General features: G+C 65.5%; 55 protein-coding genes (1 of these 55 only partly in view). 35 read left to right on the forward strand and 20 right to left on the reverse strand.

The window, feature by feature from the left end; translation table 11 throughout:
• The first annotated feature begins 67 nt into the window (after positions 1-67).
• The gene (locus RCH15_RS05460; protein WP_326959136.1) at positions 68-343 is read left to right on the forward strand and encodes a metal-sensitive transcriptional regulator; all 276 of its coding nucleotides are present in this window, start codon (positions 68-70) and stop codon (positions 341-343) included.
• Positions 344-360: 17 nt separating this feature from the next.
• Here the strand turns inward: RCH15_RS05460 and RCH15_RS05465 are convergent, their stop codons facing one another.
• The gene (locus RCH15_RS05465; protein WP_326958851.1) at positions 361-621 is read right to left on the reverse strand and encodes a hypothetical protein; all 261 of its coding nucleotides are present in this window, start codon (positions 619-621) and stop codon (positions 361-363) included.
• A 198-nt stretch (positions 622-819) separates the two neighbouring features.
• Between RCH15_RS05465 and RCH15_RS05470 the strand changes: the two genes are divergently transcribed.
• On the forward strand, positions 820-1,215 hold the full coding sequence (locus RCH15_RS05470) for an HsmA family protein (protein ID WP_326958854.1): 396 nt from the start codon (positions 820-822) through the stop codon (positions 1,213-1,215).
• A gap of 51 nt (positions 1,216-1,266) precedes the next feature.
• Here RCH15_RS05470 and ligD (RCH15_RS05475) read toward each other — a convergent pair whose 3' ends face one another.
• On the reverse strand, positions 1,267-2,511 hold the full coding sequence (gene ligD, locus RCH15_RS05475; protein WP_326958856.1) for a non-homologous end-joining DNA ligase: 1,245 nt from the start codon (positions 2,509-2,511) through the stop codon (positions 1,267-1,269).
• 125 nt (positions 2,512-2,636) lie between these two features.
• On the opposite strand from ligD (RCH15_RS05475), the gene RCH15_RS05480 reads away from it, so the two are divergent.
• Positions 2,637-3,068, forward strand: a complete 432-nt coding sequence (locus RCH15_RS05480; RefSeq protein ID WP_326958858.1) for a DUF7793 family protein — start codon at positions 2,637-2,639, stop codon at positions 3,066-3,068.
• 14 nt (positions 3,069-3,082) lie between these two features.
• On the opposite strand, the gene RCH15_RS05485 is transcribed toward RCH15_RS05480, so the two are convergent.
• Complete coding sequence (locus tag RCH15_RS05485) at positions 3,083-4,048, reverse strand: cytochrome P450 (protein ID WP_326958859.1); 966 nt, start codon at positions 4,046-4,048, stop codon at positions 3,083-3,085.
• Positions 4,049-4,144: 96 nt separating this feature from the next.
• Between RCH15_RS05485 and RCH15_RS05490 the strand changes: the two genes are divergently transcribed.
• From RCH15_RS05490 to RCH15_RS05505, 4 genes are all read left to right on the forward strand, one after another.
• Entirely contained in the window at positions 4,145-5,083 is a 939-nt protein-coding gene (locus RCH15_RS05490) for a 5'-3' exonuclease (protein WP_326958860.1), read from the forward strand.
• A 13-nt stretch (positions 5,084-5,096) separates the two neighbouring features.
• Positions 5,097-5,354 (forward strand): hypothetical protein, encoded by a 258-nt coding sequence (locus RCH15_RS19075; RefSeq protein ID WP_409017541.1) that lies wholly within the window; start codon positions 5,097-5,099, stop codon positions 5,352-5,354.
• Positions 5,351-6,625, forward strand: a complete 1,275-nt coding sequence (locus RCH15_RS05500) for an MFS transporter (RefSeq protein ID WP_326959137.1) — start codon at positions 5,351-5,353, stop codon at positions 6,623-6,625. The genes RCH15_RS19075 and RCH15_RS05500 overlap by 4 nt, the downstream gene beginning before the upstream one ends.
• Before the next feature lie 166 nt (positions 6,626-6,791).
• Positions 6,792-7,172: a VOC family protein gene (locus RCH15_RS05505; protein ID WP_326958861.1), complete on the forward strand. Its 381-nt coding sequence runs from the start codon at positions 6,792-6,794 to the stop codon at positions 7,170-7,172.
• On the opposite strand, the gene RCH15_RS05510 is transcribed toward RCH15_RS05505, so the two are convergent.
• Positions 7,150-8,811 carry an MFS transporter gene (locus RCH15_RS05510; protein ID WP_326958862.1) on the reverse strand — a complete coding sequence of 554 codons (1,662 nt, stop codon included), beginning with the start codon at positions 8,809-8,811 and terminating at the stop codon, positions 7,150-7,152. The genes RCH15_RS05505 and RCH15_RS05510 overlap by 23 nt on opposite strands.
• Positions 8,812-8,960: 149 nt before the next feature.
• Between RCH15_RS05510 and RCH15_RS05515 the strand changes: the two genes are divergently transcribed.
• Complete coding sequence (locus RCH15_RS05515) at positions 8,961-9,275, forward strand: hypothetical protein (protein ID WP_326958863.1); 315 nt, start codon at positions 8,961-8,963, stop codon at positions 9,273-9,275.
• Between the two features lie 9 nt (positions 9,276-9,284).
• The gene (locus RCH15_RS05520) at positions 9,285-10,748 is read left to right on the forward strand and encodes a protein adenylyltransferase SelO (protein WP_326958864.1); all 1,464 of its coding nucleotides are present in this window, start codon (positions 9,285-9,287) and stop codon (positions 10,746-10,748) included.
• A gap of 64 nt (positions 10,749-10,812) precedes the next feature.
• Here the strand turns inward: RCH15_RS05520 and RCH15_RS05525 are convergent, their stop codons facing one another.
• Positions 10,813-11,823, reverse strand: coding sequence for a LacI family DNA-binding transcriptional regulator (locus tag RCH15_RS05525; protein WP_326958865.1), 1,011 nt, complete (start codon positions 11,821-11,823; stop codon positions 10,813-10,815).
• Positions 11,824-12,064: 241 nt separating this feature from the next.
• Here RCH15_RS05525 and RCH15_RS05530 point away from each other — a divergent pair, with 241 nt between their 5' ends.
• The 9 genes from RCH15_RS05530 to RCH15_RS05570 all read left to right on the forward strand — a co-directional run bounded on the left by RCH15_RS05530 (position 12,065) and on the right by RCH15_RS05570 (position 23,543).
• Positions 12,065-13,609: a sugar ABC transporter ATP-binding protein gene (locus RCH15_RS05530; RefSeq protein ID WP_326958866.1), complete on the forward strand. Its 1,545-nt coding sequence runs from the start codon at positions 12,065-12,067 to the stop codon at positions 13,607-13,609.
• Positions 13,606-14,652 carry an ABC transporter permease gene (locus RCH15_RS05535; protein WP_326958867.1) on the forward strand — a complete coding sequence of 349 codons (1,047 nt, stop codon included), beginning with the start codon at positions 13,606-13,608 and terminating at the stop codon, positions 14,650-14,652. The genes RCH15_RS05530 and RCH15_RS05535 overlap by 4 nt, the downstream gene beginning before the upstream one ends.
• Entirely contained in the window at positions 14,645-15,727 is a 1,083-nt protein-coding gene (locus RCH15_RS05540) for an ABC transporter permease (RefSeq protein ID WP_326958868.1), read from the forward strand. Before RCH15_RS05535 ends, RCH15_RS05540 begins: the two co-directional genes overlap by 8 nt.
• Positions 15,728-15,806: 79 nt before the next feature.
• Positions 15,807-16,868 (forward strand): rhamnose ABC transporter substrate-binding protein, encoded by a 1,062-nt coding sequence (gene rhaS / locus RCH15_RS05545; RefSeq protein WP_326958869.1) that lies wholly within the window; start codon positions 15,807-15,809, stop codon positions 16,866-16,868.
• A 139-nt stretch (positions 16,869-17,007) separates the two neighbouring features.
• A complete protein-coding gene (locus RCH15_RS05550; protein WP_326958870.1) occupies positions 17,008-18,456 on the forward strand; it encodes an L-fucose/L-arabinose isomerase family protein in 1,449 nt (482 codons plus the stop codon).
• Entirely contained in the window at positions 18,453-18,827 is a 375-nt protein-coding gene (locus RCH15_RS05555) for an L-rhamnose mutarotase (RefSeq protein ID WP_326958871.1), read from the forward strand. The genes RCH15_RS05550 and RCH15_RS05555 overlap by 4 nt, the downstream gene beginning before the upstream one ends.
• A gap of 1 nt (position 18,828) precedes the next feature.
• Positions 18,829-19,995, forward strand: coding sequence for an L-rhamnose isomerase (rhaI, locus tag RCH15_RS05560; RefSeq protein WP_326958872.1), 1,167 nt, complete (start codon positions 18,829-18,831; stop codon positions 19,993-19,995).
• Between the two features lie 3 nt (positions 19,996-19,998).
• The gene (locus RCH15_RS05565) at positions 19,999-22,035 is read left to right on the forward strand and encodes a bifunctional aldolase/short-chain dehydrogenase (protein WP_326958873.1); all 2,037 of its coding nucleotides are present in this window, start codon (positions 19,999-20,001) and stop codon (positions 22,033-22,035) included.
• Positions 22,032-23,543 carry a rhamnulokinase gene (locus RCH15_RS05570; protein WP_326958874.1) on the forward strand — a complete coding sequence of 504 codons (1,512 nt, stop codon included), beginning with the start codon at positions 22,032-22,034 and terminating at the stop codon, positions 23,541-23,543. Before RCH15_RS05565 ends, RCH15_RS05570 begins: the two co-directional genes overlap by 4 nt.
• Here the strand turns inward: RCH15_RS05570 and RCH15_RS05575 are convergent.
• From RCH15_RS05575 to RCH15_RS05605, 7 genes are all read right to left on the reverse strand, one after another.
• A complete protein-coding gene (locus tag RCH15_RS05575; protein ID WP_326958875.1) occupies positions 23,524-24,813 on the reverse strand; it encodes an LssY C-terminal domain-containing protein in 1,290 nt (429 codons plus the stop codon). The two genes, RCH15_RS05570 and RCH15_RS05575, sit on opposite strands and share 20 nt — an antisense overlap.
• Positions 24,810-26,498: an alkaline phosphatase D family protein gene (locus RCH15_RS05580; RefSeq protein ID WP_326958876.1), complete on the reverse strand. Its 1,689-nt coding sequence runs from the start codon at positions 26,496-26,498 to the stop codon at positions 24,810-24,812. Before RCH15_RS05580 ends, RCH15_RS05575 begins: the two co-directional genes overlap by 4 nt.
• A gap of 107 nt (positions 26,499-26,605) precedes the next feature.
• Positions 26,606-27,472 (reverse strand): M20/M25/M40 family metallo-hydrolase, encoded by an 867-nt coding sequence (locus RCH15_RS05585; protein WP_326962247.1) that lies wholly within the window; start codon positions 27,470-27,472, stop codon positions 26,606-26,608.
• 314 nt (positions 27,473-27,786) lie between these two features.
• Positions 27,787-28,461 (reverse strand): thymidylate kinase, encoded by a 675-nt coding sequence (locus RCH15_RS05590; protein ID WP_326959139.1) that lies wholly within the window; start codon positions 28,459-28,461, stop codon positions 27,787-27,789.
• A 135-nt stretch (positions 28,462-28,596) separates the two neighbouring features.
• Complete coding sequence (locus RCH15_RS05595) at positions 28,597-29,121, reverse strand: hypothetical protein (RefSeq protein WP_326958880.1); 525 nt, start codon at positions 29,119-29,121, stop codon at positions 28,597-28,599.
• An 89-nt stretch (positions 29,122-29,210) separates the two neighbouring features.
• Positions 29,211-29,687: an NUDIX domain-containing protein gene (locus RCH15_RS05600; protein ID WP_326958882.1), complete on the reverse strand. Its 477-nt coding sequence runs from the start codon at positions 29,685-29,687 to the stop codon at positions 29,211-29,213.
• Complete coding sequence (locus RCH15_RS05605; protein WP_326958884.1) at positions 29,684-30,640, reverse strand: MBL fold metallo-hydrolase; 957 nt, start codon at positions 30,638-30,640, stop codon at positions 29,684-29,686. Before RCH15_RS05605 ends, RCH15_RS05600 begins: the two co-directional genes overlap by 4 nt.
• A gap of 517 nt (positions 30,641-31,157) precedes the next feature.
• On the opposite strand from RCH15_RS05605, the gene RCH15_RS05610 reads away from it, so the two are divergent.
• Complete coding sequence (locus RCH15_RS05610) at positions 31,158-31,544, forward strand: PLDc N-terminal domain-containing protein (protein ID WP_326958886.1); 387 nt, start codon at positions 31,158-31,160, stop codon at positions 31,542-31,544.
• 42 nt (positions 31,545-31,586) lie between these two features.
• Here RCH15_RS05610 and RCH15_RS05615 read toward each other — a convergent pair whose 3' ends face one another.
• From RCH15_RS05615 to RCH15_RS05625, 3 genes are all read right to left on the reverse strand, one after another.
• Complete coding sequence (locus RCH15_RS05615) at positions 31,587-32,252, reverse strand: GAP family protein (RefSeq protein WP_326958888.1); 666 nt, start codon at positions 32,250-32,252, stop codon at positions 31,587-31,589.
• Between the two features lie 39 nt (positions 32,253-32,291).
• Positions 32,292-33,446: an AI-2E family transporter gene (locus RCH15_RS05620; RefSeq protein WP_326958890.1), complete on the reverse strand. Its 1,155-nt coding sequence runs from the start codon at positions 33,444-33,446 to the stop codon at positions 32,292-32,294.
• A gap of 112 nt (positions 33,447-33,558) precedes the next feature.
• Positions 33,559-33,924, reverse strand: a complete 366-nt coding sequence (locus RCH15_RS05625) for a hypothetical protein (protein ID WP_326958892.1) — start codon at positions 33,922-33,924, stop codon at positions 33,559-33,561.
• Positions 33,925-34,438: 514 nt separating this feature from the next.
• On the opposite strand from RCH15_RS05625, the gene RCH15_RS05630 reads away from it, so the two are divergent.
• Together RCH15_RS05630 and RCH15_RS05635 are read left to right on the forward strand one after the other, a co-directional pair.
• On the forward strand, positions 34,439-35,839 hold the full coding sequence (locus RCH15_RS05630; protein ID WP_326958894.1) for a DUF2252 domain-containing protein: 1,401 nt from the start codon (positions 34,439-34,441) through the stop codon (positions 35,837-35,839).
• A gap of 47 nt (positions 35,840-35,886) precedes the next feature.
• Complete coding sequence (locus RCH15_RS05635) at positions 35,887-36,264, forward strand: PLD nuclease N-terminal domain-containing protein (RefSeq protein ID WP_326958896.1); 378 nt, start codon at positions 35,887-35,889, stop codon at positions 36,262-36,264.
• Positions 36,265-36,364: 100 nt separating this feature from the next.
• Here the strand turns inward: RCH15_RS05635 and RCH15_RS05640 are convergent, their stop codons facing one another.
• Together RCH15_RS05640 and RCH15_RS05645 are read right to left on the reverse strand one after the other, a co-directional pair.
• Positions 36,365-37,771, reverse strand: coding sequence for a hypothetical protein (locus RCH15_RS05640; RefSeq protein WP_326958898.1), 1,407 nt, complete (start codon positions 37,769-37,771; stop codon positions 36,365-36,367).
• 277 nt (positions 37,772-38,048) lie between these two features.
• On the reverse strand, positions 38,049-38,609 hold the full coding sequence (locus RCH15_RS05645; RefSeq protein ID WP_326958900.1) for a potassium channel family protein: 561 nt from the start codon (positions 38,607-38,609) through the stop codon (positions 38,049-38,051).
• Positions 38,610-38,749: 140 nt separating this feature from the next.
• On the opposite strand from RCH15_RS05645, the gene RCH15_RS05650 reads away from it, so the two are divergent.
• The 6 genes from RCH15_RS05650 to RCH15_RS05675 all read left to right on the forward strand — a co-directional run bounded on the left by RCH15_RS05650 (position 38,750) and on the right by RCH15_RS05675 (position 45,303).
• Positions 38,750-39,565, forward strand: a complete 816-nt coding sequence (locus RCH15_RS05650; RefSeq protein WP_326958902.1) for a hypothetical protein — start codon at positions 38,750-38,752, stop codon at positions 39,563-39,565.
• 4 nt (positions 39,566-39,569) lie between these two features.
• On the forward strand, positions 39,570-41,384 hold the full coding sequence (locus RCH15_RS05655; protein ID WP_326958904.1) for a LuxR C-terminal-related transcriptional regulator: 1,815 nt from the start codon (positions 39,570-39,572) through the stop codon (positions 41,382-41,384).
• A gap of 119 nt (positions 41,385-41,503) precedes the next feature.
• Positions 41,504-41,890, forward strand: coding sequence for an SHOCT domain-containing protein (locus RCH15_RS05660; RefSeq protein ID WP_326958906.1), 387 nt, complete (start codon positions 41,504-41,506; stop codon positions 41,888-41,890).
• Positions 41,891-41,957: 67 nt separating this feature from the next.
• Positions 41,958-43,424 (forward strand): cardiolipin synthase, encoded by a 1,467-nt coding sequence (gene cls, locus RCH15_RS05665; RefSeq protein WP_326958907.1) that lies wholly within the window; start codon positions 41,958-41,960, stop codon positions 43,422-43,424.
• Between the two features lie 534 nt (positions 43,425-43,958).
• Complete coding sequence (locus RCH15_RS05670; RefSeq protein WP_024368278.1) at positions 43,959-44,261, forward strand: DUF4193 domain-containing protein; 303 nt, start codon at positions 43,959-43,961, stop codon at positions 44,259-44,261.
• A gap of 79 nt (positions 44,262-44,340) precedes the next feature.
• Complete coding sequence (locus RCH15_RS05675; RefSeq protein WP_326958909.1) at positions 44,341-45,303, forward strand: hypothetical protein; 963 nt, start codon at positions 44,341-44,343, stop codon at positions 45,301-45,303.
• A gap of 23 nt (positions 45,304-45,326) precedes the next feature.
• Here the strand turns inward: RCH15_RS05675 and RCH15_RS05680 are convergent, their stop codons facing one another.
• Positions 45,327-45,653 carry a YegP family protein gene (locus RCH15_RS05680; RefSeq protein WP_326958911.1) on the reverse strand — a complete coding sequence of 109 codons (327 nt, stop codon included), beginning with the start codon at positions 45,651-45,653 and terminating at the stop codon, positions 45,327-45,329.
• A 374-nt stretch (positions 45,654-46,027) separates the two neighbouring features.
• Between RCH15_RS05680 and RCH15_RS05685 the strand changes: the two genes are divergently transcribed.
• Complete coding sequence (locus RCH15_RS05685) at positions 46,028-47,041, forward strand: isopenicillin N synthase family dioxygenase (protein ID WP_326958913.1); 1,014 nt, start codon at positions 46,028-46,030, stop codon at positions 47,039-47,041.
• Between the two features lie 37 nt (positions 47,042-47,078).
• Here the strand turns inward: RCH15_RS05685 and RCH15_RS05690 are convergent, their stop codons facing one another.
• Positions 47,079-48,596, reverse strand: a complete 1,518-nt coding sequence (locus RCH15_RS05690) for a CYTH and CHAD domain-containing protein (protein WP_326958915.1) — start codon at positions 48,594-48,596, stop codon at positions 47,079-47,081.
• Between the two features lie 102 nt (positions 48,597-48,698).
• Between RCH15_RS05690 and hrpB the strand changes: the two genes are divergently transcribed.
• The 5 genes from hrpB (at position 48,699) to RCH15_RS05715 (ending at position 54,696) form a co-directional block, all read left to right on the forward strand.
• Positions 48,699-51,359 carry an ATP-dependent helicase HrpB gene (gene hrpB, locus RCH15_RS05695; RefSeq protein WP_326958918.1) on the forward strand — a complete coding sequence of 887 codons (2,661 nt, stop codon included), beginning with the start codon at positions 48,699-48,701 and terminating at the stop codon, positions 51,357-51,359.
• A gap of 102 nt (positions 51,360-51,461) precedes the next feature.
• Positions 51,462-51,734 carry a hypothetical protein gene (locus RCH15_RS05700; protein ID WP_326958920.1) on the forward strand — a complete coding sequence of 91 codons (273 nt, stop codon included), beginning with the start codon at positions 51,462-51,464 and terminating at the stop codon, positions 51,732-51,734.
• Complete coding sequence (locus RCH15_RS05705; protein WP_326958922.1) at positions 51,731-52,090, forward strand: hypothetical protein; 360 nt, start codon at positions 51,731-51,733, stop codon at positions 52,088-52,090. Before RCH15_RS05700 ends, RCH15_RS05705 begins: the two co-directional genes overlap by 4 nt.
• 99 nt (positions 52,091-52,189) lie before the next feature.
• On the forward strand, positions 52,190-53,212 hold the full coding sequence (gene ligD, locus RCH15_RS05710; protein ID WP_326958924.1) for a non-homologous end-joining DNA ligase: 1,023 nt from the start codon (positions 52,190-52,192) through the stop codon (positions 53,210-53,212).
• Positions 53,213-53,412: 200 nt separating this feature from the next.
• Entirely contained in the window at positions 53,413-54,696 is a 1,284-nt protein-coding gene (locus RCH15_RS05715; protein WP_326958926.1) for a class I SAM-dependent methyltransferase, read from the forward strand.
• 26 nt (positions 54,697-54,722) lie between these two features.
• Here the strand turns inward: RCH15_RS05715 and RCH15_RS05720 are convergent, their stop codons facing one another.
• A complete protein-coding gene (locus RCH15_RS05720) occupies positions 54,723-55,394 on the reverse strand; it encodes an alpha/beta hydrolase family protein (RefSeq protein WP_326958928.1) in 672 nt (223 codons plus the stop codon).
• A 55-nt stretch (positions 55,395-55,449) separates the two neighbouring features.
• Here RCH15_RS05720 and RCH15_RS05725 point away from each other — a divergent pair, with 55 nt between their 5' ends.
• Both RCH15_RS05725 and RCH15_RS05730 read left to right on the forward strand, forming a co-directional pair.
• On the forward strand, positions 55,450-56,445 hold the full coding sequence (locus tag RCH15_RS05725) for a pirin family protein (RefSeq protein WP_326958930.1): 996 nt from the start codon (positions 55,450-55,452) through the stop codon (positions 56,443-56,445).
• Positions 56,446-56,490: 45 nt separating this feature from the next.
• Positions 56,491-56,574, forward strand: partial view of a GNAT family N-acetyltransferase gene (locus tag RCH15_RS05730; protein ID WP_326958932.1) — the 5' portion only. It continues 264 nt past the right edge of the window; 84 of the gene's 348 nt are visible here — the first part of the coding sequence; it begins with the start codon at positions 56,491-56,493; its stop codon lies off the right edge, out of view.

Raw genomic sequence — 56,574 nt, forward strand, 5'->3', positions numbered from 1 at the left:
GCTCTCTTTCGTTGGGCGGTGGGGGTTTCCGGGAGCGGATCCTCCGTTGTCTCCACCACCAACCCTAATACCCTGGGGGGTATGTTGCAAGTGGTTGGCGCCGGGCCCCGGTGGTCAGCTCGCAGGCCTGACGCGCATGCTGGAGGAGAGGGGCTGCAAGGACATCGCGACCGGGCTCGCCGCGGTCTCGAAGGCTCCGGACCGGGCCGGCTTTGCGATCATCGCCAGCAGCCTCGAACAATGCCTTATCATCCGTGCCCGGCGCGAGTTGGAACCCGATCTCCACTCCGTATCTCCTTCCACGACGGTGACGTTCGAGAGGTCCAATCCACGCACCTGGTAGATGCCTGGGACCACCTCCTAGAGTCCCTGCATGCTGTTCAGCTGCGATTCACGCCAAAGGCTTGGGTGCTCCGTGTCGGGTGCTTCCCCCGAAAGGAAGGAGTAACCGTCGTTGTCCCACACCACCGTTCCGTCGGCGGCGTGAACGGCGCCGGGCTCGCGTTTTGCCAGAAAGCCATGCTGTGCAATCGCGAAATCGCGCCGGTCCTCGAATGGCAGTGCGGTCAGGGCTTCAGCGTTGACTCCAGTGACTGCTGCCGATGCTTCCGAAACGTCCATTTCCGCGACCTTCCTGACGGCCGGTCCCGGAGAAAGGCGGGACAGTGCTTGTCTACCAATGGTGGAAAAACTTGCCGCTGTGCATATAGGTCTCAAGACTCACGGCCGGCCGGGAAAGCAGGAGCGTGCCCCATCGCCGTGCAACAGATCAACCGTTTGGATGATCCGGTGACCTCATTGCGCCCGTAGTCTCCCAATATGCTCTTGCCTGCGATCATTTTCATCACCGCTGCCTTGGTCTTCTACTCGATCGGCGTATGGTCGGAGCATCTCCAGCGCGTGTTGAGTTGGTGGCACGCGGGCCTCTTCGCACTTGGCCTGATCTGCGACGGCAGTGGAACCTTCCTTATGACCCGACTTGCCGAATCCGGCAGCAGCACGGACGGTGGAATCGGTACCGGCCTCAACGCCGTCATGGCCGTCACCGGGGCGGCAGCATTGTTGCTAATGCTGGTCCACCTGACGTGGGCCGTCGTTGTGTTGCTGCGCAATCATCAAGCCGAAAAGAAAGCCTTCCACAAGTTTTCACTCATCGTTTGGGGCATCTGGCTCGTTCCTTACCTCACCGGGGCTGTCGGCACCAGCCTGGGCTGAGCACGACCCCTCCCCAGGACGGGGCGCGGAGTGGGAAAGAACATCGCCGAGTCAGGACCCGGGGTGGCCCGGCCACGCTCTGCCCGCCCAGGGGTCGTAGTCAGCAATGAGCCCCTCCTGAGCCGGACGATCCTTTTCGGGAACATGCTGCAGGTTCACCCGGACCCGGTACCAGAGCGAACTCGATCCGCGCATTCCATCCACGAGAATGTCAGCAGGATGCAGCACCGGGAGAATGTCCTTATGCCGGGTCTTCCATTCCTCGAGCGCCGCCAACGCTTCGGGCTTGGTCTTCGTGCGTGCCAGCTCAATCAGGGGCATCACCGACTGGCGCCGGCCCGAGCCGTCCCCGCCGCGCGGCGGTTTCTCGGCGGGGCCCAACTCAGCGGCCAAGGTGAGGAGTCCTTCCAATGAACCGACGGCGTCGTCGATCCCGGCGTGCGGGTCCCCGAGCGCGGCGAAGCGCTTGGGCACGGTGCGGACCGTGAACTCTTCCGGCCGGGCGGAGCGGACTTCGCCCCAGGTGAGCGGCGTCGAGACCCGGGCGTCGGGCAGGGGCCGAATGGAATACGCCGACGCCACGGTGCGGTCCTTGGCGTTCTGGTTGAAGTCGACAAACACACTCTCGCCGCGCTCTTCCTTCCACCACCGTGCGGTGGCGAGGCCCGGCGCGCGTTTTTCGACCTCCCGGGCAAGCGCCTCGGCGGCGAGCCGCACGTCGCGGTACGACCACCGGGGTGCGATGCGCACCAGGATGTGGAGTCCCCGGGAACCGCTCGTCTTCGGCCAGCCCACCAGCCCGACGTCGTCGAGCACCTCCCGCGCGACGCAGGCGACGTCAACGATCTGCGACCAGTCAACCCCCGGCATTGGATCGAGGTCCACCCGGAGTTCGTCGGGGTGCTCAAGGTCCTCGGCCCGCACGGGGTGCGGGTTGAGGTCCAGGCACCCGAGATTCACCACCCACGCCAGGCCTGCAGCACTCCGGATGACAGCCTCTTCGGCGGATGTCCCGGACGCGTAATGCAGTGTCGTTGTGTCGATGAAGTCGGGGTGGTTTTCCGGCACCCGCTTCTGAAAAAACGGCTCGGCGGCGATTCCTTTGGGGAAGCGCTTGAGCACCATGGGCCGTCCACCGGCGCCCCGCAGTGCACCATCAGCCACCGCGAGGTAGTAACGCACCACGTCGAGCTTGGTCAGCCCAGGCCCGGGGAAAAGCACCTTGTCCGGGCTCGAGATCCGAACCTCGGCGCCGTCGATGTCAAGGATCTCGGCGGGCGTCTTCGAGGGATTCATGCCGATACGCTAGCAACGATTGGATGCTCCTACTAGGGCTGTGCTGCTGACATGTTGGGCGGCTGCCCGGCGTGGCGGTGTGCGCGAAGTCAGGGAACGCGTATCTTAACGTGCCAGGGGGTAGCGTGGAAAAGTTTCTGATCGCAGGCGGTAAGGGGAGGCTCGGCGTCGCCGGACCCGGGTTCAACCATGTGGTCTGGGCGCCCGGGTCGCACGTCGACGCCGATGACGCGGCCGAGTGCATCGAGTTATTGCATGACCTGAGTGCTGGCCGGGCGCTGCCCCTGCTGGTGGAAATCTCTGACGTGACCATGAGCGCCGGCGCAAGAAACGCCCTCGAACGCGCCCGGGCCGTCTCCGCTGTCGCCTTGCTGGGATCGACGGTGGTCGACAACGTCGCCGGGGCCGCCCTGGCGCGCCACGACTTTTGCCCGCACGCCTACTTCACCTCGCGGGCGGAGGCCTTGGAGTGGTTGGGCGGTTTTGTCGGCGCGGGCGAACACCATGTGGGCGGAGGAACGGTTACCCACTCCGCCGCCCGTTCGGTTCAGTCCTAGGTTCAGTCCTAGGATCAGGCCACCTGCCAGCTGACCGGCAGCGCCGTCAGCCCATAGACGATGGTGCTATCCATCCGTTCCAGATCTTCTCCCGGGGAGAGTGCCAGGCCGGGCAGCCGTTGTAGGGTTTCTTCCAGCGCGGTCCGCGCTTCCAGCCGTGCCAGCGGAGCGCCGAGGCAAAAGTGAATGCCGTGGCCGAACGCCAGATGCCGGTTCGGGTTCCGGTCGACGTCGAACGCGGCAGGTCGCGGAAATTGCCTCTCGTCGCGGTTCGCAGAGCCGATCCATGCCACGAGCGGGGCGCCGGCCGGTATCGGAACATCACCCAGCATGGTGTCAGCGACCGCCACCCGGTACATGGATTGCACGGGAGACCGGAAGCGGAGCACTTCTTCGATGGCCTGGGGAAGAAGAGACGGCTCCTTCAGTAACCGTTCGATGGTGCCGGGAACTTCCAAAAAGCAGAGAACGGCGTTGCCGATCAGATTGGTGGTTGTCTCGTTGCCGGCGACGAGCAGCAGGCTGCAGAATCCCAGCAATTCTTCAACGCTGAGTTTTTGCCCGTCGATCTCGGCGGAAAGCAGGTTGCTGATCAAATCATTGCCGGGGCGGCTTCGACGCTGGGTGATCAGGTCCAGGAAGTATTCCGTCATCTCACGGTTAGTCGCCTGGTGGTCCTCGTCAACCGCGCCCGTGCGGGTTTGGCTAACGATCACGTCGGACCACGGCTTGAAGCGGTCGCGGTCCTCGGCAGGCACGCCCATCAGTTCAGAGATCACGATCACCGGCAGCGGATATGCCAGTGCGTGGATCAGGTCGGCCGTTCCGAGTCCGGCGATGCCCGCCAGAAGCTCCTCCGTCAGCTGAGCAATGCGGGGTGCTAGCGCGTCCACGGCTTTGGGTGTGAATGCCTGCGTTACCAGGGAGCGCAGCTGCCGGTGGCGCGGCGGGTCGGTGGTGATGAGGCTCGCTGAGAACAAGTGTGCCGACTCGGACGGATCGTCGCAGTCACAGCCTAGTAGCTCGGGGACCGCTACGGTTCAGCCTGGTGTTGAACTGCCGTGTCAGAATCAGGTATGTCCCACCGACTGATGCTGCTCGACACCGCGTCGCTGTACTTCCGTGCCTTCTACGGCGTTCCCGATACCATTCGCCGCGCCGACGGCACACCGGTGAACGCCGTCCGCGGTCTGCTCGACATGATCGCCCGCCTCACGACCGAGTACGACGCGACGCATCTGGTGGCGTGCTGGGATGATGACTGGCGTCCGCAGTGGCGGGTGGACCTCATCCCCGGCTACAAGGCGCACCGGGTAGCAGAGATAGTTGCGGGAGCGCCCGACCTGGAGGTGGTACCGGACGCGCTCAAGGCGCAGCTTCCACTGATTCGCCGGGTGCTGGATTTGGCGGGCATCGCCGTCGTGGGGGCCACAGAGCACGAAGCGGATGACGTCATAGGCACCTACGCCAGCCACGCCGGCCTACCCGTCGACGTCGTAACGGGCGACCGCGACCTCTTCCAAGTGGTCGACGACGCGCGCCAGGTGCGGGTAATTTACACGGCGCGCGGCATGAAGAACCTTGAGATCCTCACCGAGGTGACCGTCGTCGGCAAGTACAGCGTGCTGCCCCAGCAATACGCCGACTATGCCACCCTCCGCGGTGACGCCTCCGATGGGCTGCCCGGGGTGCCCGGCATCGGCGAGAAAACCGCTGCGTCCCTGCTCGGAGAGTTCGGCACGCTTGACGGACTGCTCGCAGCCGCGGCGGAGGCGGACAGCGGCGTATCCCGGTCGGTGCGGTCCAGGCTGGCGGCGGCTACGGACTACCTCGCGGCCGCGCCCGCCGTCGTCAAGGTGGTGCGCGACCTCGAACTGCCGACACTCGAGGAGGCGGGCGCGCAGCTGCGCCCCGTCGCCGATGACCCGCGGGCAGAACTCGAGCGTCTCGCCACCGACTGGAACCTGGGCGCCTCGGCCAAGCGCCTTCTCGAAGCGCTCGACGGGCGGCGTTGAGGCGGGAAACAACATGCCCTCAGGTTCCGCGGACAAAGTCGGGGACGTCCCCACGGCCCGCAATGGAAGCACCATCGAGGTCAAAAATACCGACGCCGAGGACAGGCTGCCCGTCCAGCCCAGCTTCGATCCCTCGGATACCGAGTCAAGACACTGGCATGTGGACCTCTCCGGTCCGGTTGCGCTCAACCGTCTCTGGCGCGCGCTGCCTGAGAAGACGAGAATGGGCTGGTGCGAGACCTTCGCCGGAACACCGCGTCGGACCCCATGAGCGCCGGCGCCCGGACCATCCAGCGCATCTATCTCACGTTGACGCTGGGCAATACCCTTGCGGCGTCCTTCATCTGGGGGATCAACACCCTCTTTCTGCTGGACGCCGGTCTCAGCAATCTTGAGGCTTTTGCCGCGAACGCCTTTTTCACCGCCGGGATGGTGCTGTTTGAGGTCCCCACGGGAGTTGTCGCCGACAGTTGGGGACGCCGCACATCGTTCCTGCTGGGCACCGCGACGCTCGCACTGTCTACCTACCTTTACTACCTGCTCTGGCAGCTTTCGGCCGCGTTTTGGTGGTGGGCGCTCGTATCGGTCCTGCTGGGTCTGGGCTTCACCTTCTTTTCCGGAGCTGTTGAGGCATGGCTCGTTGACGCGCTGCGTTTCTCGGGATACGAGGGCGGGCTCGAAACCGTGCTCGGCCGCGGACTGATGGTGTCGGGCGTAGCCATGCTCATCGGCTCGGTGGCCGGAGGCGTCATCGCGCAGGCCACCAACCTCGGCGTGCCGTTCCTCTTGCGCGTGGGGGTACTGGTGGTCATGTTCATCGTGGCGTTCAGGCTCATGCGTGACGTCGGTTTCACGCCGGAACGCTCGGCCCGTCCGCTGGAAGCGGTCCGCGCCGTGCTGTCGGCCTCTATCGAGAACGGCTTGAAGAATCCGCCAGTACGGTATGTGATGCTGGCCGCGCCGTTCACCGCCGGCGTCGGGATCTACGTGTTTTATGCCCTCCAGCCCTACCTGCTGGAGCTCTTCGGTGATCCGCACGCCTACTCCGTTGCCGGGCTGACAGCAGCCATCGTGGCCGGTGCGCAGGTGCTGGGTGGATGGCTGGCGCCGCGGGTCCGGCGTCTGGTCCGCCGACGCACGACGGTGATGATCATGAGCAGCGTTGCCGGTTCCTTGATTCTGGTGGCCCTGGGGTCGAGCCGCGTGTTCTGGGTGGCGCTGGTTCTGTTGACGGTCTGGGCGCTGGTCTCGTCCGCAGGCACTCCCGTGCGCCAGGCCTACTTGAATGACATGATTGCCTCCAAACAACGGGCCACAGTCCTCAGCTTCGACTCGCTCATGGGATCAAGCGGTGGAGTGGCCGTGCAACCGTTGCTCGGCCGGGCGGCGGACGTCTACGGCTACGCAGCCTCACTGGCGATTGGCGGCATCATTGAACTGATTGCGGTGCCTTTCCTGCTGGCCAGCCGCCGGCAGCGCAACCCCGCCGATCAGGCCATTGTCCCCGCCAGCGGAACGAATCCGGACGCGCAGCCGTCGTAGCCGACGGCGGGTTCATCGACGTATTGACTCTCCAGCGCCTGAGCCTACGATGGTGCGCATCAGCACCTGCGCCGGGTGGGCGCCGAACGGCCATTTAGCTGGCGGGTAGCGGCTGGGGTGGCTGCCGGGAACCCGATCAAGGCTGACCAAAAAGGGAGATACCATCATGTTGAAGGATCTTGATGTCATAGCAGTCCTTCCGGCGAAGGACATCGTCCGGGCGAGTAACTTCTACCGCGACGTGCTCGGTTTGGAGCCGGCGGAGTCCATGGACGAGGAAAACCTGATATACCGCTGCGGCAAAGGCACGGCGTTCCTTCTCTATCAAACGGGCAATGCCGGAACTGCGAAGAACACCCAGATGGGGTGGGAAACCAACGACATCGAGGCCGAGGTCAAAGACCTGCGCGCCCGCGGTGTTGTCTTCGAGGAGTACGACTTTCCCGGTCTGAAAACGGAGAACGGAATAGCGTCGACGCCGGTTGGCAAGGCCGCGTGGTTCCTCGACAGCGAGGGCAACATCCTCAATCTGTCTCAGAGCCAATAGCTCCGGCATCGGCGGCGAGCGCAGCGGGCGGGCCCTCCTGTGCACTGACGGCCTCGTTAGGGAGCCGGCCGGTCATAAACAATCCCGCGATCGCCAGCAACGCGCTCAGGGCAAGAGCCGTCCGCAGTGCGTCCAGCCGGGAGACGGAGTTGACGGACATGACGGCATCAGCCGTCGTCTGGTCCACGCCGGCGCGATTCAGCGCGCCCCGCAGCTGGGTGTCGGACAGGAAGGGGACGCCGCTGGCCAACTGGACCTTAGCCTGGTCCTGCACCTGGCTGGGAACGGCGGGATTGTCCTGGATACCTGCCATGAGTGAGGTGCCGAGGGTGGCGATGAGCACCGACCCGATCAGCGCGGTGCCCATGGAAGCCCCGAGGTTGGTGGCAGTGTTCTGCAACCCGCCGACCTCTGCCGATTGTGAGTCCGGTACGGCGGAGACCGTGACAGCACCCAATTGGGACGACAGAGCACCCAGCCCGAAACCCATGAGCAGCATGGGCACGGCGACAATGCGTGCATCCGCGCCGGGGTCCATCCCGGCCACGAGGACCAGGATGCCGGCGATCATCAGGAAGAACCCCCACCGGACCACGCGGCGGGGGCTGGCTTGCGGTCTGACCTTGGGGATGCCGACGGCGGCCAGTATCAGGGCAACTGACAGTGGAAAGATCCGAATTCCGGTCTCCAGCGCGCTCAGTTCCAACACGACGGACAAGAAGAGCGGGATGGTGAAAAACACGCCGGCCTGCACCAGGAACTGCGCGAAAAAGACGCTGAGGCCGCCGGTGAGACGCTCGTTTCGAAACAGCCCGGGGTCGATCAACGGGTCGCCACCTACCGAAGCCAGGTGCGTGGTCCGCCGCAGGAACAGATACAGAACGAGCATCCCGCCGATCAGCAGCCACACAACGGGGGAGAGGCCAAGGAGAGTCGGCGCTCCAGGCTTGGCCTGCACCCAGCCCCACTCGCCGGAGCGCAGCACGCCGTAAACGACCGTTCCGAGTCCGAGGATGGACAATCCGGAGCCCGCCAGATCCAGCCGGACCTTGGCCGGAGCAATGTCCTCGACCCGGCGCAGGACCAGCAGGATCAGCAGGACAATGCCGACTTCGCCGACGAAGACATACCGCCAGGAAGCAAAAGTCGTCACGGCGCCGCCGATCAGAGGGCCGGCGGCGACCGCCATGGCGCCTGCCGCAGCTACAAGTCCGTAGGCGGCGCCGCGGCGCTCCGGCGGAAAATTGGCCGCGACCAGCGAGACAATGGCGGGCATGATCAGGGCAGCGCCGATCCCCTCAAAGAGGGACCAACCGATGAGAAGGACGGCGAGGTTGGGGGCCAGAGCCGTGGTCAACGAGCCGACCGCGTAAAGGACCAAACCCAGCGCGAACGCCCGCCGGCGCCCGAGGATGGTCCCCACCTTGCCGCCGGTGATCATCAGTGATGCCATGACCAGCGTGTAGAGGGTGATCGCCGTCTGGATGCCGGTGATCGTCGTTCCCAGGTCGGCAGCCACCGTGGCCATCGAAACGTTCATCACCGAACTGTCAAGCGTCATCAGGAACTGGCCGCTACCGAGGACCACCAGCACCAGCCCGGAGCCTCTCCGGGCAGTGGTCGACACCCCGGAACTCATGGTTCCATCCAGTCGCGTGTACCCGACGTCCTCGCGCGCATGAGCGCCATGCTCCGCGCACTCGGGCGCACTGTCAAGAACCGCACCTTACTTCGGGCGGCCTCCGTGACCTAGAGTGGGGCCTCAAGAACCGTCGTCAGGAGTGGCCCATGATTACGCTGCAGATTGAACACCAGGTCCGGGACTTCGACATGTGGAGGAGCGCATTCGACAGTGATCCGCTGAATCGTGCGGCCTCCGGGGTGCGGTCATACCGGATCTCCCGCCCGCTCGACCAGCAGGACTACGTGATGCTGGAGATGGACTTTGATACCCAGGAAGCCGCGGTGGACTTCCTGGGGCGGCTGCAGAACGACACGTGGAAGACCGGAGTGACGGCGCCGTCACTGGTGGGTGAGCCGTCCACCAGGATCGTGGAGACGGTGGCCATCGAGGAAGTGGTTGCCGGCGGTTCCCCGGGATAATCTTGGGGTATGACTGCCGCTGCCGAATCCACCATCAGTTTTGACTGCCTCTTTGCCACGGAGTTGGCAGAGATGTCCATCCCCTGGCAGGCGGAGGTGGCCCCGGACCCGCGGCTTCTGGTTCTCAACGAGCCGTTGGCCAGGGAGCTCGGCTTCGACCCTTCGTATCTTCAGGGGCCGGACGGGGTGCGGTTCCTGATCGGCAACCTGGTCCTCTCCGGCGCCACTCCTGTGGCGCAGGCCTATGCTGGCCACCAGTTCGGTGGATTCGCCCCCCGGCTCGGCGACGGGCGTGCCCTCCTGCTGGGTGAAATCACGGACCCCGGCGGACTCCTCCACGACGTGCATCTCAAAGGCTCCGGACGCACACCCTTCTCCCGTGGCGGAGACGGCCAAGCCGCTGTCGGTCCGATGCTTCGGGAATACATCATCAGTGAATCCATGCACGCACTGGGCATCCCCACTACGCGGTCGCTCGCTGTGGTGGCCACGGGACGCCCTGTTGCCCGCGAAACCATGCTGCCAGGAGCAGTGCTCACCCGTGTCGCCAGCAGCCACCTGCGGGTCGGCAGCTTCCAGTACGCCCGGGCCACGGGCGACCTACAGCTGCTGCGCCGCCTTGCGGACCACGCAATAAGCCGCCATCACCCCGGCGCTGCCGAGGCCCGGAACCCCTACCTCGCCCTGTTCGAAGCGGTGATGGCCGCGCAGGCGTCCCTGGTGGCTCAGTGGATGCTGGTCGGGTTCGTTCACGGCGTCATGAACACTGACAACATGACGATCTCCGGTGAGACCATCGACTACGGTCCCTGCGCCTTCCTTGACGCCTTCGACCCCGCCGCGGTCTACAGCTCCATCGACGAAACCGGACGTTACGCCTACCGCAATCAGCCCGTTATCGCAGAATGGAATCTCACGCGGCTTGCGGAGGCCCTTCTGCCCCTGCTGCACGACGATCAGGAGCAGGCGGTGGTCCTCGCGCAGGAGTCCCTTCCCAGGTTCCGCCAGCAGTACAGCGCCGCCTGGACGGCGGGCATGAAGGCTAAAATCGGCTTGGCTGATGACCTGGACGACGACGTGGCAGCGTCAGTCATCGACGGGTTGCTCGGACTTCTCCAGGAGGGCCAGCCCGACCACACCTCCTTCTTCCGGAATCTCGGCGCGGCCGCCCGCGGCAACGGTGCCCCCGCGCGGAACATGTTTTCGGATCCGGCAGCGTTCACCGCGTGGGCGGAGCAATGGGCCACCGTGAGCCCCGATGCCGACGCAATGGACCGGGTCAACCCCGTCTACATTCCCCGGAACCACCTGGTCGAGGAGGCGCTTGATGCCGCCACGGAGGGAGACCTGGTTCCGTTCCAACGACTCCTGGATGCCGTAACAAGCCCCTATGCCGCGCGTCCGGGCCAGGAGAAGTACGCGGCAGCGGCACCCCCGGAATTCGGCGCGTACCGGACATTCTGCGGAACCTGAACCGCGCCGGCTCCTGCCCCTGGGCGGCCAGATGCCGTCGGCCCCGAAAGCAGGGCCGCTGACCTCAGCTCAGTGTGGATGCCCTGACCACCAGTTCCGGCGGAAACACAATCTGCTGCGGGACAAAGCCCGGATCCGGGGCTGCCTCCCGGAGCAGCAACTCCAGCGCTGTCGAGCCAATCATCGCGCTGGGCTGCCGGATGGAGGACAACGGGACCACAGCGGCGGCCGCGAAGTCGATGTCGTCGTAGCCAATCAGGGCTATCTCCCGTGGAACCTGCACGCCGCCCATCAGCATCAGGCCCTGCAGGACGCCCACCGCGAGCAAATCGTTGGCGGCAAAGATTGCATCCGGCCTTTCGGCCAGCGGGCGGAACCGGATGGCTTCGCCTGCGGAGCGGCCCGAGAGGACCGTCAGGGATTCCGTCGCGAAAACTTCCAAGGTGGCATCAGGAACCGATTTCATCGCCTTACGCGCCCCGGAAAGCCTGTCGGCCACCTGGCGGATACTCTCCGGGCCGCCCACGAAGGCAATCCGCCGCCTGCCCAGGGACAGCAGGTGGGCGACGGCCATCTCTCCGCCGGCCAGGTCATCGACTGCAACTGAAGAAAAGCTCAGGTTGTCCGTCTGCCGGTCGACCAGGACTGTGGGGATTCCCCGCCGGCGCAGTTGTTCCAGTCTGGCGATCACGTTGCCCACGGGGGAGATCAACACTCCACGGACACGCTGCTGCTCAAAAAGATCCAGATAGGCTGCCTCCCGTCCCGCATCCTCACTGCTGTTGCCCACCAGGACGGTGAAATGTTCGGTCGCCGCCCGGTCTTCCGCGCCGCGGGCCAGGTCGGTGAAGAAAGGGTTTGCGGCGTCCAGTACGACCAGTCCAACGCTGTGGCTCATGCCTGCCCGAAGCTGTCGGGCAGCGTCGTTGCGCACGAACCCTAGCTTGTCGATCGCTGACTGCACCCGTGACGTGACCTCTGCGGAGACCTTTTCCGGCCGGTTCAGGACATTGGACACCGTTCCGACGGAGACACCGGCAAGGGCCGCGACATCCTTGACGCTGGCTGAAACCATTCCTGAGCTCCTGAATGCGGGTGCCGCTGCCTTGAGCGGGCGTAGTTGCGTACCGATGTTGTGCCCTCAGGATACCCGCCCCGGACACGGTTGAACCCTTTCAATGGAACGTTCTAAGACTTCGGCGTCCGGTGCCCCGCACCTATTGACGGCGGGGACTCTGCGCTCATATGATACAAATCACAACGCTCTGAAACGATTCATTTGAAGTCCTCCCAGCCTCAAAGGTGCGGTTATCTCTATGCAGCAGACAGACAGCTCCCGGTCCGGTCCCACCGCGGATGGACCAGGGCCGGCGCTCACCCTTTCCCACGCGTCCAAGACTTTCGGACCGGTAATAGCGCTGGCCGACGGGACAATCGAGATACTGCCCGGTGAAATCCATGCCCTCGTCGGCGAGAACGGCGCCGGCAAGTCCACCCTGGTCAAGATTTTGGCCGGCCTGCACCATCCGGACTCGGGCGACTTCAGGGTCAGCGGGGAAAGCGTCCAATTCCGCAACGTCGGTGAGAGCAAGGCCGCCGGTATCTCCGTGATCTACCAGGAGCCCACGCTCTTCCCGGACCTCAGCGTGGCGGAGAACATCTTCGTCGGGCGCCAACCCAAAGGCCGGTTCGGCCTGATCAGCAAGGCCGCGATGGTCCGCGAGGCCAGCAAGCTGTTCGAGCGGCTCGGCGTCCCCATCGATCCGGCGAGGATTGCCGAAGGGCTCTCCATCGCAGACCAGCAGATTATTGAGATTGCCAAGGCCATTTCGCTCGACGCCAAAGTCCTTGTCATGGACGAGCCGACGGCTGCGCTGAGCGGCGTGGAAGTGGAGCGCCTCTTCGCCGTGGCGCGCGCGCTCCGGGACAAAGGAACAGGCATCCTCTTTATCTCCCACCGCTTCGACGAGGTCTTCGCCCTGTGTGAGCGGATCACCGTCATGCGCGACGGCCGGTATATCGCCACCCACCGGACGGCCGATGTCACCGTCGCGGCAATCGTTCGGGAGATGGTGGGACGGGACGTCGAGGCGCTCTTTCCCAAGACGGTCGCAGAGATTGGGGACACCGTCCTGCAAGTCGACGGGCTCAGCCGGGCCGGTGTCTTCCGCGATATCACCTTTAACGTCCGCGCCGGCGAGATCGTGGCCTTGGCCGGACTGGTGGGCGCCGGCCGCACCGAGGTGGCACGCGCCGTTTTCGGGATCGACCCCTACGACGCCGGCGGGATCAGTTTCCGGGGCCGCCAGCTCAAGCCACGCGACCCGCAGGCGGCCATCCTGTCGGGCATGGGATTCGTTCCCGAGGACCGCCGCAAACAGGGACTGGTCATGAACCTGTCGGTCGCCCGTAACGTCACCCTCACCCTGCGCAACAAGCTGGCGACCGCAGGACTGATCAGCGGCGCCGCCGAACGTAGGGCCGCAGAGGACTGGAGCAAGAAGCTACAGGTCAAGGCGGGATCGCAGGAGCACGCCGTCTCCACCCTTTCCGGCGGGAACCAGCAAAAGGTGGTTCTCGCCAAGTGGCTGGCTACGGACCCGCAACTGCTCATCATCGACGAGCCCACGCGCGGCATCGACGTCGGAACGAAAAGCGAGGTCCACCGGCTCATCTCCGACCTCGCGGGGCGAGGAATCGCGATTCTCATGATCTCTTCGGAATTGCCCGAAGTGCTCGGCATGGCGGACCGGGTGCTTGTCATGCGCGAAGGCCGGATTACCGCCGAACTTGACCGCTCAGCGGCAACCCCGGAATCCGTGATGCACGCGGCCACCACTTCCGCAGGAGGAACCTCGTGAGCTCAGCCCTGGACCACAAGAAGCCCACGACGGCGGTGCCCGCCGGCGGTGCCCGGGGTGCGGTCGCCTCGACGCTGCGGTTGCGGGAACTCCCCGTCATCATCGCGCTGGTGCTGCTGGTGTTCGTCACCTACCTGATCAACCCGCTGTTCCTCACCCCGCAAGGAGTCAAAGACCTGCTGCTTAACGCCACGATCGTGATGATCCTGGCAGCGGGCCAGACCTTACTGATCATCACGCGGAATATTGACCTTTCGGTGGGTTCGATGCTGGGACTGGTAGCCTTCGGCACCGGCTCCATCTTCTCCGCGATGCCAGATCTGCCGATTGTGGCGGTGTTCGGAATCGGCATGGCGTTCGGCGCCCTTCTCGGGGCCGTCAACGGCCTCCTGGTGACCGCAGCCAAAGTTCCTGCACTCGTTATCACCCTCGGAACACTGTACGTTTTCCGCGGCCTGAACAACGCCTGGGCGGGGGGAAAACAGTACTTCGCCGGCGACCGGCCGGAGGCTTTCGGTGCGCTCTCGGTGGACACCATCCTGGGGTTTCCCATCATTACCCTGGTGGCCATCCTGGTGGTCGCCGTGGTGGCGGTGTACATGGCCGGCACCCGCCCCGGGCGGGACCTGTACGCCATCGGCTCGGACCCGGACGCGGCGACCGCCTTCGGCATTAAGGTGTCCCAGCGCGTGTTCCTGGCCTTTTTGGCCAACGGCGCCCTGGCGGGCCTGGCCGGCGTCCTCTACGCCAGCCGGTTCAACTCCGTCGGCGCCACCACCGGCACCGGTCTGGAGCTGACAGTCGTAGCTGCCGCCGTCGTCGGGGGAGTGGCCATCTTCGGAGGCAGTGGTTCGGTGACCGGAGCCGCCCTCGGCGCCCTGCTCCTGACCACCATCACCAGCTCCCTGACCGCCCTTCGGGTTGACAAGTTCTGGCAGCAGGCAATCGTGGGAGTACTGATCCTGACAGCCATCATCATCGACCGCGTGGCGAGTCTGCGGACGGCCAGGAAACTTCGGGTAAGCGAGGCTCGCAATGTCTGAGACAACATCCACCGCCGGCACAGTTCCGGCGCCGGTAGCTGACAGCACCAGGCCGCTGGCCTCCGAGCCCAAGGGCAGGACCGGGGCGGCGCGGGTCCTCGCGGGTCGGGATGCCATCACCATCTATGCGCTCATCGCTTTCCTGATCTACGCAGCCACCGCTATCCCGAGATTCGCCTCACCGGTCACCACCGGGTTCTTGCTTCTGGACGTGATTCCGGTCCTGCTGATCGCCATGCCGATGACCCTGATCATCATTACCGGTGAGATCGATCTATCCGTCGCGAGCATTGCAGGATTGAGCAGTGCCCTTATGGGGGTGCTCTGGGCCGGCGGCATGGACATCTGGCTGGTGCTGGGGATCAGTGTTCTGGCCGGTTTCGCGGCCGGAATGTTCAACGGATTCCTGATCGCGGTGCTGGGGTTGCCGTCCCTTGCCGTCACCATCGGCACCCTGGCCCTCTTCCGGGGCCTGGCCCTGGTCATCATCGGCGACAACGCCGTAGCCAACTTCCCGAAAACCCTCACAGCCTTTTTCACCTCCAAACTCGGCGGCACGGGGATCCCGACCGTCATGATCGGTGTGGTGGCGGTGATCATCTTCTTCGGGGTCCTGCTGCACCTCACGCCTTTTGGGCGCGGACTCTACGCCATGGGCTACAGCAAGGAAGCCGCCAGCTTTGTAGGCATCAAGGTGGCCCGCAGCAAATTCTGGCTGTACGTAGCGTCAGGTGTGGTCTCCGCCCTGGCCGGAATCTACTGGACCCTGCGCTACACCAGTGCCCGCAGCGACAACGCGTCCGGCCTGGAACTTGCCGTCATCGCCGCTGTCCTGCTCGGTGGTGTCTCGATCTTCGGCGGGAAGGGATCCATCCCCGGCGTGATCGCCGGTGTCCTGCTGATCGGCACCCTGAACTACGCGCTCCGCCTGGCCCGCGTGTCCGACGTCGTCCTCATCACGGTGACCGGGCTCCTGCTGATCGTCTCGGTCGTGGCGCCAAGCGTCGGCACGGCAATCCGGGAATGGCGCCATAGCCGGCGCGTCCGCCGGAGCCTGACCGGAGGTAACACCTAACCATTTGTACCCACCGCATCACCCCAACCGCCTCCACAAAGGACCGGCTGAACCGACCGCACAAGAAAAAGGAAAAACAATGATGTTGAACCGCAAGAGCACTGGCCAGAACGGCCGTTTGGCGGGAATGCTGGCTGTCGCCGCTGCCGCCGCGCTAGCCCTGACTGCCTGCAACAGCGGCTCGGGATCTGCCGGTGGCAGCAGCCCCGCCGCGGGAGGGGACCTGAAGATCACCTTCATCCCCAAGCAGCTTAACAACCCCTACACCGACGTGGTCCTGGGCGGAGGCAAGAAAGGCGCCACGGAAGCAGGCTTTGCCTCCTCCCAAGTCGTCGGACCGCTGGAGGCATCCGCCTCCAGCCAGGTTTCCTTCATCAATGCCGAAACGCAGGCCGGCACCAACGTCATTGTCATTGCCGCGAATGATCCGGACGCAGTCTGTACAGCGCTTGGCGAAGCCCGCACGGCGGGCGCCAAGATCGTTGCGTTCGACTCCGACGCCAACCCGGATTGCCGCGACGTCTTCATCAGCCAAGTGGTGGCCAAGGACGTGGCGCTGATCCAGACCAAACTGATTTCCGAGCAGATCGGAGGCAGCGGTGAAATTGCCATCCTGTCCGCCACGGCCAACGCCACCAACCAAAACGAGTGGATCAAATACATGGAGGAGGAGCTGGCTTCCAACCCCGCGTACAAGGACATCAAACTCGTGGCCAAGGTCTACGGCGACGACAACGACACCAAGTCCTTCCAGGAAGCCCAGGGCCTGATGCAGGCCCACCCGAACCTCAAGGGCATCATCTCACCGACCACCGTTGGCATCGCCGCCACCGCCCGGTACCTCTCCACCTCCGAGTACAAGGGCAAAGTTGCCCTCACCGGGCTGGGCCTGCCCAACGAAATGCGGCCCTTCGTCAAGGACGGGACGGTTAAGGAATTTGCCCTTTGGGATCCGGCCCAGCTGGGCTACGTTGCAGCTTTCGCCGGCAAGGCGCTCAAGGACGGCAAAATCACCGGCGCCGAGGGAGATACCTTCACAGCCGGCGAGCTGGGCGAACGCAAGGTTGAAACGGGTGGCCTCGTCATCGTCGGGCCGCCCACGGTCTTCAACGCCGCCAACATCGACAAGTACGACTTCTGAGCCGTTTCCCCCCGAGTCCATCGCTGCGCTGCCGGGCAGGCTGGCTACAGCCTGCCCGGCGCTACCCCCGCACCATCCTTTCCGGGAGCGGTGTCGCGAACCCCACCGCTTCCCTGTCCATGCCGGAAGGCACCACCACATGAACCAGAAACAACCGGCCGTCCGGCTGCTCCAGCCGCACCGGCGCCGGCCCACCCGCCTCGGCTTGGTCTCCGGCGGCCTCGCAGCCTACTGGCCCCAGTTTCCCGGGCTGCTTCCGCAACTGCAGGAATCCGTCCGCTACATCACCACCCGATTTCAGGAACTCGACGCCGACGTCGTGGACACCGGCTTCATTTCCGATGCGCAGGAAGCAGCCGCGGCGGGGGAAAAACTGCGGGTAGCCGACTGCGACCTTATCGTCATCTTCCTGACCACCTACCTGACATCCTCGATGGTGCTGCCGATCGCCCAGCGGGCCAAGACTCCGGTCCTGGTAATCGACCTGCAGCCCACCGAGGCGATGGACCACGCCAACTTCGACACCGGCAAATGGCTGGCCTACTGCGGGCAGTGCCCCGTCCCCGAGGTCGCCAATGTCTTCCGCCGCGCCGGCATCGACTTCCGGTCCGTGTCCGGACACCTGAAACAGGAAGCAGCCTGGGAACGCATCAGCACGTGGGTGCATGCAGCCGGCGTCCGCGCCCGGCTGCGGAATGCCCGCCACGGACTCATGGGACACCTGTACCCGGGCATGCTTGATGTCTCCACCGACCTCACCACCGTCTCCACCACCTTCGGCTCCCACATCGAGGTGCTGGAATTCGACGACCTCCGTGAACGGGTCAACGAGGTCACCAACGCCGAGGTCACCGACCGCATCAACCTCGCGCGGGAACTGTTCGTCCTGGACGCGTCCGTCGACAACGACGACTTCGCCTGGGGTGCCAAAGTTTCCGTCGGCCTGGACCGGCTCGTGGCGGACTTCGACCTTGATTCCGTGGCGTACTACCACCGGGGCCTCGCCGGCGAACAGCACGAACGCCTGGGCGCGGGCATGATCCTGGGCTCCTCCATCCTCACCGCCCGCGGCATCCCCATGGCCGGCGAATTTGAGCTGCGCACCTCCATCGCGATGCTGGCCGCCCAGGCCATGGGTGCCGGCGGATCATTCACCGAAATCCAAGCGCTCAACTTCTTTGACAACGTAGTGGAGATGGGCCACGACGGCCCCGCCCACCTGGCCGTGTCGGCGCAGCAACCGCTGCTCCGCGGGCTGGGCGTCTTCCACGGCAAACGCGGCTGGGGAGTCTCTGTTGAATTCGACGTCCGCAGCGGCCCGGTCACCACTTTCGGCCTGGGCCAGGACCCGGACGGCCGCTACGTGTTCATCACCTCCGAAGGTGAGGTAGTGCCGGGCCCGCTCCTGGCGATCGGCAATACGACCTCGCGGGTGGACTTCGGCGGTGACCCGGGACTCTGGGTGGACCGGTGGAGCCAGAGCGGCGTCGGGCACCACTGGGCCCTCTGCATCGGACACCGTGCAGCGGACATCAAGGCGGCAGCCTCGCTGCTGGGCATCGAACACCGGCACGTGGTCCTGCCATGAGCGTCCGCCGCGTCTGCTTCCAGCTCCAAGTCAAGCCTGAGCTCGTCGCCAAATACACGGCCCGGCACGCCGCCGTGTGGCCGGACATGCTCCGGGCCCTGAAATCCTCCGGCTGGAACAACTACTCGCTCTTCCTTCGCCCCGACGGGCTGCTCATCGGTTACTTCGAAACCGATGACCTTGCCCAGGCGCAGGCCCGGATGGCTGCCACGGATGTCAACGCCCGCTGGCAAGCGGAGATGTCCGGCTTCTTCGAAGACCTCAATGGCGCCCCGGATGAGGGGTTCCTCCACCTGACCGAAGTTTTCAACCTTGAGGACCAGCTGGCCGCCGCACCCGCCCTCACCCGGTCCAAGTCCCTAGGAGACTGACGTGTCCATTCCAACGAACGTGCTCACCACCCTCGAACACCAAAGCATTGAGCTGCCCTCCTGGGCGTTTGGCAACTCCGGTACCCGGTTCAAGGTCTTCGCCACGCCGGGGACCCCACGGTCCGTCGAAGAGAAGCTCGCCGACGCAGCCCAGGTCAACGCCCTGACCGGTCTGGCGCCGTCGGTGGCGCTGCACATCCCCTGGGACAAGGTTGATGACTTCGGTGCCCTGGCATCATTTGCCGAGGGACTGGGGGTCAAACTCGGAACAATCAACAGCAACACCTTTCAGGACGACGACTATAAGTTCGGCAGCCTCACCCACAGTGACCCAGCCGTGCGCCGGAAGGCCGTGGACCACATGTACGAGTGCCTGGAGGTGATGAACCTTACCGGCTCGCAGGACTTGAAGATCTGGCTGGCGGACGGCACCAACTACCCTGGTCAAGGCAACCTGCGGGCCCGCCAGGACTGGCTGGCCGAATCCCTGCGCAAAGTCTACGACCGCCTCGGCGAGGACCAGCGGATGGTGCTGGAATACAAGTTCTTCGAACCGGCGTTTTACCACACCGACGTGCCGGACTGGGGTACGTCCTACGTGCATTGCGTTGCCCTGGGTGAGAAAGCCAAGGTCTGCCTGGACACTGGGCACCACGCACCGGGAACCAATATCGAATTCATCGTCGCGCAGCTCCTGCGGCTGGGGAAACTGGGTTCCTTCGATTTCAACTCCCGCTTCTACGCCGATGACGACCTCATTGTGGGCGCTGCGGATCCGTTCCAGCTGTTCCGCATCATGCACGAAGTGGTCCGCGGCGGCGGCCTGGAGCCGGCCGCCGGGGTGGCGTTCATGCTGGACCAGTGCCACAACATCGAAGGGAAAATCCCCGGGCAGATCCGCTCCGTCCTCAACGTCCAGGAGATGACGGCACGGGCCCTGCTCGTTGACACGGCAGCCCTTGAGGCGGCACAGAACGCGGAGGATGTCCTCGCGGCGAACGCGGTGCTGATGGACGCGTTCTACACCGATGTACGCCCCGGACTGGCACAATGGCGCGAATCGCGGGGCCTTCCCGCCGATCCGCTGGCGGCATTTGCCGCCAGCGGATATCAGAAAAAGATCAATACCGACCGCCAAGGCGGCCACCAGGCCGGATGGGGAGCCTAGACCATGGCAAAATCCACTGTTGACCAGCTGGTAGCCCGTTCCCACCGCCTCGGCGCCGACAAGCGGAACACCAATTTCGCCGGCGGAAACACCTCCGCCAAAGGCACTGACAAGGACCCGGTCACCGGACAAGACGTCCAGCTCCTCTGGGTCAAAGGCTCCGGCGGGGACCTGGGCACCCTCACCGCTGACGGCCTGGCAGTCCTCCGCCTGGACCGGCTGCAGGCGCTGAAGGATGTCTACCCCGGAGTCGAACGTGAAGACGAGATGGTGGCGGCTTTTGACTATTGCCTGCACGGCAGAGGGGGCGCCGCCCCCTCAATCGATACCGCCATGCACGCTCTGGTGGACGCCGCCCACGTGGACCATCTCCATCCGGACGCGGGAATCGCGATCGCCACGGCCGCCGACGGGGAAGCCCTCACCCAAGAAATCTTCGGCGGCAAAGTCGCCTGGGTGCCGTGGCGCCGCCCAGGTTTCCAACTGGGCCTGGACATCGCCGCCATCAAAGACGCCAACCCGGAAGCCATCGGCACCATCCTTGGCGGCCACGGCACCACCGCATGGGGCGCCACCAGCGAGGACGCGGAAACGAACTCGCTGTGGATCATCGAGCAAGCCGAAAAGTACATTGCCGAACACGGCCGGCCCGACCCCTTCGGCCCGAAACTTCCGGGATATGCCGCCCTGCCGGAAGCCGAGCGCTCCGCCAAAGCGTCCGCCCTGGCACCGGTAATTCGCGGCCTGGCCTCCACCGACAAACCGGTGATCGGGCATTTCACCGACGACGCCGCCGTCCTGGACTTCCTCGAACGGGCCGAACACCCCCGCCTCGGTGCCTTGGGCACCTCCTGCCCCGACCATTTCCTGCGCACCAAGGTCAAACCCCTGGTCCTAAATCTGCCCGCAGACGCCTCACTCGAGGAATCGCTCAGCCGCCTGCGGGAACTGCACGCCGCCTACCGTGCGGACTACCAGGCCTACTACCGCCGCCACGCGGATGCCGCCAGCCCCGCCCTGCGGGGCGCGGACCCGGCGATTGTGCTGATTCCCGGCGTGGGGATGTTTTCCTACGGCAAGGACAAGCAAACCGCCCGGGTGGCAGGGGAGTACTACCTCAACGCCATCAACGTCATGCGCGGTGCCGAGGCCATCTCCCGCTACGCCCCGATCGAGGAAGCCGAGAAGTTCCGGATCGAGTACTGGGCGCTGGAGGAAGCCAAGCTGGCCAGGATGCCCCAACCGAAGTCCCACGCCACCCGCATCGCGCTGGTGACCGGGGCGGCGTCGGGCATCGGCAAAGCCATCGCCACCCGTCTGGCCGCAGAGGGCGCCTGCGTCGTCATCGCGGACCTGAACCTGGACAACGCCCGGGCCGCCGCGGCAGTGCTGGGGGACACCGACGTTGCCATCGGCGTCCAGGCCGATGTCACTGACGAGGCCCAGGTGGTGTCCGCGGTGAACGCGGCGGTCCTGGCCTTCGGCGGGCTCGACCTCGTGGTCAACAACGCGGGACTCTCCATCTCCAAACCGCTCCTGGAAACCACCGAGCAGGACTGGGACCTGCAGCACGACGTCATGGCCAAAGGCTCGTTCCTGGTCTCCAAGGCGGCTGCCAAAGTTCTCATCGACCAAGGCATGGGCGGGGACATCGTGTACATCTCCTCGAAAAACTCCGTCTTCGCCGGCCCCAACAACATCGCCTACTCCGCCACCAAAGCCGACCAGGCCCACCAGGTCCGGCTCCTCGCCGCCGAACTGGGCGGGCACGGCATCCGGGTCAACGGGATCAACCCCGACGGTGTGGTGCGCGGGTCCGGGATCTTCGCCGGCGGCTGGGGAGCCAAACGCGCCGCTGTCTACGGTGTGGACGAACAGGACCTCGGCAAGTACTACGCCCAGCGCACCCTGCTCAAGCGCGAAGTCCTGCCGGAGAATGTGGCCAACGCCGTCGCCGTGCTTACCGGCAACGAACTCTCGCACACCACCGGGCTGCATATCCCGGTGGACGCGGGCGTTGCCACCGCCTTCCTCCGATGACCGCTGCGCCTTCGGAGAGCGTAGCGTCGAACACCGGCAGCGTGTTCGCGGCCGTCGACATTGGCGCCTCCTCCGGCCGCGTCATCCTAGGCCGGATCACACAACAGGAGGGGAACGCGGGAGTTGTTCTGGAAACAGTCCACCGGTTCCCCAACGCAGTGGTGGAGTCCGACGGCGGCCTGCGCTGGGACTTCGCCGCACTGTTCACGGAGGTGCTCACCGGGTTGGCGGCTGCCGCGGCAGCCGCGGCGCAACGCGGGGACCGGATCGTGAGCCTGGGGATTGACACCTGGGCCGTGGACTACGGCCGGGTGGATGCTGCAGGCCAGCTGGCAGCACAGCCGTTCAGCTACCGGGACGACCGGAGCCGGGACGCTGTTGCTGCGGTCCACCACCGGCTGGACCCTGCACGCCTCTACGCGACCACGGGGCTGCAGTTTCTGTCCTTCAACACGATCTACCAGCTCGCCAGCGACGCGGATGTCTCCAATGTCCAGGCCCTGCTCATTCCGGACCTGATCGGGTTCTTCCTCACCGGACAACGCCGCACGGAGGTCACGAACGCCTCCACGACAGGGCTCCTCGACGCCGTCACAGGGGAGTGGGCCATGGAGTTCCGTACCGCACTTGGTTTGCCCCGGAATCTGTTCCCGCCGCTGATTCAGCCCGGTGAATCCCTGGGCAGGCTGCTGCCGGCCCTGGCATCGCAGCTGGGTTTGCCGGCGGAGACCAAGGTGGTCGCCGTCGGCTCGCACGACACAGCCTCGGCCGTTGTGGCAGTGCCGACGCAGACGGAGGACTTCGCCTACATCTCGTCCGGCACGTGGTCGCTGGTGGGCGTGGAACTGCAACACCCGGTTCTCACCGAGGCGAGCCGGCTGGCGAACTTCACCAACGAACGCGGCGTCGACGGCACCGTCCGGTACCTGCGCAACGTCGGCGGACTCTGGCTGCTCAGCGAATGCCAGCGGGCCTGGTCGGCCCAGGGCCGTACGGAGTCACTGGGTGCCCTGCTGGACAGCGCAGCAGCGTTGCCGGCCGGCGGACCGCAGGTCAACGCCGATGACCCGGCATTCACCGCCCCCGGCAACATGCCCGAGCGGATCCGCGCCGCAGCCCGCGAAAACGGTGCAGTCCTACCGGACGAGCCCGGAGCGGTCGTCCGCTGCGTCCTGGACAGCCTCGCGGCCGGTTATGCCAGGACCATCAACGACGCCGAACGTCTCACCGGCCGGGCCATCGCCGTCATCCACATTGTCGGTGGCGGGTCGCAGAACGGGGTGCTGTGCCAGCTCACCGCCGATGCCACCGGCAGGCCCGTCGTCGCCGGGCCGGTCGAAGCCACTGCCCTTGGAAACGTGCTGGTTCAGGCCCGTGCCGCTGGTGCTGTCCAGGGCGGCCTGGCTGAGCTGAGGAAGCTGGTTGCCGGCGGCACACTTCTGTCACGGTATTTTCCGGCCATCCCGGACGGCGGTGCACTGCCGCCCGTCACGCCCGGTCCGGCGTAGATGACCCCGGACCGGAACTCCGGGCATAGGTGCGGGACCGCTGGCTGGAAAGGGCGATAATCAGGAGGATGTCCAGGGAGAGTCCGACAAGGTTCGTCTCGAAGGTGACACTGGGGCCGCCGTTCAGCACCGCTGCGGCCTGTGCGGTAATAGCGACAACGCTCAGCAGCATGGCAGTGTCCCTGGCACGGTTTCCGCCCCGGAGGATGAGCCATGCCAGCAGCATCTCACCGAAGCCAAAGACCGCGATGACGGTGGCGGTGGCCGGCAGCGGCTCGTCGGCTGTCGTCGCCGTAGCGGCGGAGGCGTCGCCCAGCACCATTGACGCGGCGAGAACGACGGCTGCGATGCCCCGGAGGAAGACGAGGCAACCGCCGAAGAGCGTGGGCGCCGGGCGCATGCTTCGGCTGCCGGCCCGTGGGCGTTGGCCGTCCGTGCGGGCCCCTTTGACCCGAGTCAAGTCGACCACCGGCAGGTGCCCGTCCGTCGAGATGGTGTCACCACCGCCGTTACGCGCGTGGTAGCCGGTGGAGAAATCGCGGAGCACCACGACGCCGGCTTCGGTGACAGCCCGCCGCAGGGAGGCCAGCACGTAATCTCTTTCGTCGTCGGTGTTCTCCTCGATTTTGTGGGTGATCTGGAGTGTGAACAAGGACAACCCCACCGCGCGGTCATATGTTCCGGCCGCCAGCCAATCAACCCGGACTCCGCCCGGGAGCACCCATCCTGGCGGGCAGCGCCAGAAGCGGATATGGTGCCGTTTGCCGGGATTGCCGTCGATCTCCTGCTGATAGGCGAAGTCCTGTTGCCGGCCGAAGAGGAAGAGCGGACTGACGGGTGCTTCGTCGTAGCTTCGGCGCGTGAGGGTTGCGGTGATGATCCGCCGGCTGCTGGCCAGGTCGACGTCGTCAGCGAGCGTCCAGCCTGACCGTCGCATGGCGGCATGGACCTGGTTGTCGGTCCCGAGCAGCGCAAGGTTGACCGGGTCCCCCAACAGTCCGTCGCTGGTCCGGGCCCGGCCGATGAAGTAGTCGGGGAGGTAGATGCGCGTCAGGATCCGGTGCAGCCGGGGCAGCACCAGATAGGCAAGGACGGCCCAGAAGACGATCGCGAACCACAACCTGCCCCGTTGCAGGCTCTCCTCAAGCAGGATGGTCGCCAGCCAAACGGCGGCCACGCCACTGAAAACGAACAACCCGGTGTCCAACACGGTGTCCGTGTCCGGGTTGGGGCGCTGGCCCCGCCCGGACGTGCGCTCCGCTGTGGTCACGGCGTCGGCCCCTCGCCGGAGCGCCTGGTTCCCCGCGGAGACACCGTGATGGAGGCCACGCGTTCCAGGCGCGGGTGCAGGTGGTCTCCGTCATGAACCACCCCCGTCTGCCACCACAGTTTCAGCCCCTCCGGCGACACTTCCAGGTTGGCAAGGTTGTTGTCGAACCAGGGGCCCTTGATCCCGGACCAACGAAATGGCGGGTCCGGGACTTTGGCCGAGCGCGCCACCAAGGCCCCCACCGGCGTTGCCAGGCCGTAGGACATGACGGCCGCGAAGGACCGCATCAGCCGGGGAAGCGGGTTGCGGATGGGGGAGCAGACGGCCTGAACAATCCGGCTGCCCGAGGAGCGCTCCACCTCGGATACATACGAGTAGTGCACGTCCCCGGAGAGGAAAGCGATGGTTTCCGGTGCAGGCCCGCGCTTGCCGTCCGCAACATCGGCCACCATGGCCGCGACCTCCTGGAAGCTGTTCTGGAAGGCGCCCCAGTGTTCCAGGTCCAGCGCCTGGCGCAGTTTCTCGCCCACCCGGGCTGCGCCTTTCCCCCAGGCGCCTTGGGATAACGATTCATTCCAGGATTCGACGTAGTGCAGACCCATGGGCAGCAGAAACGGCAGAGATGTTGCCACGAGCACGTGGCGGAAACCGCCCCGCAACCGGTCGTCGAGCCAGGCCATTTCGGCCTGATCGACAAGGGCGCGGCGGGTTGGCGCCAGGTCCCGGGCGGCGCGCGAGTCCACCACGATCAGCCGGGTGTCCCCGAAGTCCCGGCTGTAGCTCCATCGGTAGGACTGCGGGTCCTGGTCGGCCCGGTCCGCGAACCTGTCAAGTTCCGCGCTTATGTCAATCTCGTCGTCGCCCGTGTGCGCCGTGATCTGCTGCCAGACGGCATCCGACGCCCGTTCCTCCGGCGACAGGTTCCCCAGATGCTGGTAGACCCAGTACGAGGCAAGCCCCGCGACGATCCGCTCATGCCACCAGGACGTGGCCTCCATCTTCTCCTTCCAGCTGTGCGAGGTGTTCCAGTCATCGCGGATGTCGTGGTCGTCGAAGATCATGGCGCTGGGCAGGGTGGAGAGCAGCCACCTGTTGGCCGGGTCGGACCACGCCAGATAGTAGAGGTGGGCGTACTCGTCGTAATCCTTCAATTCCTCCCCGGGAGGTTCGGTGATATCGCGTCGGGTGCGGATGAACTCCTGCATCTGACCGCTCGTCAGGTCCGCGTACACCTGGTCCCCCAGGAAAGCGATCAGGTCCGGCCACGGCAAGTCACCGCCGGAGGCCATCCGCAGGGCGTACGCGCGCAACGAGTCCACACCGTGGCTGCGGTTACCGGCTGCATCATGCGGGACACTTGTCCGGCAGGAGCCGAAGGCCATCCGTAGCGGTTTGCCCGTCTGCGGCGTCGCGACGGCCGGCGGCGGGAAGCCCGACGCGGGATCGGGCCAAGCCTCGGTTCCGTCGACCTCGACGACGTACGGCGTGACGGTCCCGGGCTCAAGTCCCTCCAGCTCCACTAACGCGTAGTGGTGTCCGTGGACCGAAAAAGTCGCGGCCTCCCAGGACGTGTCTCCGGCGCGTACAGAAACCCTGCCAGCGGCACGGGTCTCGACCCAGATGCTGGCCGACGTCTCATCCACGTAGCGCATTATCGGGCCGAGCACCAAGGGTGAGGTCGTCATGACTCATTTGTACCTGCTCGGCCCGGACGCTGCCATGGTCAGACAGAAAATGGTGCGCGGGACCGCCGGTGCGGGGCCGGGGTGGAGGTCCGGGTTGCGCGGGGGTGTCAGCGCCGGGGTGCCAGGGCGTAGGTTGCGGTGGCGTAGGCCAGGGCGGCGGCCATGTCCTTGAGCAGGTCCGCGTCGATATTGCCGGTCGTGTCGCAGGCCTGGTGGTAGCAGGAATCCAGGACCTTGCCCGCGACCCCGCCGAAGGACTGCACCTGGGCGCGGGTCTTCTCCTCCACATCGCCGCTGAACAACCCGCCGGCGGGAATACCGGCCTGCAGGAACGGATCGTAATCGGACCCGCCATCAAAGACCGTGCTCTCCGCCGGCAGCGAGTTCGCCTGGAAGAACCCGAGGAACACCTCCTCGATCTGCTTTGACCCGGCCGGGCCCGCGTCACCAAACTCCGACCCGTCACCATCGTGCACCGACCGCACCCCGTTCGGGGACGCCATCATGTCCACGTTCAGGTTCGCCATGGTCTGGCCCTTTTCCGCTTTACTCAACGCATCAACGTAGTGCTGGGACCCGTACAGGCCATCCTCCTCACCGCCCCAGAACGCGAACCGGATCCGGTTCGCCGGGGTAAACCCCGTCTCCTTCATCCACCGGGCAATCTCCAGGATCGCCGCGACCCCGGAGCCGTTATCGTTAATGCCCGGTCCCTCCGGCACCGAATCCAGGTGACCGCCCACCACCACCGTGTTCTCCGCGCTCCCGCCGGTATCGGCAATAATGTTGAAACTCTCCACCTGCTTCCGGTTCCTCCCCTCACCCCGGAACGAGAACGTCTGCCGCACCGGGGTGAACCCGGCAGCACGCAACTGCTCCTCCACATACCGGCCCGACGCCTCATACCCCGACGTCCCCGACGCCCGGTTCCCGCCGTTATCATCGGCAATGCGCTGCAACGCCTCCAAATGCACCCCCATATCCCGGCCCCGAAACGCCGCCAACACCGCCCCCGCATCCACCCCACCCGCAGGCTCCAACCGCGGAGCTGTCTCTTTGGACGCTTCGGCACGATCGGACGGGGAACTTGGCGGCGCACCCGCCGCGGATTCGGAGGTACAGGCGGTCGCTGACAACAGCAGGACGGCCAGGACGGAGGGAAGTAGGTGCTTGCGCAGAATCAACATGCTGGGAAACCCGTCATTAGTCGGTTCTAAATCGAACAGTTGGACGCTCTCCACTGAGCTCCGGTCCGCCGCGGTCGTTGTTGGATCCGCGGGAAACCCTGTCAGCTGCCATCATTCTTGCTGGTACGGCTGTATCTTCGATATTCCTTCCCTGTGAAACTGCTGTGCGAGCTGGCTTCCGCACGGACTCCTGCGGCGGATCCTTCTCCTGCGTTGACGCGGACGACTGCGATGGCGGCCTGCAGCCGGGCGAGTACCTCGGCGGGCGTGCCGGTGGCCGGAACGCTGATGATGCGGGCGAATTCTGGAAGTGATTGATACGCGCCGTGCAGGGACTCGAGATCTTCCAGGCGTTCGGTGTCCGTGCCCCGCGCGATGACTCGGCCATGTGCCTCGCGGGGGTCAATCTCCAGATAGATCACCACGTCCGGCGGTGGGAGGGCTTTGATAAGAAACGGCAGGAAACGCCCGCGCGGAAGCCCGTGCATGCTGCGCAGCGCGAGCTGGCAATGAAAGTGCCTGTCCATGACCACCAATCCCTGGAACTTCCGTGCGCGGTAGTGCGAAGTCAGGACATTGCAGGTGCGGACCACCGTTTCGACGAAATCTGCCAGCCGGAGCGGCAGCCGGACCCCCAGAGAGGCGCTGATCAGCGCCATCGTACGGCGGCCTGCATAGTTTCCCAGAAAAAGGGCGCCTTCCCCGGTCTGACGCGAAGCGAGGACCAAGTCTCGGGCGGCCGTCGTCTTTCCCGAGCCATCAATGCCGGTGAGCACGATCAGCAAGAAGCCTCCTAGGTCAGGACCTGATGTCAGGGCACTACCTGTCCCAACGATTGACGGTGCTGCTTGATCCCCTGCTGGCCACCAACCTCACCTGGCTTCGCATTGAAGGCCTCCTTGCGGCCGTGCTCAGAGGTTGTGGGCCAGCAGCTCGAGCCCGATAACCAACAAGCTCAACAGCACTTCAGCAAACACAATGACGGCCTTGTGGTGGGCCGGCAGCTTGAGTCGGCGGATGGCCAGGTAGCCGATAACGAACAGCGTGATAACGAGAATGGCCACGGACCATTGAAGAGCCACGAGTGTCGACCAGAGCCCAAGGCCAGCCGCGGCAAGGAGCAGGAGCGGAGTCACCAGGACGCTGAGGGCTTCGGTGCTGACGGCGATCATATGATGGAGTTCGGGACCGCTGGGAAGCTTCGCGTGAACAGTGAGGTGGCTCAGCAGGTCGGCGACGAAGATCCCCAACAAGGAACCGACGACCACGATGCTGAGGGTGGCCGCCGCGGCGCCGGGCGTCGTCTCGTCCGCGTGGCTGCGAAGAGCCAACACCACGGCCAGGCTGGTGAAGCTGATATAGACGCGCTCCTTGAGGCTCTCCGCGCGCTGGCGGGCCGAGGGTTCGCGCTGGCCGGACGGTTCAGTGGCGTTCATCGAAGCCCTCTCTCTGGTTGGTAGTGCCGCCGACCGGCGCCTGGCCGGCACTGGCCTGCGACAGCGAAGGAGGCGCCCGGGACCAGCCGTCAGGTGGAAAGGCTTCCCAGGTGCCGGACGAGCGCGTCGAGGATCGGCAACTGCCCGCGGACCAGCTTGATTCGGGCCTCGGTCTCCGGCATCCAATCGGCGGCGTCGATTTCCGGGTAGTCCCGTACTGTGCCGGATCCCTTTGGCCATTCGAGCGGAAACGTATTGCTCACGATACTCTCGGGTGCGACGTCCGATTCGGCCGCGAAGACCGTGATCACCTTGCCTGAAGGCTGCCGGAAAGCCCCCAGTGAGACGTACGCGGCGGAGGGTGCGGGGTGACCAGTTTCCTCGGCGAACTCGCGCCGGGCGGCGGCCAGGGGGTCCTCCTCAGGGAGGTATTCGCCCTTTGGAATCGACCAGCCACGGGCATCCTTGCGCGCCCAGAACGGTCCTCCCATATGGGCTATCCACACGTCCAGCTCCACGCCGGTTCCGCGGCGGTACAGCAGAATGCCTGCGCTCTTGACGGTCATGGGCGTTCCGCCCGGCGTGAACCGGAAGAGCCGGATCCTGGGTTGAGTTCCGGAGCGTACACCCGCGTGTAGACCCGGTTCAGGAGCAGCCGGAGAGACTGCGCCACGGACTCGCGCCGGCACGCCCCGTTCCAGATGATGAAGTTGGCGAACCGGTGTGCTCCGGGGCGGCCGGCAACCCGGGCAGCAGCGTCCCGTATTGCCTTCAGATCCCCGGCAGTCATGGGAAGAGGCGACTCGTCAGGGTGAAAGGTTGAGCCGAGCGGGAAGTCCCGGAATGGCCGGGACGGCATTTCGATGTGGGCGCCGAGAACTGCCGTGACCGGACGGGCTGCAGCAAAGTCGCAGAGAACCTGCAGCGACCGTTCAAACACCGGAAAGTCCTGCACATACAGCCGGCCGGGATAGACAGTGTCACCAGTCAGCAGGATGCCGGTGTCCCGGTCGTAGAAGGCGACGGCGGAAGGATGGTGGCCCGGCGTCGGAATCACTTCCAGCACCCGTCCGCCGAGGTCAAAGCGGGCTGTGCCCCGCGGCCAGTCGAGACGGAAGAACGCGGCGACCTCTTCCGTTGAGTGTCCGACTACCAGGGTGTCGGGACGGCCGCTGAATTGTCCGTCGGCAGCGACATGGTCTCCGTGGGCATGCGAGTGGGCTACGACGAGCTCGTACGCCTCCCGTGGATGCCCGCGCAGCCACCCCGCCATGAGCATGTCGACGGTTTCCCGTAAAGGGAATCTGGCGGGATCCCCAGTAGCGCCCGTATCGAGGAGCAGGGCGCGTTCGTCGCCGAACAGCAGGTAGAGGAAAGGCGCCTCGAAGTTGTTGGTGATGTTCTGCCGGAGCAAGACGGTGTTCGTCGCGGCGTGGTGGACTTGGATGGGCGGCGCTTCATTGCGCCGGCCGGGCCGTACCCCCGCGTACCAGCGGACGTTCAGGTCCAGAGCCGTCACCGCGCAGACCATGGACCGCGGACAGCAAAGAAATCGCGGCCGGGCGCCGGGTCCGGAGCAACGGTACTTACCTTCATACAAGCACCCTACTTTGGGCTCGAGGAACGAAGGGGCCGACGGCGGCTGGGGGAGAGAACCCCGGTCTCAGAGGGCTCTCAAGCGCCGCCGGCCCCGTCCCGCGCCGAAACGCCCAGTTCCGGCAACCCTGGTGAGGCTGGACCTCGCCATACACGTACGCGGACTCACTACTATTTAACACCCTGCGGGCCAAATCGGGGAGGGTGATCTGATGTCCATTGCACCCCGCCGATCACACAGTGGACCGGCGGGCGCTTGGGGACCGCCCGGCCGGTAATTCACTCTGGGCGGATGAGGAACCACCTATGACTCAGGGCCGAGACTGGTTGTACCGGCCAGTCGTCAGGCGGACCGGGATGACCCTGCCGTTCCTTGGTCCCTTGCCGCCCGGGTTGCGCGCAGATTCACGAGCCGCATCACTGGGAGGTAGGGAAACCACATGAGTTACTGGGCGAACTTTTGGGACATTTTCTGGTGGTTCCTTAGCGTCTACGCCTTCCTCGCCTTCCTTTATGCGCTGTTCGCCGTCATCGGCGACATTTTCCGCGACCAGCGGTTGAGCGGCTGGGTGAAAGCCTTGTGGATCGTATTGCTGGCCGTCTTTCCTTTCGTGAGCGTGCTGGTGTACCTGATTGCACGCGGGAGGGGTATGACCATAAGGTCCCTGGAGAGGGCACGGCAGGAGTCGAAGGCTGCCGATGACCACCTTCGGAAAGTGGCCTCGGCGAGCCCCAGTGAGGAGATCTCCAAAGCCAAGGTGCTGCTGGATGCGGGAACCATCACTCCGGCCGAGTTCGACAAGATCAAGAGCAGCGTGCTCGTCTGAGCGTGCTCCTGTGGTTCAGCCGGATGCCGCGGCAGGCGTAGGTCAGAGACCGGCGATCGTGGAACCAAGGATGAAGAGCCCGATTATCAGTGTCGCGGCCGCCGTAATCGTCCGGCCGTGGCGCTCGAGCAACGTGTAAATGGCGGTCAACGGCGCCTCAGCCCGGCCCGGGGAGTGCATCCAGACGGCGATCGGCACGACGACGGCGGATTGGGTCACGGCTGCGAAAGCCACGACAAACAGGGTTCCCTCGAGTAACGGCAGGTCCCTGACACTGATCAGGGCGCCGGCCGTCACTGCCAGCACGATCGCCTTAGGGCGCAGATTGAGCCCCACGCCCAGGACGACGAATTCCCACGGACGGGCGGTCCTGAACTTGGACTTCATTTTTCCCAGCAAGGCGTTGTCGGTCTGGCTTCGGTGCCAGAAGAGGTACCCGGCATAACCGACCAGGAAGGCGCCGACTATCAAACCCAGCCACGTCAGGAACGCATCCTGATCCAGCTCCGGCCGGGCCGGCAGATAGTGCATGCCGACGGCGGAAAGGCCGACAATCACAATGGAACCGGCCATGCTGCCCGTCAGGAAGGGCACTGCTCCGCGCCGCGGATCGGGCGAGAGCAGGATCATCATGGTGATGCTCACCGGCACAGTGCTGATCGCCCCGGCAATGGAGAACAACACCAGATTAACGACGAGGCTCAGCATGTCCCGGTGACCTGCCCTGGGCGGAACCCCGGCAGCATCTCACGCCTTCGGGGTGCTACCGGGATCCGGCAGGCCCGGTCCCCGCCGGGCCCGGCGGGCGCGGATCGCGTCATCTTCGTGCTTAAGGATTACTTCCAAGTCCTTTTTGTCTCCGGTCATAGGCCGCCACCAGGAGACGGATGGGTCGGAGTCAAGGAGGATCGTCCGGACAAGGAGGGTCAGGGGTACAGCGAGGATGGCGCCGGCAGGGCCCAGGATCACGGCCCAGAACAACACGGAAAGGAAGGTTATCGTCTCGCTGAGCGCTACGGCGTTGCCCACGTATTTGGGCTGGATGATGGATTGAATGATGGTGTTGATCCCGCCGTAGATGACGATGACGGCAAGGACTGTCGGCCATCCGCCGGTGAGGAAACCGAAAAACAGCGGAGGGACGATCGCGATGAAGTAGCCGATGTTGGGGATGAAGCTGCAGATAAAGGACAGTAGTCCCCACAGCAAGGCGCCTGGAACCTGCAAGGTAACCAGGACTAGCCAGTTGAAGAGTCCCTGGGCCACGCCGAGAACGGTCGTGGCGATCATGTACCGGCGGACGCCACCGGCGAAATCGTTGAATGCGGCCACCAGGACGGGCCGGTGGAACTGCAGGTGGGTCAGGAGGGCAGGGATGCGGGATCCGTCCACGGCCATGAGGATGAGCATTGTCAGGATGATGACAAGGCTCCCCACCAGGCTGACGACGTTCCCCAGGAGGCCTCCGAGGAACCCGACAATGCGGACTGGCGTCAGCCCGTCCACGACCGCTTGCGTCTGATCGCGGCCGAAGCCCGCGGTCTCCAGCAGCCCGGCGATGGAGGCGCCCAGCTGCGCCATCTGGGGGCCGAACTGCGGCAACAGCGCGGAGAACTGCGCGAGTGAGGCGACCAGGATCGCGGCGAATCCCGTGAGCAACGCGAAGACCGCCGCGACGGTGGTTCCGGTGGCGATTCCCCGGGGCACGCCGCGGCCCTGCATCCACCGTCGCAGCGGATGAACGCAGAGCGTGAGCACAAAGGCGAAGAACACGGGAGTGAAAATTCCGCGCATCGCCGCGATGCCAAAAGCCGCAACGCTCGCGCCGGCCAGGGCAACGAGGATGATGGCGGAGCGGGGTAAGACAGGCGCCGGACCAGGTCCCGCTGGTTCCTGCCCCATTGAGCCCTCCTTCATTGACCGTGGGAATAGCCTGGAGCCCTGAAGACCGGCTCAATAGGGCCGGATCGCTGTGCTGGCCTGGGGAAGGCGACCCCTCCGGACAAGTTCGGATCTAGCACTTAATCTCCGTAGCGAGGTCGCTCAGGGCGCCCTGAACGATCGCGGTTTCATCCCGCAGAGAGTCGATTGCTTCGGTGAGGGTGGCGTCGCTCGGTACGTCGTTGACTGCGGTGGCAAACGCGTCTTCGGCCGCGGTGACGGCGGCCACTCGTTCTTTTGCCACACTCCCGACCTCCTTGATCAGCACGTCATAGGACGTGGCGACCTGATCCCGTGCGGCACGGACCTGATCCAGGGTGGGGCCGGTCCTCAGGGTGTCCTTGAAGCCCGTCAGGGCGGCGGCAAAAGCATCGGCCGCGGGGCAGACCGGTGACCCGGTCGGCTGCGGGCTGGCGGTACCGGCCGATGAGCTGGACATGCCCGATGGGGAGCTGGCACTTGCGGTGCCCGATGGGGAGCTGGCGGTACCGGCCGATGAGCTGGACATGCCCGATGGGGAGCTGGCACTTGCGGTGCCCGCCGCGGGACTGCCGGTGCTGCAGCCGGTGAGCAACGCGACGGCGACACCGAGCGTGAACAATGGGACGGCTAATGGTTGTTTTTTCGACACGGAGGCCTCTTTCGGACGCGCATTCGCCTGGCGGGCCAATCATTGGCAGGTAGACCTATCGTTAGCCCCCGCCGGGGACGATGTATCACCCGCAGGGGGTGATATCAGGCAACCCCCACCTACGTCTGGGCCCGAGAAACTTCCCTCGCTTCCGTGACGTTTCCAATGAGACATGTGCGCACGATTCGAGGCGGAAGCCTGTTCCGGAGCGGAACGGATTATGGGAAGATGCGGGAATGCGGGCTGAAATGCTGTCGAAATCGCGAACATTCTGCCAACCCCGGGCGAGTTCTCCGCCGCCCTTCAACGCTGGCGGCGGACCGTGAAAACCCTGCCGGGCGCGGCCCACAAGGATTCGATCGCCCGGGCCCAAGCCGCTGGGCGTGCGGCCCGCGATTCGCTGCCTCGCCGCAGGTCCGCAGCCCTGGATTTGCCAGAACGGGACCCCGTCGGAATCCTAGAAGGACAGCACACCGGCCGCGTCCCGGATCTCATTCCTGTGCGCGTAGGGCGGATGTTGGAATCCCCGTTTTCCTTCTACCGCGGAGCCGCAGCTGTCATGGCGCACGACCTGGCTGATGCCGCGGTCACCGGCCATACGCTGATCGCGAGCGGGGACGCGCACCTCGCAAATTTCGGACTTTTCGCCAGCCCCGAACGGCGAGTGATCTTCGACCTGAACGATTTTGATGAGGCCTACCCGGCTCCGTGGGAGTGGGATGTCAAGCGTCTCGCGGCGAGCATCTGGCTGAACGGGCGCAACAGTTCCCATACGGAGGAGCAATGCCGGACGGCCGTAAAGTCCTGCGTCCGCAGCTATCGCCAAGCGCTCAAGAGCCTGTACAGCCAAACCGCAACGGAACGTTACTACTTCCAAGTGGATGCGGAATATTTGGCGGCGCAACGGACAGCGGCACACAAACGAATCCGCACCGAGGAGAAAAAGGCCCGCCAGCGAACATCCGAACAGGTTCTCGCCAAACTGACTTCGAGTACGGACTCGGGTGAGCCGCGGATTGTGGACCAGCCCCCGATAGTCCGTCATCCTCAGGTCGTGAACTTTGCTGCTATGCAGAACCTCGTGGAGCTGTACCGGAACACGCTCCGGCCGGATACGTCCTTGTTGCTCAGTCAATACCGTCTGGTGGACTTGGCTCGGCGGATCGTGGGGGTTGGCAGCGTGGGGACCCGGAGCTGGGTGCTCCTTTTCGAAGGTCCCGCAGGAGAGCCCTTGTTTCTGCAGGCCAAGGAAGCCGGAAAGTCCGTTTTGGAGACCCACGGCCGCGCGCCCCAACCGCCGGAGCTGATCGCGCAGAACTTGATCACTCGCGGGCAAGGATTCCGCGTGGTGGGGGCGCAGCGGATCCTGCAAGCGCAGTCCGACCCGTTTTTAGGCTGGATCAAGGACGTGAGGGGGGAGGACGGCCTGCTGCGCGACTTTTACATTCGACAGTTCCGGGATATGAAGGGGTCTTTCGCGCTGGCGGAAATGAATGTCCAGGAGACCACGGACTACGGAGTTTTGTGCGGCTTCATGCTGGCACGGGCCCATTCCCAAAGCGCTAACAGCGCCTTCATTTCGGGGTACTTGGGCGGCAGTGAGGTCTTTGATGAGGCGCTGGCGGACTGGGCCAGGGGCTACGCGGACCAAACAGAAGCTGATCACGCGTCCTTGGCTCAAGCTGTCAAATCAGGGCGCCTGCCCGCGGAGCGGGGCGTGTGACCCTGGTCCATGCCACCAATCCGGCACTGTGGTTGAAAGGAAACTACATGAATTTCTGGGACTTCTTTTGGTTGATGATTTCGTTTGTTCTCTATGTTTCGTATCTGGTGGTACTTTTTCTGATCGTAAAAGACATTTTTGCTGATTCGACCAGACCCGGCTGGAGCAAGGCTGTCTGGGTGGTTGCTCTGCTCTTTCTTCCCGTTATCGGCGGTCTGGCGTATCTGATTGCCCACGGACAGTCCATGGCCCTGCGGCAGGAAGCCCGGGGCGATGTGGCCCGGGAGGATTTCGAAGACTACGTCCGCCGTGCGGCCGGAACGAACCAAGCTGAACAGATCGCCCAAGCCAAGACACTGATGGATGACGGGGCATTGTCGGCCGAAGAATTCGCCGCGCTGAAAAAGCGCGTGCTGAACACGTAGTTCGCGCATCCAAGAAGGGACGGTGACCCCGGCCCAGTCCGGGCGCACAGGCACCTGCAAGCGCTGAGGTTCATCGCCGCGGCCTTCTTGCCTGGGTTTGCTATGGGAGCGCCGGCGGAAGGGCCGGACCGTCCCCATCGTCACCCGTCCGAGGGTCTGCGGCCTGCTCAACGACGGCGGGTCTGGACAGAAGTTCGATGAATAGAATCCCGAGCCCAGCAAGGACCGCCGTCCAAATCGCAACGGCCGCCGTCGGGAATGGCCAGAGGACAAGTACCAAGACAGCAGCGCCGGTGACACCACCCTCTAGGATCCGCCGGACGCGGGCCAGCGCGTGATGCCAGGGTTTGGCTTTCGTTGTTCCCATCTTTCCGGACAGGTAGTCCCCGGTTCGCACGACCCCCAGCCTGACGGTCCGGGCAGCGCGGGAATGGCCGCTCAGCAGCGCAGCCACCGCAATCAGCACCGCCACCACAAAGACAAACCGCACGCCGGTCCGGAGCGGCGCGACGAGGGCCTCCACGAGTGACCCGGCCGCCGCGGGGGAGACCGTCGTTGCCGGAATCGTGCCGAGGAAATAATTGACCCCGACCGCAATTCCCAGGGCAAGCGCAGCCATGGCCACGGCGATGCCCAATCCGACATCGGAAGTAGCGCGCCGCCTGCGGCCTCGTGGCGCCACCGCAATGGCACCCAGGCCGCTGAACACCGTCAACCAGGCCAGTACCGGTGCCGTCCGGTCCAGCGTTCTGATGGCCCCGGCCGCCTGACCCAGTTCGGCGGACTGCAGCATGATGACCTGCGCCTGGACTTCAGGAATCCTGGCAGCGATTTCCACTCCTTGTTCGACGAGGAGAGCTTTGACGCCGGCAATGATCTCTTGGGTGGAGACTGTTACGGTGCCGCTCTGGTCAACGCTGACGGCGCCGTCCGAGTCGCCCGATGCGAGGTTGGCTAGCCCCTGGTGCCCCACCCGGTTGACCTGGACCCAGAGGTTCTGGAACCCCGGGCCAGCAATGAACTTGGAGACGGCGGAATGGATGAGGGCTTTAGTCTGCGAAGCAATAGCGGGCGCCAGCCCGGTGAGTGCGGCGGCGACACGGGGAGCGGCATTGCCAAGCTCCGCCAGTGCATCCCGGGTGATGCCGTCGATGTCTGCTGCGTCGGCGATCTGGGTGGTGACTCTGTCGGCAATCTCCGCTTGGATGGCCGGATCCGAAGCCAACGGTGCGATAGTGGCGACGTAGCGGTCAGTATCAAGCACCTGGCTGCGGAGGTAAAGCGCCGGCACCGCGGCGAAAGCCAGGATGGCGGTCAGCCCTACGAGGAAAAGAGCGATAATCCGGCGAACGGCGCCCGGCCCCTTTTTCTCTTCCGCGCCGGTGGGATAGCGGCCGGTCACGGCAGCATCCCGTTCGAGCTGCAGGCGGGCAATTTCGGCGCGGAGCCGAGGTATTTCCTCGTTCTCGGCCCGGACCGGGCTCCCGGCGTCATCAGTTAGCGACATCTGAGCCCTCCGCACGCGCGGCGTACGAATCCGCCCGCGCGGCGCACGACGTAGCCGCCGATTGACTGGCCGGTTCACGCAGCCCGGTCCGGTCACCTCTGGTCCATGGCATCGGAGGATCCTCTGTCTGAGTGTTCAGAGCATTTCGTGGCGACGCCGACTACTGGGACAGCGCGGTCGGCGGCGTGGTGCTATTGTCCCGACGCGGTGCCATCCCCGCCCCATCCGTCCGAGGTGATCTGCGGTTTGCGGCACGGGATCTTCGGATAAGCGACAGTCACTTGCGCAAACTCCGCCGCGCCGTGAAGAAGGCGACCTTCGCAACCAGGACCAGGGCGCCCAGTCCGGCGATCATCTGGACCGTAACGATTGCCCGCGCGAGCTGGCTGACGGGCGTGATGTCCCCGTACCCTACGGTAGCGAACGTGACGGTCGTGAAATACAGGGCGTCCAACCGATTGAGAGGCTCGGTGAACGCAGATGGGTCTGTTGCGGACATCGACGTGTAGAGCAAGGCGAACAGACATAGAAACATCAGGGTGGTCTCCACGACGGCTTCGGCCGCACGGACCTGGGGTACTTCTGCGCTGATGATCATGCGCAGTTGAAGGGCCAAGGCGCTGAGAAACACGAGCAGGACACCCATAAGGCGGATCCATGCCGCAGCGGGGTTTTCGTCGTTGAAACCCTTCACCGGCAGGGTGCTGTAAAACCAAAGGATCAGTGCCAGAAAGGCGACGAGCCGCAGGACCGTAACTATGACGACGTGGCGCCGGGCGGTCCTATTGAGCTGACGGACAAATACCGGAGCTTTCCGGCTCTCCTGCATAGCGGCCATGCCTGATGTTACCGCCGTTTCCAGGCTCCGCACGGTTCGCGGCGGCGGTAGCCGAAAGCGGTCTCCCGTCGTGATGTGACGCTGCCACAAGGACCAAATGGCACTGTCCGGCCGACGTGCGCATCCCTACGATAAATGCCGTGGTACAGCCGAAGATCTCCGCAGGGGTCCATGGTCCGCGGTCTAGGATCCGGCCGCCCCTGCGCGCCCAGGGGGTGCTGGAACGCCCGCGCCTCGAAGACGCTGTAACCGCTGCCACGGATTCCCACAGGGTCACCGTCGTTGCGGCGCCAGCCGGCTACGGCAAGTCCACGCTGCTGGGTGATTGGGTGCGCAACAGCGATCTGCCATGCGGGTGGTTAGCGCTGGACCGGTTCGACACCCAACCAGCCCGGCTCTTTCATGGAGTCGTTGAGGCGATCCAGGCCGCAGCAAGCCCGCTGCCGTTGCCGGGCAACGATGCCCTGCTGGCCCTGAACCAGAATCTCGCCCTCGACCGGGCGGCGTCCTATGACCTCTTGCTCGGCGCCCTTGAGCAACTCACCGAGCCGGTGGTGCTGGTCATCGATGATGTCCACCTTGCCGGACCCGGACTTTCCAGCGGAATCGTCGGGGTGCTCGCAGCCTCCGCGCCGCCGGCGTTGCGGCTGGTTCTCTCCGGGCGGGGCCGCCCCGCTATCCAGTTGGAGAAGCTCCGGTATGGGGAAGGCCTCGGGGAAGTTGGCGGCGCCGAGCTCGCATTCACCCGCGCGGAGGTCGCGATGCTGGCCCGCGCCCGGGGACAGGATGACGACGTCGAGGCCGGATCCCTCTGGAGGATGACTGCCGGTTGGCCGGTCGCCGTCCAGGCAGGTCTGACCTCCCTATCGCCGGTAAGCAACCTGCCCGGTCTGATCCCCAGCTTCACAGCGGACCACCTGCGTCTTGCCGATTACATCGCTGAGGAGGTTCCTTGACCCATTGGACCCGTCCCTGGCGGACTTCATCCTTCGAGCCACCACATGCGATCGGCTGGGCCGGGGGCTCGCCGTCGAACTGCAGGACGGGCCCGACGGAGGCATGCGGCTGGAAGCTTGCCTTCGCGACGGTCTTTTCATCGAGGAGCACGAGCACCAAGACGGTGAATCCCTTTACCGCTGGCATGGCCTATTTGCGGCGCAGTGCAGGCGGATACTGGAGCGGAGAGACCCGCTTCTCGCCGAAGACCTGCACAGCGTGGCCGCACGCCACTATGAGGACGCCGACGTGACGGAATGCCTGACGCAGGCGCGGCAGGGGCGTGCTCCGGCGGTAGCTGTCGAGTCGCTCGGACGGCACTGGCTTGCATTTTTGCTGCAGAATGGCGCGGAGACCCTCGAGAAGACGTGCCGGGACCTGCCGGCCCCATGGTGCGAAGACCCCGAAGTATTGATGATCAGGTCGGTGTGCCGCACCCTGGACGGCGACCAGCCTGCCGCCTCGGAACTCACCCGCTCCGCTCTGGCGCGCACCTCCACGCTGGATTCGGTTCGCCGCAGGATACTTGATCAGTGCCGGGCGCTTTTCGAGCCCGCCACAGCCGATGGAAATAGCCGTCTGCGCCTCCCGGCTGCCGACGTCGGTTCACCTGCCGAGGTCGCATCGGATGGCCATACCACCGGTTCCACCGGACTATTCCTCGCAGCCCAGGCCGAATTCCGGTTGCACCGGGTGGCGGACCAGGCCACCGTCCTGCTGCAGTCCGGTGCGGCAGCAGGCGCCGAAAGACGCCTGGAGGCTCTGAAAGCCGGCTCCAAGGGAGACCTTGCCCTGGCTTGCGTGGCGGCCGGTGATTTGACCGTCGCCGACGACGAAGCGACGCAGGCGCTCGAGATCGCGGACGGGCTGGGCTCACAGGAGCACATGGCGGCTGCCTGGCTGGCCCGCGGAATCGTGTTTTATTGGAGGGACGAGCTAAAGGGTGCGCGGGCTCACCTGGCCAAGGCCCAGCGGCTGGGAGGCACAGACTTCCCGATAGCGCCTTTGGGCGTCGTCTACAGGGTCCTGGTTGATTGCGCCCTAGGGGATCAAACCCATCTTGCGGAGTCCACCGCGGCATTGGAAGCCCACCACGATCGGGGGCTCTTCGGCGGGTCCTGGCACGCCTTCCACACCGTCGCGAAAGCGAAGATCGCCGAAGCCGGGGGTGACGTGGCCGGCGCTTTGGCGATTATCCAGCCTCTGGGCGCCGGTGGACATTCACCCCTGGTGGACGCACTCCTGGCTGAACTCCTGCGTCGAGCCGGCGACGCCGGTGCCGCCCAACGCTGCATCCAGGCTGTGACTGACCGGCGTCGCAATCGGTATATCGACGCGAGCTTGAGCTTGACGGAGGCGCTCCTTGCCCACGGGAACGGGGACCAGGCGCTGGTTCACGAGCGGATTGAGCATGCTGCCCATCGGGCCGAACCCCAGGCAATCCTTCTGCCATTCGCCGAGCGGAGTGACGAGCTGGCGGAGCTGTTGATCCGGCACGCTGTTTGGGGCACCGCCCACGAAGCGTTCATTGCAGCGCGGATGGCACGCCATGCACAAGCCCACCAACCCCTCCGGAACCGTTCCTATTGGAGCCTCACGGACCGTGAACGGGAAGTTCTGGCATACATGCGCTCCGTCATGACGGCGGCCGAAATTGCCGAAGCGCTGTACATCTCCGTGAACACGGTCAAAACGCATGAGCGGTCTATTTACCGCAAACTCGGCGCAGCGGGGCGTCGCGATGCCCTGAAAACGGCGGCGGAACGGGGGATCGTCTAAAGCCCGTTGCACCAGTTGTCCCGGCTGCCAGTTTCATCCAATTCATCCGCTGCGGGTGAGGTGGACGGCGGATGTCGGCCGAACACTGAATACGCCACCCCAATGGAAAGCAGGACCGCATGAGCTACTGGGCGAATGTGTGGGATATCTTCTGGTGGTTCTTAACGGCGGCTATTCTCATGGCTTTCCTGTTCGGCCTGTTTGCCGTAGTCGGCGACCTCTTCCGGGACCACGGTCTGAACGGGTGGCGCAAAGCGGTGTGGATCTTTTTCCTGGCATTCCTGCCCCTTCTAAGCCTGCTGGTCTATGTGATCACCCGGGGTGACGGCATGGCGGAGCGCTCCATGGAACGGGCCCGGCGGGACCAGGAGGCCGCCACTGCGGATATCCGCAGGGCCACGACACCGAGCCCAACCGAGGAGATCTCGAGGGCGAAGGCACTTCTGGACGCGGGAACCATTAGCGCGGAAGAATTCGGAAAAATCAAGAGCCGGGTGCTCGTCTGAACGCGCCGGTGGTCCAGCCAAACCGGGGCGCCTGCGTCGTTCCCGGCGGAAAGAGACCGGCGTAGCGGTGGGAGAGTTTCTTCGGCACCCGGAAACGATCGCTGCCCTGCTGCTGGCGGCCCATGTCTTCCTCGTGGCGGCGGCAGCCGTCCTCGTCTCGGTAAACCGCCGTCCTTCTTCCGCCATCGCTTGGATTCTCGCCATTATTTTCATCCCGCTACTCGGCGCCATCACATTCTTTTTCGTCGGGTACGCCAAACTGCCCAAGAGCCGCAAGGACAAACAACGGGAGGTCAATGCTCTGGTCCTTTCCCGGACGGCGGGAAGCCCGGTAGTCAGCAGTGGCCACGACTGGCCGGAGTGGCTGCATTCGGCGGTCGCGTTGAACAACAATCTGGGGGCGCTGCCCATGGTCCAGGGCAACAGCGCCGAACTATTGCCTGACTACAACGGGGCCTTCGATGCCATGATCGCGGACGTCGATATGGCCAGGGAGTACGTGCACGTGGAGTTCTACATCCTGGTGCTTGATCCAACCACGCTCCCGTTTTTCCAAGCTCTGGCGCGAGCCGCCGCACGCAGCGTGGCCGTTCGGGTGCTGTCCGATGATCTCGCCGGGCTGATGTTTCCGGGCCGGAAGGAAACCTCAAGCTATCTCCAGGACATCGGAGCCGAATACCACCCGATGCTGCCCCTGCGGCCGTTCCGGGGGCAGTGGCAGAGGCCGGACCTGCGCAATCACCGGAAAATCGTTGTTATCGACGGCCGCGTCGGGTTCACCGGGTCCCAGAACCTCATCGACGCCAGCTACAACAAGAAAAGCAACCTAAAGCGCGGCCTCCAATGGCACGAGCTGATGATGCGCGCGGAGGGCCCCGTAGTCCGCGAGCTCGACGCGGTGTTTGCAACGGACTGGTACAGCGAGACGGACGTACTGCTGTCGCTGGATTCAAGCGCCGCCGTCGCCGGCCAGGGTCCGGCGGTCATAGATGCCCAGGTGCTCCCCAGCGGTCCCAGCTTCGACAATGACAATAATCTCAAGCTGTACGCCACGCTCATCCACAAGGCTGAACGACGGATTAGTATCACCAGTCCCTATTTCGTTCCGGAGGAATCCATCCTGATGGCCATTGTCACAGCCGCCGCGCGGGGGCTCAGCGTGGAGCTCTTCGTCTCCGAAGTGGGGGACCAGAGCATGGTCTACCACGCGCAGCGTTCCTACTACGAGGCGCTGCTCAGGGCCGGCGTCAGGATCTACCTCTACCGTGCCCCGAAGGTGCTGCATTCCAAGCACTTCACTATCGATGAGGAGGTGGCCGTCATTGGGTCCAGCAACATGGACATCCGCTCCTTCACCCTCAACATGGAAGTATCGGTACTCGTCCACGGCAGGACGTTCGTGGACGCCGTCCGCGAAATAGAAGACGGATACCGGGCCAACAGCCGCGAACTGCAACTCACGGACTGGACCCGGCGGCCCGTCTCGCAAAAGGCGTTAGATAACCTGGCGCGCCTCACGGCGTCCCTCCAGTGACGTCCTGCCAACAGGCGACCACTTCGCGGCCCTTTTCTGCGCTGCTTGCCGGGCCGGCCGCAGCATCGGCTACGAGGAGTACAATCAATTCTGCAATTGCTCCGACATACCAGGGCCGGGCGGTTTGACGACCAAGGACTGTTCCGGCCCGCACCAGTTCCGGGAGTCGCTGAGGCCGCAGGCCTGACGGCTGCATTGCCGGGAGCTTACCCTCCAGTCCGGTTGGCTGGAGGTTGCTGCACGTACGTCTTTCCAGATCGGAATCACCCTCGAGCCGCATTCACGGCAAGGCGGCTCGACATGAGCGCGTCTCTGCGCTTTGTTCATAATTTCCCCCCCAAAGAAACTCCCAGAAACATAACGCTAATCCAACGACTGTACAAATTGAATCCGGCTTAAGCTGCCTGTTTTACGGCCAGCCGGGGTCCTGCCCCGGGGTGCGGCCCCATGGGTCCCGCGGCGCAGGGAATACCGGAGCAGTCCCGTCGGTTGATGTCTATCCCGTAGCAAATCGAAGAAGAGAGATACACCCCAGTGGCAACCGATTACGATGAAGTACGCTCCGACGTCAAGGAATCGCAGGACAGGTCCTTGGAGGCGCTGCAGTCCGAGAACGCACCAGACGCCCGCAGTGTTGTGCGTGACCTGGACGAGGCCGATTCGCTGGACGGTTCTATCGCCCCGGGCGGAGAATTCGTTGCCGAGGAACTGATCGTTCAGGTCATCCCGCAGGCAGAGGACGAGTTCACCTGCTACTCCTGTTTCCTGGTCCGGCACCGCTCACAGATCGCCCGAGAAAAAGACGGCCACGCCTATTGCATCGATTGCGAAGGCTGACCGGAGGCAACAGCCGGGGACGGCGTCGGAGGCCCCTGAAGCCCTGTGACGAAATCGGCTCAGGTTCTACAATCGGCGCATGAGGGTTGTGGACTGGCTGCTCGATTCTGATCCCGCGCTTCGCTGGCAGGTGCTACGTGACCTGGCCGGCGCATCAGGCGACGTGGTCGCGGCGGAGCGCGCACGCGTGGTCACAGAGGGCTGGGGGGCCCGGCTGCTGGCGTTGCGCGGGGAAGACGGCCAGTGGGCCGGGGGTGCCTACTCTCCTGCGCTCCGGGAAGGCCCCGACGCCGGACCCCGCAACGACGGCAGCCAGCCCTGGACAGCCACCACCTATTGCCTCCTGCAGTTGCGCGACTTCGGGGCCGACCCCGGGAGTCCGCAGATGCGCACCACCGCTGCGCTCGTGCGGGACAACTGCCGCTGGGAGGAAGGCGGACAACCTTATTTCAGCGGCGAGGTCGAGCCCTGCATCAACGGCATGGTTACGGCGCTCGGCGCCTACTTCGGTCAGGGCGTGGAGGGCGTGGTCGCGCGGCTGCTCGGAGACCAGCTTGACGACGGCGGGTGGAACTGCTGGGCGGAGTACGGCGCGGTGGTCTCGTCGGCAGCGACCACGCTGAACGTGCTTGAGGGGTTGCTAGCGCAGGAACAGGCAACAGGCGGTTCCGCCGAATCCGCGGCGGCCCGCCGCCGCGCTGAGGAGTATCTGCTCGAACGGCGGCTCTTTCGGCGCAAGAGCGCGGCGGAGATTATTGACCCCCACTGGCTGGAGTTCAGCTACCCGAACCGATGGCACTACGACGTGCTGCGGGCCCTCGATTACTTCCGGTCCGCTGGGGACCCGCCCGATCCGCGGCTGGCCGAGGCAATCGAGCTGCTTCGCTCCAAACGGCGGCCGGACGGCACCTGGCTGCTGGAGAATACCCATCCAGGGCAGATCCATTTCGAGCTGGAGGATGGCGACGGCCACCCCAGCCGGTGGAACACCTTCCGGGCGCTGCGGGTCCTCAAGTGGTCCGAGAACGGCGCGGTCCCGTAGACCTGCCGGTGCGCCGGCAGGTCCTAGGCGGCCCCGGACCACCTCGCTGCTGATGCCGCCCGCCGGATTGTCGCGGCGCGGGTGTGAAAAGTATCCGGCCGCCGGTGCCAGTTCTGACGGACCGGCAGGGGACCGGCGGAGCGGACCGATTCAGCAGACCCGCTTTGCGCACGTCCTTCCCCGCAAAGATCGGTGATGAGCCCCATGCCGGCGCACTCGCGCACGGCGGCGATGCCCGTGACGGCCGCGGCCTTGTCGCTGAACGCCGCTGACACGGCCAGCACCATCCCGTCCGGCGCCCTGAGCCGGAACCGAAAATGGGACTTCTCATCGAGAAACACTTCAAACATGCCGGCCATGACAACCCTTCCGGTTTTCCGGGTCCGACCCGGCATCGATCCGCGGACCAGACAGGAACGCATCGCTGCGCCCCCGTCGCACTCCCTCGACCAAACCCCACCTCAATCGGTTCGCGATATAACGAGTCTGTTGAAGCGGCCGTGCCACAGCAAGGTGCGGGACGTAAACGTTGGGTAAAACCTGTGCAACACCGCCACCGGGTAAGCACCGCCACGAGGGTGGGCCCGCGCGCCGGCTGGAGCCGCCCGCGCCTTTGCCGGATGACTTATTTCGACATGGAAATGCCGCCGGGTGATGACCGGTCCGTAACATTGGAGAATATTCGGTCCCAAGCTTGCCTGGTTAATTGAAAAGGACTATTTAGGTGCCACTCGAATCATTGCCCGTCCTGGACTTCTCCCGTTTGACCGCAGGCCCGGAGGAGGCCTCGCAGTTCCGGAACGAACTCCGCAACGCCATGCACGAGGTCGGGTTCCTCTACCTGTCCGGACACGGTGTTCCCCAGGAGCTTACAGATGCCATGCTCGACGTGTCGCGGCGCTTCTTCGAACTTCCCGACGAGCAAAAGCTCGCTGTCGAAAACGTTAACAGTCCGCAATTCCGCGGCTACACCCGGGTGGGCGGCGAGCTGACCGACGGCGCCGTTGACTGGCGCGAACAGATTGATATCGGCGTCGAGCGTGCGGCGCTCAAGCCGGGACCCGGCGTCGCCGACTACTGGCGCCTCGAGGGACCCAACCTCTGGCCGGACGCGCTCCCCGAAATGCGGGACATCGTCTCGGAATGGACCGAGAGGCTCAGCGCCATCTCACTGGCCCTCCTGCGTGCCCTGGCGGTTTCCCTCGGTGCGCCCGAAGATACCTTCGACGCCGCTTTTGCCGCCCGGGCCTTCCCCCTGCTCAAGATCGTGCGGTATCCGGGGGAGTCCGATCCGGAACCCAAGCAGGGGGTGGGCTCCCACCGCGACGGCGGAGTCTTGACGCTGCTGCTCGTGGAGCCCGGCAAGGGAGGACTGCAGGTGGAGTACCAGGGTCAATGGATCGACGCCCCGCAGGTCCCGGGGACATTCGTCGTAAATATTGGCGAGATGCTCGAACTGGCAACCAACGGATACCTTAAGGCGACGCTGCACCGCGTGATCTCACCCCTGCGCGGCACCGACCGCGTGTCCCTGCCTTTCTTTTTCAATCCGGCGTTGGACGCCACAATGCCTCAGCTCGCGGTGAATCCTGACTTCCAGGCCCGAGCCCGCGGCCTCTCGGTTGATCCTACGAACAGCCCAATCCTGGAAACGTACGGAGACAACGCCTTGCGCTACCGGCTGCGTGCCCACCCCAACGTCGCTGCAGTACACCACGCCGACCTCCAGCAGGGCTGACCAGCGCGGGTTGCAGTCAGCGTCCGGAGCCCGGGTGTCATTTCCAGCGGAGGGGCCGGGGTGCCGAGGTACGCCAGGTCCGGAAGAACCGTTTGCGAGATTCATCGCCGGTCTGTTGTTCCAGGGCGTGCAGCCGCCCGTAGGTGAAGGCGTTGGCGCCAGGGTTGTCGGTGGCCAGCCGGCGCAGAAGGTCCCGGGTGACGACGCTGTCATGGTGCTCGCCTAAAATCTCTTGAATCTCCTCGGCGGCCCGGGCCAGGGCTGTTGCCCGCTTGCCGAATACAGGTGCCGACGCTTCCGCGGCGTAGCGCAGGCGCTTGGCCCGCTTACGGACATCGTGCAGTTCGAGATCCAGGGCCTGATCCACGGTATCGAGGTCGAGGGCAGCGACCTGCTTCTTGAGCTTTTTACGTTCCTTCGAGAGCAGACGGCCTACCGTCGGCAGGGCTTCCCCGCCGGCGGTCTCCGTCAGCGGCGGGTTGGCCAGGAAGTCATCCAGCGCATCGAGCAAGCGGAAGTAGCGTGCACTGTTCATCGCTGTGCTGGCCTTGGCCCGCGCGCTCTTCGCCACCACCCCGAGGTGATCTTCGATCTGCTGCGTCACCTGCCCCATCACCAGCTCCGCCGGTTCGGCGCCGACCAGTTCCATCAGCCGCGAGGAGATCACCTCATTGTCGCGGGACTCACCCACGGTGCTGGCGAGCCACTGGAGATCCGAACGCAGCGAGCGGGCAGCGGACCCGTCGGCAAACTTCTGGAAAGTAGCCAGTGCGGAACGGATCCGCCGTGCTGCCACCCGCAGCTGGTGAACGGCGTCCACCGCGGCCGTCCGGACTCCGGGGTCATGTTTCTTCAGTGCCTCAACCTGCTGATGCAGGTAGGACAAGAGGACTGCCGAGGCAGGCCCCCGGGGATCCGGATCAGGGACCGCCGTCCGATCGGGGGGATACATTCCGCCCAGGCTACGGGCGAGTTTTGACGGAAATGCCGAGGGTTCGTGCCGGCCCGTTGCGGCCACCAGCGCGTCGGCGGACTTGAGCAACCCCTTGGGACCGTCATTGAGTTCGAGTTCCCATTCCCGCCAAGTGGCGTGGGCCGGGGGCTCCAGCAGGTTGAGGGAGTCCACGCGATCATCGCTGAATTCCGCCAATGTTCTGCCGTCGGCCGCAAAGAGGCGCCGGACAGTTCGCCGGGTCTTTAGCCGGGCCACGGGAATCAGGTCATGGTCTCTCGTGTGGACCCGCACTAGCTGCAGAAGACGCCGGGGCACTGACTCCGGCTTCTTGCCGAGGGGCGCCGAGATCTCCCGCCGCTCACCTGCGGCCACAGGGAGTTTTAAATGCCATCCGGCATCGTGGCCCCCGGTCCGCCGGCGCAGGGTGATCCGGCGGGAAGCCAGCGCCAGCCCCGCGGTATCAAAGTAGACGGCCTCAAGGGACTCCTCCTCCGGCGGACCAACGCGGTCCACTCCCGCCAGCGCGTCCAGGGCCGGCAGTTCGTCGTCTTCTGCAGCCTCGTATTTTCGTTCCACCTCGAGTGTCTCGGAGCTTGCCATGTCTTAGCATAGGCCCGTCAGATACGGTTTCGCGGGAGTCGAAGGACACGCGCGCGCATCCTCACGGACGCGACGCGCACGGTTTGTAGGCACAATGGAGGCGTGACTTCTCCGGCCGTGCCACCGACCTCTGCTTTCGTGCCCTTCGACCTGTCGGTCATTGGGTCCGGCCTCGTATTCGCGCAGTCGCTCGGCGAGCTGGCTGACGTGTTGCGTGCCGGAGGTTCCGGTGCCACCGCCGTGGTGCAAGCGCCCCCGGGTACGGGTAAAACAACGCTTGTGCCGCCGTTGCTTGCCAACCTCGCGCTAGCCAAGGAGCGGCAGGACGGACCTGGCACCATGCCGCGCATCATAGTCACCCAGCCCCGCCGGGTGGCCGCGCGTTCGGCTGCGCGGCGCCTTGCCACGCTTGACGGTTCCCGGGTGGGGGACCGGGTGGGGTATACGGTCCGCGGCGAACGGCAGACCGGTCCGGGCACCCTGATCGAATTCGTCACCCCCGGCATCCTGCTCAACCGCCTGCTCGCGGACCCGGGACTGGACAACGCCAGCGCCGTTGTGCTGGACGAGGTGCACGAACGCGGTCTTGAAACCGATCTGCTCCTTGGCTTGCTCACCGAGGTGCGTCAGCTTCGCGGTGACCTTGTCCTTGTCGCGATGTCGGCCACCCTGGACGCACCCCGCTTCGCTGCTCTCATCGGAACAGGTGACAGCACCGGAGACGAGGGCGGCTCGGCGCCCGTCGTCGATTGCCCGTCCGCGCTTTATCCGCTGGAGGTGGACTGGGTGCCCCCTGCTGTGCCCCGGCTGGATGAACGGGGGGTAACGCGTGCCTTCCTGGACCATGTGGCGGACACCGCTGCGGCGTGCCATGCCCAGGCACTCGCCGCAAGCCGCGATATCGATGCCCTGGTGTTCGTCCCGGGGGCACGGGAAGTGTCCTATGTGGCCGGCCGGCTGCGCGGCCGGACCCGCGCGGAAGTCCTGGAGCTGCACGGGCAGGTCGGTCCTGCCGAGCAGGACCGGGCAGTCTCCGGTCGCAAATCCGGCGGCGGCCCGCGGATCATCGTATCGACGTCGCTCGCCGAATCCTCCTTGACCGTGCCGGGGGTCCGGCTGGTCATCGACTCCGGGCTCTCCCGGGAGCCCCGGCGGGACGCGGGCCGGGGCATGACAGGGCTGGTCAACGTCTCCTGTTCCCGGGCATCCGCCGACCAACGTGCCGGACGCGCGGCCCGGCAGGGGCCCGGGCGGGTGGTGCGCTGCTACGACCAGAAGACCTTCGGCGCGGCCCCGGCCCATCAGACACCGGAGATCGCCGTCGCCGATCTCACCGGGGCGGCCCTGGTTCTCGCCTGCTGGGGATCTCCCGCCGGGCGGGGCCTGGCGCTGCCCGACGCGCCGCCACAGGCCGCCCTGGACGACGCTGTTGAAGTGCTGCGCGAACTCGGCGCGGTGGGCCGGGACGGTCACGCGACCGATCTTGGCAAGGCGCTGGCGAGGGTTCCGGCCGATCCACGACTGGCCAGGGCCCTTTTGGACGGGTCCGCCGCCGTTGGCCACCGAACGGCTGCGGAAGCTGTCGCCGTGGTCGCCGGGGACCAGCGGGCTCCCGGCGCGGACCTCCCGCGTCTTCTTGCCGCGCTCCGTTCGGGGAATGATCCAGCATCCCGGCGCTGGGCGGAGGACGTCCAGCGGATGGAGGCAATCGCACGCAAGGAGGGGGCCGGGGTGACCTCGCCGCCCATGCCGCGGGTGGACAGCGCGGCGGAGTCCGTCGGCGTCGTCGTGGCCCTCGCCTTCCCCGACCGCGTCTCGCGCCGGGTTGCCGGCGAGGGCCCGGAGCGGTACCTGCTCTCCTCCGGAACGGGCGCCGGCCTGCCGGCGGGAAGCTCGCTGTCCGGCCACGAATGGCTCGCTGTGGCCGAGGTTTCCCGGGCACAGGGGCGCGACGCGGCCGGCACGGGCGCCGTCATCCGGTCCGCAGCACCGATGAGTGCAGCCACCGCGGAAGCTGCCGCCCGGCACCTGATCACCGACACCGTAACGGCGCGGTTCAGCCAGGGCCGGGTCACCGCCCGGAAGGAACGCAGACTGGGTGCGATCGTCTTATCTTCAACTCCGGTGCGTCCCACGGCCGCGGAGGGACGCAGGGCGGTGGCCCAGGCGCTGGAAACGGACGGGCTGGGAACCCTCGCATGGTCGACGGCGGCGGATGCGTTGCGCCGGCGTCTTGCCCTCCTGTACCGGGAGCTTGGGGACCCCTGGCCCGACGTGTCCGAGCCGGCGTTGCTGGCCCGGCTCGACGAGTGGCTGACACCGGAGCTTGAGGCGCTCGCCGGGGGCGCTGCCGTGAGCGGGATCGACCTGGCAGATCCGCTCCGTCGCCTGCTGCCCTGGCCCGACGCCGCCCGGCTGGCGGAGCTGGTTCCGGAACGGCTGGAGGTGCCGAGCGGTTCCCGGGTCAGAATTGACTACCCCGGGGTGGGCGACGACGATGGCCGCCCGGTGGTGGCAGTGAAACTGCAGGAGTGTTTCGGCTGGGACCGGACTCCGCGTCTTGTGGCGGGCAGGGTTCCTGTGCTCTTTCACTTGCTCTCACCCGCCCGACGGCCTTTGGCTGTGACAGATGACCTCGCTTCGTTCTGGTCGGGCCCCTACGCACAGGTCCGTGCCGAGATGCGGGGGCGGTATCCGCGGCACCCCTGGCCGGAGGATCCTTGGACTGCGCCGGCGACCGCGCGTACCAAGAACAGGAGCTGACGCCGGCCGGCTGTTACGTAATTGTGACGCCGTTCACGGTGGTTCGGTATTCTGGAAGCGGTCAAGCAAGCGGCCAAACATGCTTCAAAGGGATTTTTCACTATGACCAGCAAGCTCGGCATTACCGTTGCTTTAGATCTCAGTTCCGAATCTGCACGCATAGCACCGGAGGGCCGGCTCACTGTCGGCAACGCCCCGAGCCTCATCGCCGTTGGCCGCCGGGCCAGCTCATTCGGGCACGGACTTGAAACGATCATGGACCTGCGGAAGCTGTCCGCCGCCGACCCGGAAGCCGTGGCCATGATCCGCGACTCTGGATGGCACGGAAGCCACCTTCTGTGCGGCCGCGCCGGCGGCTGGGACCGCGCAGCATGAGGCCCGACCCGGCCGCCGCCTACGGTCCGCACACCCGGACAGCAGGCGCAGAGTTGATGTTCGATTCCTTCCGGCGCTGGCCCCTGGTTCCCTCCGCGCAATTGGTGCGGCTCCGCTCGGCACTGCTGCAGTGCGTCGAGTTGGCCTCCCCGGGCAACGGCAGGGACCTCTCGGAGCCTGCCGGAAAGCTGCTGCAGCTCGTCAGCGACGAGTTGGACCGGCGGTCCGGCCCGTCCTTCCCGCCGGCAGCGGCGCCGCTGCGAGCCCGGCACGCACGGCGGCCGGTCGGGCGGGCAGCCGTCGGGCGCGCCCACGCAGGCGGAATGCCCGCCGTTTCACCATCATCTGCCCGGTAACGGTCCTGTGCCGCCAACGCCGGCACGGTCCGGCGTCAATGGCGGTGGATGCGCCCACGCTCTTCAGTTCCGCGGCTGTTGGGGGGGTAGGTTGTCACCATGCCCAAGGAAGTAGCCTCCATCACTGTCAACAGCGCCGGCGGCGACCGTGAACTGCGGATCTCGAGTCCCGGCAGGGTTCTGTGGCCCCAGCTCGGTCTCACCAAGCTGGACCTCGCCCGGTACATCGTCGACGTCGGGGACGCCTTCCTGACGGCGAACGGCGGCCGCCCTGTGACGCTTCAGCGGTTCGGGGACACGGTGGACGGCGATCAGTTCTTCTCCAAGAACCCGCCACGGGGCGCGCCGGACTTTGTGCGCTCGGTGATGGTGGTCTACCCCAGCGCACGCTCGCACCCCCAGCTGGTGATCGATGAGGTGGCCGCCGCCGTGTGGGCCGTGCAGATGAACACGGTGGTCTTCCATCCGTGGGCGTCCAGGGCCGGCAACCCTGACAACCCTGACCAGCTCCGGATCGACCTCGATCCACAGCCGGGCACCGGGTTCGAGGACGCAATTCCGGCTGCGCAGGAACTGCGCTCCGTGCTGTCCGAGGCCGGACTGGACTCATTCATTAAGACTTCCGGCAACCGGGGACTCCACGTGTTCGCACCCGTCGAGCCCAGCCATGAGTTCCTCGATGTGCGGCACGCCGTGATCGCCGCCGCCCGGGAACTGGAACGGCGGATGCCCGAAAAAGTCACTACTGCGTGGTGGAAGGAGGAGCGGGGCACCCGTATTTTCGTTGACTTCAATCAGGCGAACCGTGACCGCACCATGGCCGGGGCGTACAGCCCGCGCGCCCTATCCGGGGCCACTGTGTCCTGTCCTATCGGCTGGGACGAACTGGAGCACATCAGCGCCCAGGATTTCACTATCACCACGGTGCCGGAGCGGCTCAAGAAGACCGGAGACCCCTGGGCGGACATGCACGCGACGCCGGGCACCATCGATGGTCTCCTGAAGTGGTGGGAGCGTGACCTCGCCGCCGGGCTGGGGGAACTGCCCTTCCCGCCGGACTTCCCGAAGATGCCGGGCGAACCGATGCGGGTGCAGCCCAGCAGGGCCAGGAGCAAGGATTAGCCGGACCCGGGGCCCGAGGCCCGGCAGCATCCGGCGCCGCACTCCCCGACGGGTGCCGCAGTGTGCGGAGCGTCCCGCATCAGCACCTGGCCCCGCCGAGCCATCAGGGCCATCCGGCTCCTGTCCACCCGGGGAGTGCCGAAATAGATTGGAATTTCGGAGAAAGCGCATGACGTCGCAGCAGAGAAGAGGCCAGAATCATGACGAAACGGACCGGGGTGGCGACGCGGCTTGCTGAGGTGCTGGCTATCGTCCTGGGAACGGAAGACATCCCGCTGCGGCTGAGGGCCTGGGACGGTTCCGAGGCGGGTCCGGCCGGCGCGCCGGTCCTCGAGTTCCGGTCCCGGCGAGCGCTGCGCCGGATGCTGTGGTCGCCCGGGCAGCTTGGCCTCAGCCGCGCCTATGTCGCCGGGGACGTCGACGCGCCCGGCGACGTCTTCGCCAGTTTCTCTGCCCTGAGCGCCACCGGAAAATTCGCCGAACCGGGACCATTCCGCCGCCCCACAGTGCGCGATATCGGGACAATACTCAAGAACGCCGCCCTGATCGGCGCCCTGGGCCCGAACCCTGCTCCGCCGCCGGAGGAAGCCCGGATTGTCCGTGCTGGCCGGCAGCACACCCGCAGTCGCGATGCTGCCGCCATCTCCCATCACTACGACGTCGGCAATGACTTCTATGCACTCGTCCTGGGCCCGTCCCTGGTCTACTCCTGCGCAGTGTGGGAGGCGGAAGGCACCGGATTGGAGGTGGCTCAGGACGCCAAGCTCAGCCTGGTCTGCCGCAAACTGGGACTACAGCCTGGCATGCGGGTACTGGACGTCGGCTGCGGCTGGGGGAGTTTCGCGCTGCACGCGGCCCAAAACTACGGCGTCGACGTGGTGGGGGTGACTCTTTCGGCCGAACAGGCCGCCATGGCGGGGAAACGGGTTGCGGAGGCCGGCTTGACCGACCGGGTAACCATCCGGGTCCAGGACTACCGCGACATCGAGGACGGGCCCTTTGACGCAATCAGCTCGATCGGCATGTCAGAGCATGTGGGCAGGGAGCAAACGCCCGCCTACGTCGCCACGCTGCACGGTCTGCTCCGGCCGGGCGGCCGCCTGCTGAACCACGCCATCTCCTGGAACGCGGGACAAACTGCCCCTGATCCGGACTCATTCATCCCGCGCTACGTCTTCCCCGACGGTGAGATGCTCCCCCTGGCGGACATGGTAGGTGCCCTCGAATCCGGCGGACTGGAGGTTCTCGACGTTGAAGCCCTGCGGCGGCACTACGCATTGACCCTCCGGGCCTGGGTGCACAACCTCGAGGATCACTGGGGTGATGCAGTGCAGCTGGCAGGGGAAGGCCGCGCCCGGGTGTGGCGGCTGTACATGGCAGCCAGTGCTCTGGGCTTCGAAGCCGGAATCACCGGCGTCAACCAGATTCTGGTGCAGCGCCCCGGTGGCGCGGAGCCACCCCTGCGTCGGACAGCCTGGCTCTGAAATCCGGGCGGCGGCCCGGTGGCGCCTCAACGGGGACCGCGGGCTGAGATGAAGGCTGCCGCGGACCCAGCCAACGATGCGCCGACATCGTCCGCATTGCGCTTGGACCGCGCGACGTCGAAAGTGTGGTTGCCGCCGGCGAGCCACTCCAGCGTCGCTGTCGGACCGATCCAGGCCACCACGGCTTCCAGCAGTTCGGGTGTGGCAAACGGATCGCGGGTGCCCTGCAGGAAGAGCATCGGCAGAGTCAGACCGTACAGGTGTTCGTCCCGCAGCTTCTCCGGCTTGCCCGGCGGGTGAAGTGGGTAACCAAGGTAGATGAGTCCGGCCGCAGGCATCCCTTCAGCAACAGCCATGGAGGCCATCCGGCCGCCGAAGGATTTCCCGGCGGCCCAGAGCGGCTCGCCCCCGGATCGGGCCGCGGCCTCGGCCATGGCCGCGCGCCAGGCAGCGATGGCTGCGGGAGGCCGGTCCGGGAACTTCCGGCCCGTCTCCCGGTAGGGGAAGTTAAAGCGCAGCGTGGCGATGGCCAGGCGGTTCATGGCGCGCGTGAATCCGGTGAGGAACGGGTGCTCCATGCCGGCCCCGGCGCCGTGGGCGACCACCACGGTGGCGGAGGGCTGGGCAGGGCGGGCGTAGATGCCCGAAACGCAGGTGCCTCCCGCAGCGAAAGTGACCGGCAACTCGTTGAGTGTCATACCTCCATCATGAGGCGCGCGGGCACGCTGGTGCGTTGGTCGCTAGGCTGTCCTCATGAGTAATACCGAGGTGGCTCCGCAGGAGATACTTTGCGCGTCGGACGGCAGCCGTGCCGGGGTCGAAGTCCTGGTTCCCCGCCAGGTTCCGCTCGGCGGCCCGCGTGCCATGGACGTCCGGCGGACGCTGCCCCAGCGCCAACGCAGCCTCATCGGGGCCTGGTGCTTCCTGGACCATTACGGCCCGGACCGGGTCGGCGAGTCGGGGGGCATGCGCGTTCCGCGCCACCCACACACGGGGCTGCAAACGGTGAGCTGGCTGTTTACCGGCGGGATTGAGCACCGGGACTCGGCCGGTTTCCACGCTGCGGTGCGGCCCGGCGAGGTCAACCTGATGACGGCCGGCCGCGGAATCAGTCACTCAGAGTTTTCCACGCCCGCCACCGATGTCCTGCATGGTGCGCAGTTGTGGGTGGCACTGCCGGAGGGGGCACGCCGGATGGCACCAACGTTTGAGCATTACCAGCCCGAGCCGTTGGCGGGACCCGGTTGGAGCATGCGAGTCTTTCTGGGATCCCTCGCCGGTGCAGTGTCTCCCGTCACGACCCACACGCCCCTGCTTGGAGCGGAAATCATCGTGTCAGCAGGATCCTCGCTGAGCCTGGACACGGACCCCTCCTTTGAGCACGGTGTGCTCGTGGACACCGGGACCCTCACGGTGGAGGGCCACCCGGTCGCCCGGGACCACCTTGCCTACCTGCCCGTCGGGCGCACCGCCTTGACCCTAGCGGCCGGTGATGAAGCCCTGCGTGTGTTGCTGATCGGCGGGGCACCCCTGGGCGAACCGATCGTGATGTGGTGGAATTTCGTAGGGCGCAGCCACGAAGAAATCGTGGAGTTCCGGTCCATATGGCAGGCGGAAATTGGCGCCGGGGTAGCGCCCGCCGGCGCCGAAACGGAAACCACGTCCCGGTTCGGCCCGTTTCCCGCAGGAGAACCCGCACCGCTTCCAGCCCCGGCGCTCCCCAACGCCAGGCTCCGGCCCCGGGCCTGACCCCTTTTGCCGATCCGATCGTTGCCGCCCCCAGGAGACGAATAGATGCCCAGCTCACCTACGATCCGCCACAACCCCGGCCGGCTGCGTTTTGAACTGCTGGACGGGGAAACGGTCACCGGCAAGGCG

The sequence above is a fragment of the Arthrobacter sp. MP_M4 genome (genome assembly GCF_035984855.1).
Lineage (GTDB): Bacteria > Actinomycetota > Actinomycetes > Actinomycetales > Micrococcaceae > Arthrobacter.

Bases quoted from the DNA above. Each gene is read 5' to 3' on its own strand.
- RCH15_RS05725 (WP_326958930.1), top strand. From the start codon at position 55,450: ATGAGTAATACCGAGGTGGCTCCGCAGGAGATACTTTGCGCGTCGGAC.
- RCH15_RS05565 (WP_326958873.1), top strand. From the start codon at position 19,999: ATGGCAAAATCCACTGTTGACCAGCTGGTAGCCCGTTCCCACCGCCTC.
- rhaS (WP_326958869.1), top strand. From the start codon at position 15,807: ATGATGTTGAACCGCAAGAGCACTGGCCAGAACGGCCGTTTGGCGGGA.
- RCH15_RS05600 (WP_326958882.1), bottom strand. From the start codon at position 29,687: ATGACCGTCAAGAGCGCAGGCATTCTGCTGTACCGCCGCGGAACCGGC.
- RCH15_RS05465 (WP_326958851.1), bottom strand. From the start codon at position 621: ATGGACGTTTCGGAAGCATCGGCAGCAGTCACTGGAGTCAACGCTGAA.
- RCH15_RS05620 (WP_326958890.1), bottom strand. From the start codon at position 33,446: ATGGGGCAGGAACCAGCGGGACCTGGTCCGGCGCCTGTCTTACCCCGC.
- RCH15_RS05715 (WP_326958926.1), top strand. From the start codon at position 53,413: ATGACGAAACGGACCGGGGTGGCGACGCGGCTTGCTGAGGTGCTGGCT.
- RCH15_RS05700 (WP_326958920.1), top strand. From the start codon at position 51,462: ATGACCAGCAAGCTCGGCATTACCGTTGCTTTAGATCTCAGTTCCGAA.
- RCH15_RS05505 (WP_326958861.1), top strand. From the start codon at position 6,792: ATGTTGAAGGATCTTGATGTCATAGCAGTCCTTCCGGCGAAGGACATC.
- RCH15_RS05490 (WP_326958860.1), top strand. From the start codon at position 4,145: ATGTCCCACCGACTGATGCTGCTCGACACCGCGTCGCTGTACTTCCGT.
- RCH15_RS05635 (WP_326958896.1), top strand. From the start codon at position 35,887: ATGAATTTCTGGGACTTCTTTTGGTTGATGATTTCGTTTGTTCTCTAT.
- RCH15_RS05640 (WP_326958898.1), bottom strand. From the start codon at position 37,771: ATGTCGCTAACTGATGACGCCGGGAGCCCGGTCCGGGCCGAGAACGAG.
- RCH15_RS05555 (WP_326958871.1), top strand. From the start codon at position 18,453: ATGAGCGTCCGCCGCGTCTGCTTCCAGCTCCAAGTCAAGCCTGAGCTC.
- RCH15_RS05675 (WP_326958909.1), top strand. From the start codon at position 44,341: ATGAGGGTTGTGGACTGGCTGCTCGATTCTGATCCCGCGCTTCGCTGG.
- ligD (WP_326958924.1), top strand. From the start codon at position 52,190: ATGCCCAAGGAAGTAGCCTCCATCACTGTCAACAGCGCCGGCGGCGAC.
- RCH15_RS05500 (WP_326959137.1), top strand. From the start codon at position 5,351: ATGAGCGCCGGCGCCCGGACCATCCAGCGCATCTATCTCACGTTGACG.
- RCH15_RS05625 (WP_326958892.1), bottom strand. From the start codon at position 33,924: ATGTCCAGCTCATCGGCCGGTACCGCCAGCCCGCAGCCGACCGGGTCA.
- RCH15_RS05530 (WP_326958866.1), top strand. From the start codon at position 12,065: ATGCAGCAGACAGACAGCTCCCGGTCCGGTCCCACCGCGGATGGACCA.
- RCH15_RS05550 (WP_326958870.1), top strand. From the start codon at position 17,008: ATGAACCAGAAACAACCGGCCGTCCGGCTGCTCCAGCCGCACCGGCGC.
- RCH15_RS05570 (WP_326958874.1), top strand. From the start codon at position 22,032: ATGACCGCTGCGCCTTCGGAGAGCGTAGCGTCGAACACCGGCAGCGTG.
- RCH15_RS05705 (WP_326958922.1), top strand. From the start codon at position 51,731: ATGAGGCCCGACCCGGCCGCCGCCTACGGTCCGCACACCCGGACAGCA.
- RCH15_RS05720 (WP_326958928.1), bottom strand. From the start codon at position 55,394: ATGACACTCAACGAGTTGCCGGTCACTTTCGCTGCGGGAGGCACCTGC.
- RCH15_RS05515 (WP_326958863.1), top strand. From the start codon at position 8,961: ATGATTACGCTGCAGATTGAACACCAGGTCCGGGACTTCGACATGTGG.
- ligD (WP_326958856.1), bottom strand. From the start codon at position 2,511: ATGAATCCCTCGAAGACGCCCGCCGAGATCCTTGACATCGACGGCGCC.
- RCH15_RS05615 (WP_326958888.1), bottom strand. From the start codon at position 32,252: ATGCTGAGCCTCGTCGTTAATCTGGTGTTGTTCTCCATTGCCGGGGCG.
- RCH15_RS05520 (WP_326958864.1), top strand. From the start codon at position 9,285: ATGACTGCCGCTGCCGAATCCACCATCAGTTTTGACTGCCTCTTTGCC.
- RCH15_RS05540 (WP_326958868.1), top strand. From the start codon at position 14,645: ATGTCTGAGACAACATCCACCGCCGGCACAGTTCCGGCGCCGGTAGCT.
- RCH15_RS05680 (WP_326958911.1), bottom strand. From the start codon at position 45,653: ATGTTTGAAGTGTTTCTCGATGAGAAGTCCCATTTTCGGTTCCGGCTC.
- RCH15_RS05525 (WP_326958865.1), bottom strand. From the start codon at position 11,823: ATGGTTTCAGCCAGCGTCAAGGATGTCGCGGCCCTTGCCGGTGTCTCC.
- RCH15_RS05470 (WP_326958854.1), top strand. From the start codon at position 820: ATGCTCTTGCCTGCGATCATTTTCATCACCGCTGCCTTGGTCTTCTAC.
- RCH15_RS05595 (WP_326958880.1), bottom strand. From the start codon at position 29,121: ATGAACGCCACTGAACCGTCCGGCCAGCGCGAACCCTCGGCCCGCCAG.
- RCH15_RS05510 (WP_326958862.1), bottom strand. From the start codon at position 8,811: ATGAGTTCCGGGGTGTCGACCACTGCCCGGAGAGGCTCCGGGCTGGTG.
- RCH15_RS05660 (WP_326958906.1), top strand. From the start codon at position 41,504: ATGAGCTACTGGGCGAATGTGTGGGATATCTTCTGGTGGTTCTTAACG.
- RCH15_RS19075 (WP_409017541.1), top strand. From the start codon at position 5,097: ATGCCCTCAGGTTCCGCGGACAAAGTCGGGGACGTCCCCACGGCCCGC.
- RCH15_RS05690 (WP_326958915.1), bottom strand. From the start codon at position 48,596: ATGGCAAGCTCCGAGACACTCGAGGTGGAACGAAAATACGAGGCTGCA.
- RCH15_RS05580 (WP_326958876.1), bottom strand. From the start codon at position 26,498: ATGACGACCTCACCCTTGGTGCTCGGCCCGATAATGCGCTACGTGGAT.
- RCH15_RS05610 (WP_326958886.1), top strand. From the start codon at position 31,158: ATGAGTTACTGGGCGAACTTTTGGGACATTTTCTGGTGGTTCCTTAGC.
- RCH15_RS05645 (WP_326958900.1), bottom strand. From the start codon at position 38,609: ATGGCCGCTATGCAGGAGAGCCGGAAAGCTCCGGTATTTGTCCGTCAG.